Here is a 57,671-nt window from a genome sequence, read left to right on the forward strand (position 1 = left end):
TAGATTGTACTACCTTTGCCTATTAATTTGTTGATATGGGCGCAATTGTAGCCATTGTTGGAAGACCAAATGTTGGAAAGTCTACTTTTTTTAATCGATTGATTCAAAGAAGGGAGGCTATTGTAGATGCTGTGAGCGGGGTTACCCGTGATCGTCACTATGGTAAGAGCGATTGGAACGGTCGGGAATTCTCTTTGATTGATACTGGTGGTTATGTGTTGGGAAGTGACGATATTTTTGAAAAGGAAATAGATAAACAGGTAGAGCTGGCGATTGATGAAGCAGATGCCATAATTTTTATGGTTGATGTGGAATCTGGAGTAACTGGTATGGATGAGGATGTTGCTAAGCTGTTGAGAAGGGTTGATAAGCCAGTTTTTTTAGCTATTAATAAGGTTGATAATTCCCAACGAGAAGCTGATGCAGCAGAATTTTACTCTTTGGGGCTGGGAGATTACTTCACGCTTTCCAGTATTAATGGTAGCGGAACAGGAGATTTATTGGATGAATTGGTCAAAGTATTGCCCGAAGTTGAGGAACCCGGTGATGAATTGCCCAGATTTGCTGTAGTAGGTAGACCAAATGCAGGAAAATCTTCTTTTATAAATGCATTGATTGGTGAAGAAAGATATATCGTAACGGATATTGCTGGAACAACACGGGATAGTATTGATACTAAATATAATCGCTTTGGTTTTGAGTTTAATTTGGTTGATACTGCTGGAATCCGAAGAAAAGCAAAAGTTAAGGAAGATTTAGAGTTTTACTCCGTAATGCGTTCCGTGCGAGCTATTGAGCATGCCGATGTATGTATTTTGTTATTGGATGCCACTAGAGGCTTTGATGGTCAAGTGCAAAACATTTTTTGGTTGGCACAGCGAAATAACAAGGGTATTGTAATCTTAGTGAACAAATGGGACTTGGTCGAAAAAGAGACCAATACGGTTCGTGATTTTGAGAAAAAGATTAGAGAAGCTATGGAACCTTTTGTGGACGTCCCCATTCTCTTTATTTCGGTATTGAACAAGCAGCGTATTTTCAAAGCGATTGAAACTGCTGTTGAAGTTTATAAAAACCGTTCTAAGAAAATTGTAACCCGTAAGTTGAACGATATTATGTTGCCCATAATTGAAAACAGGCCACCGCCAGCATATAAGGGTAAGTTTGTAAAAATAAAGTTCTGCACACAATTGCCAACACCTTATCCACAGTTTGCTTTTTTCTGTAACCTGCCACAATATGTTCGCGAACCTTACAAACGCTTTTTAGAAAACCAGTTACGAAAAGAGTTTGATTTTACTGGTGTTCCTATGACTATTTTTATGCGAAAGAAGTAGAGAATCAGTTTTCTGATGCCATTTGCAATGTTATTCCCTGTTGGATGCGATTCCCATCATCATCAACTGCAGTCAAAATATAGTCACTAGGTTTTGCCTCATAAATTAATTCATGAAAGTTGGTAGTAGAACCAATATATGTATCATCTAAATACCAATGAATATTTATTTCTGGGCGTTGGTGAGCCAATTTAAAGATGACTTCTGTAGTGCTATTCCCTAAATCTTTTGGCAATAAAATGGTTTCGTTAGGTTTAGGATAGATAAACTCCATCAATTGATTTTCCAATTCGTCGCAGCCAGCTAGGTACCGTGGTAAACTTTTATAATTAGGGTTGGTTATGGAGTAATAATATTCCATTCCCGTTGGCAAGCTGAACCAATTCTTGTAAACCATATTTTCTAAAGGATAGCATGCGGTATTGACTCTGAATTTTTGGGAATCATCTAAAATTATTTGCTTGTGATAGGGACATTGTTGGGTTTTAGAACCGTTGATAGGTTGTAACTCTGTTTCTGTTTCAACACAAAATGAAGAAGCTCTAAATCCTGTTTTTTTACAGGTTTCCAGTTGTGCCAAATCATCAAAGGGTTCTTCAAAATTTCCACTATGTGGTAAAGCATCAAGTACGTCAAATAAAATCGGAGCTGCCGCAGTAATTCCAGTAAGTCCAGGCCTACCTTCTCCATCAGCGTTTCCCGCCCAAATACCAATAGCATATTTTGGAGTTACGCCGACAGCCCAAGCGTCCTTAAAGCCAAAACTGGTCCCTGTTTTCCAAGCAATAGGCTGCGATTCATTAAAAAATTGCCAGTTTTCCCCACCTTCGGGTCTATTTACTTCTTGTAATGCTTTGGTCATGTGGTAAATGGCTCCTGCATTAAAGATTGGGGCTTCGTATTGTGCTGACCCAAAATGTTGTTGGTAATCAAATAAATAGTTAGGCTCTACAAATTCGTTGGAACGGTAGGTGCTGGAATTTGCAACGTAATTATTAAGTACAGCAGCGGATGATGCATAGGTTTTGGTAATGTCCCAAAGCGAACTTTCCACACCGCCTAAAATCAGTGCAAGACCATAATGGCTTGAGGGTTTGTCCATTGATTTAAGATTTGTCTTTTTAAGTTTGTTGTAAAATTTTTGAAGGCCATAACTTCTGAGCAATCTCACCGCAGGTATATTCAAAGAACGTGATAATGCTCTGCTGGCCGGAACGGCTCCCGAATATTTCTTATTGAAATTTTTAGGGTTGTAACCGTTGATTACAGTCGGAACATCTTTCACCAGTGCATCAGGTAACAACTGACCTTCGTGCAAAAGGGAAGCAAAAAGAAAAGGCTTTAAAGTGCTACCAGTACTACGTTTTTTGGTGATAATATCCACGTAATTGCTGTGGGACTTGTCGGTGGGGGCATTGCCCACATAAGCAAGTACATTTCGTGTATCTACCTCCAAAACCAGTATGGACAAATTATGTATTTCATTGCTTTTTAGGTGTTGATGGTGAATTTTAGCAATGCTGTTAGCTCTTTGCTGTAACTTACTGTCAACAGAAGTTTTAATGCGCTTTCCTGGATGTTCTTTTTTTATGCGTTCGGTAAGGTGGGGAGTTAGATTTGGAAGCTGAAGTGGCTTTTGGGGTAAGGGTTCTGCAATTGCCAATTCGTGCGTAGTTTGATCAATAATGCCTTTTGACAATAATTTATCTAAAAGTCGATTTCGCTTTTTGAGCAATAAGCCTTCATTTCTACCAGGGAAAATAAGTGATGGTGCATTGGGTAAAACCGCCAATGTTGCGGACTGTCCCCAGCTTAATTCATGCGCTGGAATTCCGAAATAACGCCATGAAGCAGTCTCCAAGCCTACTACGTTTCCACCATAAGGTGTGTGGGTAGAGTAAAGCTTCAAAATTTCTTCTTTTGAGTGACGAAATTCCAAACGGGTGGCCATAAAAATTTCAATTACTTTTTCTATATAAGTTCGAGACTTGTTTTGCCTACTTAACCGAATCACTTGTTGAGTAATGGTACTTCCCCCTCTTCTAGTTTCTTGGGTAAGATTGTGCTTTATAGCGTTAAAAATGGATATAGGATTGAACCCAGGATGCTTGTAAAAATATTCATCTTCAAACAATAGAACACTTTGCCTGAAACGTTCGGGAACGGAATCCATTTTTGGAAACCGCCATTGTCCATCATCAGCAATACGGGCTCCCAACAAAGCATTATCAGAACTGGTGACTACTGTTGAAGTAGGTGTTGTAAACAAAACTTTGGGCAGGCAAAAGAGCCAAGCCACAAATAGAATCCCTAAAACAGATAATTTGACTCTGTTTTTGAATACAAAACGTTTTATTTGAATAAATCCTATCATTAGAAATTAGCATCACCTAACCACTTTAATCCATTGTCCTTTATTTCTCGCATAGTAGGTGTTGTCATACATGGCCTCTACTTGTGCACTTGGTAAATAATAGTCGCCAAGAAAAGAGGCATTTAACTTGACCGTAAAGGTTTTGCTCTTTTTTGCTCCCAGCCCAAAATAAAAATTGGTGCGGTCATCTCGAGTATCTATATAATCTGCTTTGCTGGAATTGGCATCGTTACCGTTCACGTAGGAAGTATTTACAATTTCCCATCCACTGGGCACAATTTGTGATAAAGCCAAATTTTCAATGCCGTCGTTGGTCGAATTAAAGACCGTCACTTTAGCTTGTAGTTCCGTTCCTTGTCTTAATTCAGTCACATTAATTGTTTTACCTGCAGCATCTTGATATTTAACAGAAATGTTGAGTTTTTGCTGTTGTGCCAGTTCTTGCCCAACGGGAAGCTTTCCACTTTGTGTCAACGTAGCATAGATAACATTGTTCTGATTGTTTTTTATACTAAGCTTACCTTCCTTGGAAGAAATGGCCAAAGTTCTTTGCGCAATTGCCCTATCGGTTTTTACAGTGGTTTCTTTTCCATTATTTGTAAATGTGATGTCAATAGATTTTCCACCATTTTTGCTTACCATTTTAGCCATGGCCAATAATGCGTACGAGGTTTCTTGGGTACTGTACCACCTTTGGGAAGATAGGTTTTTAGCTAAAGAAATTGCTAAATCCCGTTGTTGATCATCCCCAAGGATTACCATAGTTTCCAATGCCATGGCACGGTTTCTAAAAACCGAACCATAGGTTCTATAATCATAATTTTGAGGTTTAAAGTTGATGTTGGCCACTTTGGTCAACTGTTGGGCAACTTCTTTTTTACCCACTAGAGCATAGGCCGCTGCTAAACGCCATTTTGCCTCGTTGCTCAAATTCTTTGTTTCTCGCAATCGGTTCATGGCAGCCAATTCGGGTTGTTGCGCTAAGGCCAAAGTATAAAGGCGATACGCTTGAGAAATATCGTCGTTATAGCGACTGGTTAGATTACTCCATTGTTTGGAGGCATTTTTTTGATAACGCAACCAGTTACTTAAAAAAGTCAGTGGTAATTGGTATCCTTTTTGTTTGGCCTCTAATAAAAAGTGACCGGCATAGGAAGTTCCCCAGTCATCAGCATAACTATAACCAGGCCAATAGCTCAATCCGCCATTGGGTGCTTGAAAATCACTCAGTTTTTTAATAGCACTTTTGATGTTTTTTTCGATTTCTTTCTTCTTGTCAAAAGTAATGTCCATAACATCTGCTAAAAACAATTGTGGAAATGCAGCAGAAGTAGTCTGTTCCACACAACCATGCGGATAACGGACCAAGTATTGCATTCGTTTAGAGAAATCCATAGGGGGCAAAGTTGAGAATTCAATAAAGGCCGAATTCGTACCTGAAGTTCCAAAAGTGGTAAAATCAACAGTTTGGGATTGATTCTCGTTAATAGTATATAAAGTGCTCTTTGTAGTTATTGGATTCGGATTTTCAATATCTATTTCTGTTTCACTTGAAGCACTCTCGCCCGCACCTGAAGCTTTTACTTTGATGGTTTGAAACGATTTGGTCGGATTTACCTTAAAATCAAAATTCACGATTTGCTCTCCTATAGAATTAAATGTGATGTTTTTTGACGTCGAACCAATGGGTTCTAGAGCTTTTCCTGCATCTATGCTAACTTTTACGTTTTTCACCTTTTTCTCCATCGCAAACACGGTAACAGGAATGGTCACGGTTTCCCCTGGCGAAAGTTTCCTTGGTATGGAGGTCAAGACCATCAGTGGTTTGCGAACTGGAGTAGTTTTTTCAGCATTTCCATAAGCACTCTTTCCATTACCGGCAATCAACATCGTTCTTACAGAACCCACATAATTGGGCATGATAATTTCGTGGGTCGCCTTTTTCCCAGCTTGTAGTGAAAAAGGACCCAAATAGGTGACTATGGGCTTAAAGCGTTGTGCTTTTCGGTTTTTAGCACCTTCAGCAATACCGCCACCTCCAATGGCATAAATATTATCCACACTTATGGAATAGGCACCCATAACATCATCAAAAATATCGAAGGTCTTAACACCCAAAGCCTGTCGTGCATAAAAGGAGGAGTGAATATCAGGAGTTTTAAATCGGGTTAAATCTAACAAACCATCATCAACAACTGCAATGGAATAGGTCATTGGTTTTTTATTGGCTTCTGATACGGAAATCTTAAAGGCTTTTTCAGGCTCCAAAACATCTGGCATTTGAAGTTTTGGTTCTAAAAAGGTAGCAGGGTTTTCTACTAAGATTGGAACCACACCGTACAACCGAATGGGTAAATCGTTAGCTACTTGTCCATGGGGTTGTAACAACGAAATATTGACATATGCGTTGGGAGCCATTTCAGCTGAAATTGGAATCGTTGCCGTGGTTTCTTTGGCTGAGGTTTCAATCCACTGTGTGGAAAGTACCTCTGAACCGTTCTCGATGCTTACCAATGCGCGACCTCCTTTATCTGAAGGAAAAGTGACTATAGCATTTTCACCTAATTTATACTTTTCTTTATTGGAAGCAAAGATTAAAATTTTAGAACTTTCAGTATCTCCCGAAGCTGGTCTTCTCCACCAGTTACGATAAAAATAGGCTGTTCGCCCGGTGGCATGACCAGAAACTTCATCAATAACCCTAATCAAAAATCGACCGCCATCATCATCAGGAATATTAATATTGAAATTAGCCTTGCCATTTGCGCCAGTTGTTACGGATAATTCTTTAAAAGGTCTATGTACCGTGGCGTTTTCATATCGTGATAGATTATCATATCCACGATTCCACCACCATCGCCATTCAATTTTAAATACTTTAACCTTAAGTTTTCTATTAGCAGCGGGTTTACCTTCTTCGGTGACCGATGCCACATCAAAAGTGGTATTTTCATCCGTTAGAAAAGAACCATATCGCTTTGCTTTAGGTGAGCGTAGTCCTACAAAATGTGAGAATGGTGCTAACTTTTTGGAAAACACATCAATGGAAAAATCCCCACCACCTTCAAATACCTTAGTAGTGAAAGTAGCTTGCAGCATTCCTGGAGCATTGGAGTTTGCCGTGATTTTTTTATCGATATTAACTATTCCGTTTTCATTAAGTGTAGTGTTTAAAAACTGCAGTTCAGTTTCGTTAAACTTTCGAACGGGATCTTGAAAAATATATCCGTTATACCCTTCAAAAGCTGATGATGTGGGTTGTAGTTTAGCATTGATATCAATCTTCAAATTTCTGGCTGGAGCCCCATGAAGCCACTTCACTTCAACTTTTCCTTTATTATTTTTGTTGGCTTTTAAAACTTCATCATCAAAGGCAAAACTTACTTTTAAGCGATTGGGCTTAACGGTGGCAATTTTTAAACTTTTATTAAATTGGGCACCGCCCACTACAACCTTGGCGTTCCATGTTCCAGTCGGTGCAGTTGCTTTTGTTGGAATTGGAAAATAGTAAAAGCGGCCTTCTTTTTTGGCATATAGCCCTTCAGCAACTTTTGCAGATTCACTTTTGAGGACATTTCGTTGAACTAATTTCCCCCTTGCATCGGTAACCTCAAGGGTAACAGGATGGTTTTCTGGTAAGGGATTACCTTTATCATTCAATACAAAGGTTAAATGAGCGGTATCGTCTGGGCGATGAACTCCACGTTCAGTATAAATAAAACCTTGCAGGCCTCTTTGTAGCTGTTGTCCTGAAACATCGAACTTACTTAGGGAAAGTGCATGACCGTCATCTAGCTTGGCATAGGCATAACTATTGTTTTTTTCTGCTACTGCAAATGCAATTGTTTTATTGCCATCGTAAATGGAAAACCCTGATTCGTCAGTGACTACTTCACTGAGCAGTTGCTGTTGATAATTGTATAATTTTATTTTAGTGCCCGCTTCAGGCAATGCCGTTAATAAATTGGTTGCGGCAAAATGGTAGGATTTGTTTTTTCCTTTTTTGACAATCAGGCCTAAATCACTTCCCAAGAGATTTGTGGTGACCACCCTATCAGGATTGTAATAGGCAGTGCTACATGGATTGTCTTGTTCCTCCCAATTATAGCTATAGTTTCTCCAATAATAAATTTCATTGTCCCAGTACTGTTCTTCTTGTAGTTGTTCCGTCACATCTTGGCTGCTGCCAGTATCATTGGCAGTATATGTTTCTTCCTCATCGGTAGTATCTTCTTCACAGGCATAACTAGTATGTTCTTTTTTAAAACTGAATTCAATTCTATACAAAGAACCAGGATTTACTCTTATAAGTTCTGAAAGGTCTAACGCATGTGCTTTCCAATAGCTATTGTTTTCATCACTATCTTCAGAAAGTGGGATTACTTTGTAGGCAACTCGCCTACCTACAGTTCGTAAATCTGAATTGTACTGCTGTGTAATATTATTGTTTTGTAAATATTGCAACATATTGTCCTCAAAAACCTGAATCACCCTTACCTCTACAGCGTTAAGATTTACAGTTTCAAAATAAATAGGAGTTGAAGCCGCATTAGGTAAAATAGTCCCTTTGGAAATTAAACGAACATTGGGTTTTAATTGCTCAAAAGACATCCATTCTGAAAAAGTGTTTTTTAAGGAAAAGCCATAGGCACTTTTTATGCCTTCAAATACATTTACCCGAACCTGACCTGTAATACGATTGGATGGATATACCTTTAAAACGTTGCCATTAGTTTCAAAGCGCAGATTTCCAGCATTTTCAATGGAAACTAAACCGTTTAAATTTTGGTTTTCTTTTAACGGTTCAGAAAAATTGAGGGTTAGTACGGCATTGGGAGAAGTAGATGTTTTCGCATCAACAACCACGAATTTATTTAAACCGGGAATCGTGTAATTCTCAGTTCCTTTATTATCAACGTCAAAGGCATCACCGTTCCAGCTGATTTCTAACTTAGTATCATTCGTCTTACGCTGAATACTATCTATTTTAAAATTAAAAAATCTGGCACCTTCAGTAGTACTGTCCCATTTAACTGGTACTTCCTTGCCTTCTTGCTCTACGGATAACAGGGTATTTATTTTATCTGAACCCAATAGGTCTGAAGCCTCTACTGTTCCTGTTAAGTAATGCCAATCCTTACTGTAAGACTGCAATTCGCCTAAGTTGATTTTAAAATTTGGAGCAATCGTTTTAAAGCTAAATGTGTACTTTTTAAAGTCACTATCAATATTTTCGAACAGTTTCCCAAGTAATAAGGTTATGGAGTATTCGGTGTCTGAATCTAAGTATTCAGTAGGCTGAAAAGTGATTTCCCTACCATTTTCAATAACTAATTTTCCATTAACCTTGGGCTCAATCTTAATATATTCAACGGGGAGTTCTTGGGTAAGTTCAAATTGCTCCAACTGTTTTGCCAAAACAATTTTTATAGGTTTGGCAATACTTTGCTGTCCATTGGTATGGAAACTTATATAGTCCTTAAACTTAAAAAGGTTGTCTGTTGAACTAGGAACATTCTTCTTTTTACAAGAAACAGTTACTAATAAAAAGGATATCAAAAAGACTTTTAGAAAACGACCCATTATTGAAGCAATTAAAGATTAATAATTTCTTTACCATTGCAAGATAGCCTAAAATATAGGCTGGCAGTTCACTGTAAATGGGGTTTTTGAGTTTTGAACTCTATTTAATTACGGGAAGAATTTACTAGTGGACTTTATGTTAAGATTAATTTGTGATTTGCAGTAGTTGTAATCTCGAGGTGTATTTTGGTGGCAAACAGTAAAAGCATTTAAGCCACTTACTCTAAAAGGAGAGCTTACAACTTTGTTGTTTATACATGCTTTGCTAATCTAGGTTAATTGTATAAGAACCGTTTGCTCCTTCTTGGGGAACATCATTGACTCGAAAACCATCCAGTATTGGAATATTCCCACAGCAGCCACCGGGCCCCGATTGAAAGATTTCGATTTGTAATGCAATAGAAGTATCACTGGAAAAATTTAAATCATACTCGTTTGAACCAATTTCCCAATTGAAATTCTCTAGAATTAATAAAGTGTTTGAATTCTCATCTTCAAAAAGGCTTAGCGTTATATCATTTGCATTGGTGCCTTCAATGGTAACATCTTCTATGGAATAGGTTTCATTCTCAAAAACATTTTCACCATTCGCCAAAATCTCCATAACTATTACTGGTGGACCTGCACATAAAACTGTAGCACAGTCCTCTATACCTTCATCACATTGGAAGCACAATAGAAGTAAAAAAAGGATAGGATAAAATCTTTTAATTTTCATGGGGTATTTTAATCTAAAGATGATTTTTTAGTAAAGGGTTGCTTTAAAATTATGGTTTATTACCATCCTCCGGAAGCTCCACCACCTCCAAAGCCTCCGCCTCCAAAGCCACCACCAAATCCACCAGAGCCAAAACCTCCACCAGATGACCCTCCTCGATAACCGCCACGCCCCATATTGCTAAGAATAATGATATCTAGTAAATCTCCGCCAATACCGCCACGACGACCACCGCGGTTATTTCCTTTCCCCCCTCTACCTTTTCTGCTTATCAGAATAAAGAAGATGACCAAAAAGATGATAAATGGCAAGAGGGATTCAAAAGGGAAGCCTTGATCGTTGCCAAAGGTTCGTTCTTCCTTGAATTCTCCTGTTAGTACTTGAAAAATAGCATCTGCACCTTTATCCAATCCACCATAATAGTTCCCAGCTTTAAACTCAGGGATAATGACTGACTCTATAATGCGTTTGCTCATGGCGTCTGTCAATAGACCTTCCAAACCATAGCCCGTATTTATAGCAATTCTTCGGTCATCTTTCGCCAATAGAATGAGTACGCCGTTATCCTTACTGGCTTGTCCAATACCCCATTTTTGCCCCCATTGCGCACCAAGGAAGTTAATGTTTTCTCCGTCAGTGGAACTAATTATGGCTATAACAATCTGGGAAGATGTACTGTCCGCATAACGGATTAGTTTCTGCTCTAAGTTAGCTTTTTGGGAGGGTGTAAGAAGATTTATATAATCATAAACACTAGTCTGTTCTTTTGGTTTTTCGGGTATGGTAAATTGCCCCCACGCAAGCGTGGTAAAAAGTAAAGCCAGTAAAATACTAACCTTTTGAAATCGCATCGCTTAATTCATTGGTGTCGTTATGATTCCATGGAAAATGTGCTTCCAGTTCTTTGCCCGCTTTTAGTACTCCTTGTACAATCCCTTGTTTATAGTCTCCTTTTTTAAAGTGTTCAGAAATTACTTCTTTGGTATTCTCCCAAAAACCCCTAGGTACGGCTTTGTCTATACCTTTATCACCATATATGACGAACTTTTTATCTTCTACGGCAACGTAGATAAGAACACCGTTCTCATCTTTGGTATTGTCCATTTTTAAAAAGTGGAATAGTTGCTGCGCCCTACTAAAATGGTCTATTTTGGCAGAAGCTTCAATATGCACTCTAATCTCACCTGAAGTATTTTTTTCAGCCTCGAGTATGGCGTTTACAATTTCTTGTTCTTCTTCGTAGGTTAAAAAAGCTTCTACTTTGGACATGCTTAATCAAAATTAAAATCTACATCTGGGGCATCTTCAGCACCTGGTTTTGAGCTGAATAAAGCTAAAGAATCAAAGTTTGCAATACTCGCTATGATATTGGTAGGAATTTTTTCGATTTTAATATTGTATTCCCCAGCTAAATCGTTAAATCGGTTGCGTTCTACATTAATCCTATTTTCAGTACCTTCCAATTGTGACTGTAATTCCAGAAAGTTTTGGTTGGCTTTTAAATCCGGATATCGCTCCACTGTTACTAAAAGTCTTGATAGTGCTGAGGATAAACCTGATTGCGCTTGTTGAAACTCTGCCAATTTTTCTGGAGTAAGGTTATTAGCGTCAATTGTTGTGGATGTGGCTTTTGAGCGAGCTTCAATCACATCTTTAAGTGTTCCACGTTCAAAATCCGCCGCACCTTGTACCGTTTTCACCAAATTACCAATTAAATCGCTTCTTCTTTGATAGGAACTTTCAACATTTGCCCATTGTTTTGTTGCCTGCCCCTTCATATCAACCAAGGTGTTATTGGTATTGACATACCACATTCCAAGTACCAGAGCTAGTCCAATAATGATAATTATAGGAATTAATTTTTTCATCTTCTTAAGTGTTTATTATAGTTGTTCTTTAATCTTCATAAGCTCTGCTTTCACTTTTTGAAGTTTTTCTATAACCTCAAAATTGGATAAGGTTTTATGTTTTTCTTCCTTTAAGTGAATTTTTGCCCCTTCTAAAGTAAAACCACGTTCTTTTACCAAATGATAAATAAGCTGTAGATTCTTAATATCCTGTGGAGTGAATTTTCGGTTGCCTTTTGCGTTTTTTTTAGGTTGAATTACATCAAACTCTTTTTCCCAAAAACGAATAAGAGAAGTGTTAACACCAAAAGCTTTGGCTACTTCGCCAATTCCATAATATCTTTTTTCAGGAAGTTCTACGTGCATTAATCCAGGGATTGGTTCTCTTGGTTGGCATATTTGAGCATATTCTCAAATTCTTGTGGTGACAAACTACCATAATAGAAATTAATTGGATTAATACGCTCTTTGTCTTTCCATACTTCATAATGAAGGTGTGGTGCCTCGGAACGGCCTGTATTGCCCACAAAACCTATTAAATCCCCACGCTTTACTTTTTGACCTTTGGTTACATTGTATTTGCTCAAATGTGCATATATGGTTAGGTAACCATGTCCATGGTCAATACGAATATGCTTTCCAAAACCAGATGAATTGTTGTCTGCACGAGTTACTTTACCATTTCCAGTCGCAAAAATTGGAGTACCCCTTGGAGCGGTAAAATCCATTCCCCGGTGCATTTTTCTTGCTTTTGTAAATGGATCCGTTCGCCATCCATAACCAGATGCCATTCGCTTTAAGTCTTTGTTTCTAACAGGTTGGATAGCAGGAATAGCTTCCAAAAATTTTTCTTTCTCTTCAGCTAATATTGCTATCTCATCCAAAGATTTGGATTGAATGACCATTTGTTTTTGAATGATATCTAATCTCTTGGTCGCATCAATAATAATTTCAGAATTATTGAACCCCTCTAAAGATTTATAGCGATTGATACCTCCAAAACCAGCTCTTCGTTGCTCCTCTGGTATAGGATTGGCTTCAAAATAGAGACGGTAAATATTATTGTCCCGGTCTTCAATGTTTGCCAAAACCTGTTCCATTTGCTCCATTTTCTTGTCTAAAATATCAAACTGGAGCTCATAGTTTTCAACTTCCCTTGCCAATGAGAGCTCGCGAGGCGTATTAAGAATATCTGTATTTAATAAAATTACTAAACCAAGCAGCCCAAAAAGCGCTGAGCCCAAAAGGAAAAAGAACAGATTACGATATTTTTTAGATTTTTTAGGTTCTATCTTTCGGTAAGAAAGTGTATCAGGATCGTAATAGTATTTTACTTTAGACATGAGTGGATTTTATCCTATTTTTGGTCTTTCATTTTTTGATAACAAACAAATATAAAAATTGTTTTGTTGATTCTGTTAAAATTAATTAAAGCTTAACTCGCAAGATGACATCGCAAAAGGTTAGAGAACAGTTTTTAAACTTTTTTAAATCGAAAGAACACAAGATAGTTCCTTCGGCTCCAATGGTCATGAAAAATGACCCTACGTTGTTATTTACAAATGCGGGAATGAACCAATTTAAGGAATTCTTCTTAGGAAATACAGTTTCCAAATCAAAACGAATTACGGATACACAAAAATGTTTGCGAGTAAGTGGTAAGCACAATGATTTAGAGGAGGTTGGTAAAGATACCTACCATCACACCATGTTTGAGATGTTGGGTAACTGGAGTTTTGGCGATTATTTTAAGAAGGAGGCCATTCAATGGGCATGGGAGCTTTTAACAGAAGTATACGGTATAGATAAGGATAGTCTTTATGTTTCTGTTTTTGAAGGGAGCAATGATGCGGATAAACTAAAAATGGACCAAGAAGCCTTCGACCTTTGGAACGCCATTGTGCCAAAGGACCGTATCATCTTGGGCAATAAAAAGGACAATTTTTGGGAAATGGGAGACCAAGGTCCTTGTGGTCCTTGTTCAGAAATCCACGTGGATATTCGCTTACCAGAAGAAAAGGCTAAAGTGCCAGGTGCTTCTTTGGTAAACAAAGACCACCCTCTAGTAGTGGAGATTTGGAACTTGGTTTTTATGCAATATAACCGTAAGGCCAGTGGCGAATTGGAAAACCTACCTGAAAAACATGTGGACACGGGTATGGGCTTTGAGCGTTTATGTATGGTATTGCAAGGAGTGCAGTCCAATTATGATACTGATGTTTTTACACCGTTGATTCGAGAAATTGAAACCATCACCAATCATAAATATGGAAAAGATGAGCAGACAAATGTTGCCATTAGGGTTATTGCTGATCATATTAGAGCGGTAGCATTTTCTATAGCAGATGGGCAGTTACCAAGTAATACAGGAGCTGGGTATGTGATACGTAGGATATTAAGAAGAGCTATTCGTTACGGATTTACATTTTTAGATACCAAAAAGCCTTTTATCTACAGATTGGTCAAGGTTTTGGGCAATTCCATGGGGAAAGCTTTCCCTGAGTTAAAAGAACAGTATCAGTTGATTGAAAATGTGGTCAAGGAAGAAGAGCATTCGTTCCTAAGCACTTTGGAGCAAGGTTTGGTTCTATTGGATTCAGTTATTGCATCTTCAAAGAGCAAAACCATAGAAGGACAAAAAGCATTCGAGCTATACGATACTTTTGGTTTCCCTATAGATTTAACTGCCTTAATCCTTGAAGAAAAGGGGTACGACCTAGATGTTAAAGGTTTCGAAAAAGCGCTTCAGGCTCAAAAAGACCGTTCTAGAGCAGCCTCAGAAACTTCAAAAGAAGATTGGACCATACTTCTGGATGATTCTGAACAAGAATTTATCGGTTATGATAGTTTAGAGGCTCAGGTCAAAATTGTAAAATATCGTAAAGTAAGTAGTAAGAAGGACGGTGATTTGTATCAAATGGTATTTAATTTAACGCCTTTTTATGCAGAAGGTGGTGGGCAAGTAGGTGACAAGGGCTATTTAGAGGCTTCTAATGGTGACGTGATTTATATTTTGGATACTAAAAGAGAAAACAATGAGATTGTCCATTTTTCTGAAACACTTCCTAAGGATATTGCCGGCTCCTTTAAGGCTGTGGTCGATGCAAAACAACGTCGTAGAACAGAAAGTAATCATACGGCAACCCATTTATTGCACCAAGCATTACGGGAAATTTTAGGTGACCATGTGGAACAGAAGGGTTCTGCTGTACACTCTAAATACCTTCGTTTTGACTTTTCACACTTTTCAAAACTATCAACAGAAGAACTTAGGGATGTGGAGAATTTTGTGAATTCACGAATAGAAGGGCAACTACCTTTTGAAGAACAAAGGAATATCCCAATAAAAGAAGCTATGAAACAAGGAGCCATGGCCCTTTTTGGTGAAAAGTATGGTGATACTGTAAGAACCGTTCGTTTTGGGCAATCCATAGAATTATGTGGTGGTACCCATGTTAAGAATACAGGAGACATATGGCATTTTAAAATTACTTCGGAAGGGGCTGTTGCTGCTGGAATTCGAAGAATTGAGGCAATTACGTCGGATGCTGTAAAAGATTTTTACTTTAAGAACAACAGGTCTCTTTTTGAAATTAAGGACTTACTTAATAACGCGCAAGACCCTGTAAAAGCTGTTGGTTCTTTGCAAGAGGAAAATGCACAACTAAAGAAACAGGTCGAAAGTTTACTGAAAGACAAGGCCAAAGGTTTAAAAACCGAATTACTAGGAGAGCTTACCACCATTAATGAAGTAAAGTTCTTGGCTAAGAAAGTAGATTTGGATGCCGGTGGAATTAAGGATCTTTCTTTTGAAATGGGGCAAAATAAAGACAATCTGTTTTTGTTATTGGCCTCAGAAAAAGATGGTAAGGCAATCTTATCCTGCTATATTTCCAAAGAACTTGCTTTTGAAAGAAACCTAAATGCGGGCACGATAGTTCGAGAATTAGGTAAGTATATCCAAGGTGGTGGAGGTGGACAACCTTTCTTTGCTACAGCCGGAGGAAAGAATCCAGCAGGTATTCCACAGACATTGGAGAAGGTGAAGGATTATTTAAAATAATATGAAGAAGGTATTAGTTGGAGCTGTTATTGCCCTTGCCTCTGTTTTGATTTATAAATCATGTACGGATACCAACTCCAATAAAAAAATACTGAAGGAAAATTCGATGCTGTTGGAACAGCAAATCAAAAATGTTTCTAAACTTATTGTAACTGAAGGTCATTTTTCTGAGGTGTATACCTATGCCGATTCCAAAGAACTTTTTGGTCCGCTCATTACAGCAGATAAAAAAGCATTGGTTGTGGTAAATGCAGATGTTACCATTGCTTATGATTTAAGTATGGTTGAATTTGAAATTAATGAAGAGGCTAAAACCCTCCAAGTTAGAAACATACCTGACCCAGAGATTAAAATCAACCCAGATTTTCAGTACTATGATGTAAGTGCTGATTATTTAAATCAGTTTGATGCAGAAGACTATAATACCATAAAACGTAATGTAAATGCTTCATTATTAAAGAAGATTGAAGCGTCTTCACTTAAAACTAATGCTCAAAACAGATTACTCAGTGAACTCTCAAAACTTCTTGTGTTAACAAATTCCATGGGATGGACTTTGGTTTTTAAGGAAAAGCCAGTATCCACATTTAACGAGCTAGAATTGTTCAATGGTATTTTGGTCGACTAAGGCCAAACCATCATCAATCAAATGTCCAACTTTAGGATTGTCTAATTTTACGTTATCTAAATGCGACTTAATTTCAACCATCAAATCCTTATTATTGTCCTTTTGAGCCAGTTCGTACAATTCAACCGATAATAACCAATCGCCAGAATGGTTTTCCTTTGCTTCTTCAAAAACCTTTCTTCTTGAAATCGTCTGGTCAATCCCATCACGCCAATCCCTTACCCGTTGGTATAGTGTTTCCAAACGGAGTCTTTTGGAGCTTTTTTCAATTTTGGATTTGGTGCTACTAATTTTATGGTTTACCAGATTAAAACTAGCTACATCCGCAGGACCATTAAAGGCGGAAATGATTTCTTGCCCAACAGCCATGCTGTATGTGCCTTCTCCCGATTCAAAAATCAGCTTCCCTTTCTGGGATACTTTACAATTTTCAAATGTGATCAATAAAATTTTGCCCTGTAAGTTTCGGGTTCCTGTAACTATCTTTCCAGTTATTTTAATATTTCCTTCAAACTCCAGCGTAATGGTATTACCCTCAAAAATATTGTATGCTTTTAAATCTCTAGGCCCCATGTCTTCAATGGCCAGGTTAATACCTTTTAATTTACCAATAGGTGTTCCAAAACCATCATGGTGTTTTTCTATGCCATGACCAATAAGTTCCTTCTCGTGATAAGCAAGAGCTGTCGGCCCTTTGGTTTGTACATACACTGTTTTTCCTTTATGAGCAATGGTTTTGGTGAAATTTCCTGAAATTTGAAGTCCGGTACTGAGTTCAATTGTCCCCAGCTCTTTGGAGTCAATCAACTTTTGTATGCCTTCAAGCCCACCTCTTCTCAGTGCCATAGTATTTGCAAAATCTTCAAGTACCTGATTTAAAAAAGCAAAATCAGGGGTCACAAAAAGTTGAGGTTGCGGTTTGGTAATGTCAAACTCCTTATAAGTGGCTTCAATCGAATAAGGTAACTTTTTTACATCATCGGTCATGCACCAAGCACTTTCACCAATACTTGAAAGTAATCCAGCCCCATAAATTTTTGGATTATCCACAGTGCCAATCAAACCATATTCTACCGTCCACCAATGAAGATTTCGTATGAGAGCCATTTCACTGGGAGTGCCCATATTTTCTTGTAAATGTTCAATGAGCTTTTCAGCTTTTTCAATCTCATCCAGTGGTGTGCCTTCTGCCTCTTTTATAATAGAGAGATGGCGAACAGCTTCATAAAGCTCATAATCTTTGGCGCTGGAAATAGCCTTGCACCCAATTTCCCCAAAGCGACGCAAGTATTCTGCGTATTCCGGATTTGCGATAATTGGGGCATGACCAGCTCCTTCATGAATGATATCTGGTGCAGGAGTATATTCAATATTTTCCAGTTGGCGAATGTCAGAAGCAATTACCAAAACATTATAGGCTTGGAACTCCATGAAAGCAGAAGGAGGAATAAAACCATCTACAGCAACTGCAGCCCACCCTATTTCCTTAAGAATACGGTTCATGCCGTACATATTTGGTATATGATTTATGGAGATACCTGTTTTTTGAAGTCCCTCAGTATATGAATTATGGGCTACTTTGCTTAAGTAATCCACATTTTTACGCATTACATAACGCCAAACTGCCTGGTCAATAGCGGTATAATCCTCATAATTTTGAGGCTTTATATATTGTTGTAAATGCTTGGGCAACTTATCTAAAATGGGATTGCTTTCGTATGCTCTTTCCATAATCTTTCTTGTATTGTAACTTTTGGCTAAAGGGTTATTAATTCTCCTTCAGCATCATAAAATTCCTTAAAAGTAAAGGCGTTTTTGGTCGATCCATTCTTTTCATAGAACTCCAATTTTTCTTTTGCCATTTCTAAGGTGGGATACTTTCCTTCGGGGAGCCACCACATTACAAATTGTGATGTTCCGCCCAAATCAAACCATTTCTTTTTATTTCTAAGAAAATAGCTATGGACACTTCCATTCACGAAATCTTTAAAATCAGCTACATTTTCCCAAAGACTAATATTTACGGCCATCATTTCATCATTAAAGGGGGATTCAATATAGGATGCTGAACGTCCCTCATCATCCTTTAACCGCCAAACAAAACCTCTGCTTTCTTCTGCAAAGCGATTTACAGGTTCTAAAAAGTCTACAAATTCTTTCATGATGGGGCTATCCAATGATGCTTTAAATCGTGCAATATTTGCTTGGGCCAAATAATATTTCACTGAAGTGTATTTCTTTTAAATATAAGAATTAAGGCTTATTTATGGGCAAAATGAATAATTTATAGAGATATTTCCTATTTTTTAATTTTAATTAAGGAATTAATATATATATTGAACAGGGATAATTGTTAAAATCAGGAAAAAGTATGGAGGCTAAACTTGATTCAATAGATAGGGAGATTCTTAGGATTTTGGAAAAAGATGCAAAAACTGTTGCAAAATCAATCGCTGAAGAACTCAACTTGACCAAAACACCTGTTTATGAACGGATAAAAAGGTTAGAGAATGACGGCTACATAAAAAAATACACTGCTATTGTAAATAAGGAAAGAATAGAGCAAAGCATAACGGTATTCAGTTTTGTTTCTTTAGAGGCTCAGAAAGGAAATCTAATGGATAATTTTTTGGAGAAAGTGAATGATTTTCAGGAAGTGACCGAATGCTTTGTTGTTGGCGGTGAGTTCGACTTTTTACTAAAAGTGATTGTCAAAGATTTGGATGCCTACTACGATTTTGCAAAAAAGAAGATTGCATCGCTATCCAATATTGGTGCTGTAAAAAGTGCTTTTGTGCTTAATGAGGTAAAAAACACAACGGCGTTTCCATTACTGTAAGATATTCAGGTGGAACGAAGTAGCTGTTTCACTTTTATCACATAAACACTCAAACTTAGTTATGCAACTACTTCGCTCACTTCTGAATTGTATTTTAATTTGCAGCTATAGCTGGCGGATAGTCCTCTAGAATCTGAGAGACGAATTCCTTGATACGTTCTTCTTTCTTGTCTATGTTCTTAATATTGTTCAACGTACCTATTCCTCGACCTTGCCATACCAATTCTTTATTTCTAGTATCAATAAGGTCAATATATAAGGAGCCTTCTGTTCTTGTGGATACGTTAGGACCAAAGCCACCGCCCCAGCCAAAACCAGGACCCCAAGCCCAAGGACCGCCCCAACCGAAACCACCCCAGCCAAAGCCACCCCAACCCCAGCCTCCCCAGCCAAAGTTGTTGTTGTAAACATCTACTTGCTCGCGTTCTTTGGTAAATATGCTCACCAATATATCCGGGTTTTGTGATTTGGTGAAACCACGTGAGGACATCTCAGTATCTATCGCTTTTAGAATGCGTTTTTTATCGAGGTCAGAGATTTGTGCTTTGTCAATCCCTGTTTTGTAAAATGCATAGGTTTTATATTCCTTAAAATCTTTTTCACGGTCGTAGTCTGATACTACACGTACCGAAACACAGGAACTTAAAAATAAAACGGCAAGCAAAGGCAGGGCAAGAAATTTAATTTTTTTCATATCAATATTTTTTTGAGTTAAACCAGTATCCACAACAAATAAACCACAAAGATTATGCCGAAAATAGCATATTGCTATCTTGAGTTGGTTTTTTGGCTATACCCGTATGGGCAATGTCTGCAACCACTTTCGCAACAATAGCCGCGTTTAAGATGATATTGTTCCGTAAATACTTTATATCCTTCAGGAGATAGGTAAAAATCACCATCTTCAAGCGGAATCAATTCCTTCATTTTTCATAGCTAAACGATACCCTAAAGTTACATTTTTTGAATAGAAATGAGAGCATTTCATATAATTAGCATTGGGTTATCCACCGATATTGTTAGTAACAACAACGAATATTCTTACAATTAAACGAATTGAACTAATATATTTGAACATCCCTCGTTTTAAAAATTGCAAATGGTTTTAGTATTTAAGCACTTTTTTCGTAGGAACTATGTAGGTCTAACGCTTTGGCCCTTTATCTTCATTAAAGAAGATAGCCTTAAAAGGGATGTGGTATTGATCAATCATGAGAAAATCCATCTTAAACAGCAATTAGAACTGTTTATTGTTCCATTCTACATTTGGTACGTTTGCGAATGGTTATTTAGAACCTTACTGTATTTAGATAGCTATAGGGCATATCAGAACATCTCATTTGAACGTGAGGCCTATGCCAATGAAAAGGAACTGGGTTATGTACAACGCAGAAAATCCTACAGCTTTTTAAACTATATCTTTCGTCCTTAACTTTTGAATGTAGAAAATCAGAAAATTGATTTACCATTGTTAGATGAAAAGGGAATTACCCTTTTTGTTAAACGAGAAGATACTATTCATCCATTTATATCCGGAAACAAATACCGTAAACTTAAATACAACATCCAAGAAGCCAAAAAGGAGAATATAGGCACACTCCTTACTTTTGGGGGTGCTTATTCCAATCATATAGCAGCAACAGCTTGTGCAGGAAAAGAATATGGTTTTGAGACCATAGGTATTATTAGGGGAGAAGAACTGAAAGCTAAATGGGAAACGAATCCAACACTTCGATTAGCCTACAATCACGGAATGCATTTTCATTTTGTGTCTAGGGAAAACTACAGGAATAAGGAAGATTCTAAATTTCTAAATGAGCTAAACAAAGAATATGGTGTTTTTTACTTAATCCCAGAGGGGGGAACTAATACACTGGCCGTAAAAGGTTGCGAAGAAATTCTGACTGAAAACGATGTGGAATTTGATATAATTTGCGCCTGCGTGGGAACGGGGGGTACTTTAGCAGGATTAATCAATTCCGCAAAGCCAAATCAGATACTTTTAGGTTTTCCTGCTTTGAAGGGTGATTTTCTAAAGAACGATATTCGTAAATTTGCTCGAAATGAGAATTGGAAATTGATTTCTGATTATCATTTTGGAGGTTATGCCAAGATAACCGCTGAGCTCATAGATTTTGTGAACGATTTTAAAGTTAAAACTGGAATTCCTTTGGAGCCCATCTACACAGGAAAACTGTTTTATGGCTTACTGGATTTAATCACTAAGAATCACTTTAAAAACGGGACAAAAATACTTGCGATACACAGTGGCGGTTTACAAGGTATTCCTGGCATGAATATGGTATTGAAAGAAAAAAAATTACCCTTATTGAAATGATAAAACATTTTGTATATGTAATCCTGTTGTTGATGTTCTTGGTTGGCTGTAAAGCAAAAAAAAGAGTCACATCCAATACTAATAAAGTCAGCACTACGGAACAAAAAAGAGGGGTATATAAACCCAATAATGGCATTGAGGGGACAAAATTCAATAAATCTGAATTATACCCACTTCCCGCAGACCCAGGTAGATTTGTAAAATTCCCTATTAATTCAACAGCAGAATACATTGAAGAGTTTGCTGAGATTGCACAATATGAAATGCGTGCTTTTAGTATTCCTGCTAGCATTACACTGGCTCAAGGAATTTTGGAAAGTGGCTCGGGCAAAGGTGAACTAACAAGAAAAACGAACAACCATTTTGGAATTAAATGCCATACGGGTTGGCAAGGGGAATATGATTTTCACGATGATGATGCCAAAGGTGAATGTTTTAGAAAATATAATCACCCTATGTTTTCATTCAGGGATCACAGTATTTTTCTTGCTTCGCGTTCCCGATATCGATTTTTGTTCAATTACAGGCGGGATGACTATAAAAAATGGGCATATGGCTTACGAAAAGCAGGCTATGCTACAGATAAAAAATATCCACAAAAATTGATTGCCCTTATTGATAGATATAATTTAGATACTTATGATGATGAGGTTGTCCGGAATGGGCTTGATACATTAAGGGCTCCAAAGGAGTATGATGTTTTTACACATGTAGTTGAAAAGGGAGATACGCTTTATGGGCTATCCAGAAAGTACACAATTTCAGTAGATGAGATAATGCGATTAAATAGTTTGGACAGTACCAACCTTGCAATTGGTCAAGTCATTAACTTAAGAAAGGCGAAAAGGAAATAGGACTGTTTCGCACTGGGCTGTCATGCTGAGCTCGTCAAAGCATTATTTAAAGAAAGACGAGATGTATTTTATAAATGGTTAGATTACCGCTTGTGCGGAAATGAAAAAAAGAATTTATTAATGCGATACCAAAGAAGCAGCGCGTTATTTGCGGAGGCTAAAAAATATATTCCTGGAGGGGTAAACTCTCCAGTTAGGGCTTTTAAAGCGGTAGGGGGCGAGCCCATTTTCATTAAAAAAGCCAAAGGCGCTTATCTCTATGACGAAGATGACAATAAGTATATTGACTACATCGCTTCATGGGGACCACTAATTTTGGGCCACGCATATGAACCTGTTTTAAATGCAGTCATAGAAAAAGCAAAAAAAGGAACTTCTTTTGGTATTCCAACAGAAATAGAAACTGAGCTTGCAAAACTAGCCGTGAGCATGGTACCTAACATCGACAAAATTCGTTTTGTGAATTCTGGGACTGAAGCTTGTATGAGTGCAGTACGTTTGGCACGGGGATATACAGGAAAGGATAAAATCATCAAGTTTGCAGGTTGTTACCACGGACATTCCGATTCTTTTTTGATTCAGGCAGGTAGTGGAGCGGTCACTTTTGGTAGTCCCAATAGTCCTGGTGTTACAGCTGGAACGGCAAAAGATACTTTATTGGCCAATTATAATAATTTGGAAGGGGTAAAAACTTTGGTTAAAGCCAATAAAGGAGAAATTGCAGCCATTATTATTGAACCTGTAGCTGGGAATATGGGTTGTATTATTCCTTCGGATGAATTCATAAAAGGACTTCGGGAAATCTGTACGAAAGAGGGAATTCTATTACTTTTTGACGAAGTAATGACCGGATTTAGATTGGGCAAGGGTGGTGCGCAGGAAGCACTGAGCATAGATGCAGATATCGTTATGTTTGGTAAAGTTATTGGTGGAGGCTTACCTGTAGGAGCTTTTGCTGCAAGAGCAGAGATTATGAGTCATTTGGCTCCAGAAGGACCTGTATACCAAGCGGGAACCTTAAGTGGAAACCCATTGGCCATGAGTGCTGGTCTGGCAATGCTGACCGAACTCAAAAACAAACCAGAAACCTTTACAAGTTTAGCTAAGAAAACCGAATACTTGCATCAAGGAATTGCCAAAGTATTGTCTGAGAAAGGAGTTACGCATCAAATTAATAGATTTGGCAGCATGATTTCAGTACACTTTTGTGATGAGCCAGTTATAGATTTTGCTTCTTCGGCTAAAGGGAATAACGACACCTTTAAAAAGTATTTTCATGGCATGCTGGACCAAGGTATTTATTTGCCACCGTCTGCTTTTGAGAGTTACTTTTTAAATGATGCGATAAGTTATTCGGATTTGGATGAAACCATTGAGGCGGTAGGGAAGGCTTTTTAGGATTTACTTACCGCAATTTTGTTTTTCCCATCAAACCAAACAACCCAAAAATTGGCCCAATGGCCAAAAGCATAAAGAACCAATTTCCAGATATATAATCTTGAATTAGAGAAATGAATTGAATACTAACAATTGTTATGGCAAAACCAATACAATTAACAATGGTCAAAGCTGTTCCTTTTAGTTCTGGAGCGGCACTTTGCGCCACAAGGGTAGAGAATAGTGGAGAATCTGCTATCACCACCATGCCCCAGAACAAAAGGAATAAAATAAATATAGGGGTAGTAGTATAAACTAATATCACAGGTGAAAGCAAGCAACAAAGGCAAGAGAGAAATAAAGAAATAGACGCAGTACGTTTAATACCTTTCTGTTGGGCAATAATACCGCTCACCACACAAGCCAATCCACCAACGGCAATGACCCAAAATGACCAGAATGAAACTCTAAATAAGTTATGGCCATGCTGTTCGGCGTGTCTGGCAAGCAATACAGGCACAAATGCCCAAAAGGTATAGAGTTCCCACATATGACCAAAATAGCCGGACGCAGCTGTTCTAAAATCTTTCTTTTTAAAAATGGAGAAACAAGCGATTAAATTCAAATGTTGACTCTGCTTTCGGTAAGGACCATTAGGTACTAAAGCAACCATTAAAAGACCACCTAAAATCGCTAGTGCTGAAGTAGCATAGATAACATACTGCCATTGAAATACTGCTGAAAGCCATTTTAAAAGATGAGGGAACGCAGTACCCAATACCAAAGCACCTACAAGGTAGCCGAGCGATTTACTCAAACCTTTATCGTAGTAATCGGCAGCTATTTTCATGCCTACGGGATAAATGCCTGCTAAAAAAAAACCCGTCATAAACCGGAATAACAGAATACTTGTCCAGCTGTTACTCTCCCAAACGATACCTATATTAAAAAATGCACCTAAAATGGCACACCCTAAAAATACCTTTGAAGGTGAAAAACGGTCTGTTAAAGTCAATATCGCAAAAAGTAGGGTGCCCATAATAAAACCAAGCTGAACAGCTGAGGTAATGTTGCCCAAACTGTTTTCACCCAAATTAAAATGTCCGATTAAGGGAACCAGTACCCCATTACCTGCAAACCAGAGTGAGGTGCAAAAAAATTGGGCCAATACGATTATTGGTAAAATGTGCTTTGGAGGTTTCAATAATTAAATGTGTAGTTGGTATACGAAAGTAATGAAACCAGAAATAAAGCTGTCAGATAAATCTTCCCGGTCGTAGGTAATATGTTTGGTAGTTAGAAAATTATACAATCCTATCTGTTCAGCTCGTGGACAAAGCATACAACATCATTAAAAACCCTTTCTTCAATAAATTGAAAACCTAATCTTTCATAGAATCGATGAGCTTTGATGTTGGACTTTAAAGGGTCTATTAAAATTTTATTGACCTTTGAATCTGAAAAACAACGTTCTATGGCCAAGTTCATCATTATGGTGCCGTAACCTTTGCCCAAATTATCTTCTTCGCCAATCCAAATATCCAAAGCGCGTAGGTTTTTTGGCACATCTCCCCAATAATGGGTTTCTTCTTCGCGAGGATCAATAATAACAATACAACCTATAGGGCTACCATTCAACTCTGCAATAAGTTGTTCCCTCCACGGCGGATTAAAAGCCAGTTCTTTTTCCCAGTCCCAATCTTCATCCGGGTCCGCATTTATGACATGCTGTTTGGTATCCCAATACAATAGCAATTCTAAATCTTTGGGGGTAGCTTGTCTTAGGGTAATCATGTTAATTCTTTATAACTTATATACGCCAAGGAGGATTTAAACGGTTTTCGCCAGCGAAATATAGAATAATTTGATTACCATCCGGGTCTTTTAAGCGAGCCTCTCTCCATAGCCAGGGCTTATCCTTGGGCAGCTCATCAAATTGTGTTCCTTTTGAAACAAGTTCGTCAACACGATTGTCCAAATCTTCACATTCAAAATAGACATAAACCCCTTCACCTTGAGGCAGTTCTTCCACTAAATGTAAAGAGAACGTTGCATTACCATTTGGACAGACAAAGCGGGCATAATGTGGTAAGGCTTCAATAATAAGTTGTAAACCTAAAGTTTTATAAAAAGTAATGGATTTTAAAATATCCTTTGAAGGAACGGTTATCTGATTGAGGTTCATTTCCTAAAAGTAAAACTATTTAAATGGTCTCAAAACCTCATGGCTAGCCCAACACCATTGCCATTTGCCATTACCTGCAATTCAGGTTGAAACTGATAATGTGCCGTTTTGTTAACGGATAGGTTATAGAGATCTACCCCTTTGTTCACTTTATTAAAGGCACTAATGGAAAACCCCATACTAACCGCTGCAATTCCCCCACCCACATAGGCCAAAGTATAATCGGGGTCGTCTTCATTACTGGCCTGTCCAAGATTCCATCCTAGTAAACCTCCACCAACAACAGCCAAAATGATGCTCGTAGTATGTTGGCCTCTAGCCTTTTTAATGAGCAGGTTTGCGTTTTCTACTGCGATTGTGGCCACTTGCAATTCCTTCCAATTAAGACGTTCCCCGTCTTTCATAAACTTATAGCCCCAAAAATTGACCTTCATTTCAATTTCCTGTTCTTGTGCTTGATTGGTAGTGGTAACAAAAAGGCCTATTAGAGTAAGGAGAACTATTCTTTTCATGTTTTGATGTTTTAGCCTAAGATAGTGATTAGTTTAATTTTTGTGTTAATAAACTTTAAAGGGCATGTACGTTTTGCTTTTAGTCATTTCGATATGAGTTGCAAAGCGACGATTGAGAAATCCCTCAATAAAACTTAAACTACTCCTTTTCCTTTCTAGGCAACATAGGTGCCAATTTTTCTCCCCCTAAAAAATGCATGTGTAAGTGGAATACAGATTGCCCAGCATCTTCATTAATGTTCATGGCCAAGCGATACCCTGTTTCTGCAATTCCGTTTTCCTTTGCCAGCTTTTTAGCCACTAAAAATAGTTTGCCCAACACCAAAGCATCTTCTTCCTCCACATCATTTATGGTATGAATTTCTTTCTTGGGAACGATGAGGTAATGCACGGGTGCTTGCGGTCGCAGAGGAACAAAAGCAATAATTTCATCATCTTCATAAACAATAGTCGCTGGAAGCTCTCTATTTATAATCTTAGTAAAAACAGAACCTTTGGCTATTTTTTCCGCTTTTTGCTTTTGGTATGCTTCGCTTTGTGCATAGCTTGTAAAACAACAAAGGACTAAGCTTACAAATAGTAGTTTTTTCATGATGTTTATGTTTTTTGATAGGTTACAAATAAGGCTTTAGGCGATTTCCAATTCTTTTAGTAGCGTAGCTTTATCCGTTTTAGTGGCTTTTGACATTTTTAAGATAAATAGCGTTAGTTTGACTTCATCAATTTTTTGAATTTGCCCTAAGTTGATGTTTAATTCCTGTGCTCCAATAGCTTCATTTAATTTTGCTACGCTTTTATAAAACAGCCGCTTCTTTTTAGAAGGCTTAAATTTTTCATCTATGAGCAAACAAATGAATTTTTGCCTGTTTATACTAATGGGATAGGCATCTTTTATAAGTTCCCAGTTGATAAAATCTTTGTGGATGCTACGGTCAAATATACCTAGCTCATTAAGTATTAGTGCAGGTCTTCTATCCAACAAGTTAAAAATCCCCAAGGGATAGGCAAGACCAAAAAAACCTATGTTCAGCCATCCTATCAAAGGATTCTTTCCAAGTATAAAAATACCGAGTACTACAAAAGGGGTACACAGTGCCATTACTTTAATGGCGCTCTTTTTGGACTTATATAGTTTTACTTCCGTCATTTACCAAATGCATGTAATCTTGGTTTAAAGCTAAGAACTATTTTATCTATTGGGCCAATATTCGCTGGTATAGGGTATGTTGTGTATATCTAAAAATTTACTGATTGCAGTATCAGGGTCCCGCTCTTTAGAGGAAAACTTTGCTACCATACGGTCATAAATTTCTTGCTTGCTTCCTTTTTTGCCCAAAAATCTGTTATTAAAACGTTCCCAAGGCGAGCATAAAGCTTTAAACAACGCTGGTTCTGAGGTAACGGGAATATAGAGTACAAATTCTCCACCTACACCACCACTCATAATACAGATTTTACCACTGTGTTGAATAGTGATATCTGTGATATGTGACCCTCTTTTATATAAAACGGTACCCTTCATACCTTCATAGTTCTTCCAAGTTCTTTTCTTTACGAATCCCCTCTCCCCAAATACGCTCGTATAGATGCTATTTTGGCATTGGAATCAAACGTAATAACGTCAACCACATAGAGTTCTTCGGTGGAATTGATCGTTATTTTTAGCTCCGCCGCGACCGTATTTTTATTTTCATAGGTAGAAAGTACTTCTATATCTATAGTATTAACAGTTTCAAAATTTTTGCGCGTTTCCCTTAGCGCATCTTCTTTTCCTACAACGCGAATCTTCCAATCCCGTAAGACAATATCATCTGCAAATAATTCTGCCACCGCATCTAAATCTCGCTCAGCATATTTCTTTAAGTATAATAAACATATCGCTTTATGGGAATCTTTAGACATCGTTTTTTAAGTGCTTTAAATTAGACTATAAAGTACTAAAAATACGGGTAAATTTTTCTGGAAGTTTTGCTTTTAAATGAAGTTCTTTCTTAGTAAACGGATGTATAAACTCTAAGGAGTGGGCATGCAGATACAAACCCTTGCCTTTTAAAATTAGATGTTCCAGACCGTAGGTGGTATCACCTAAAATAGGGCTGCCTATACTGAGTAAATGTTTACGCAGTTGATGTCTTCTCCCTGTTTTAGGGGCTAGTTTTACCAGGTTAAGGCATCCAAACCGTTCTGAAGGCACGGTTTGCTCCACCGTATAGTTGGATTGTGCTTGCTTACCATCTATTGCTGAGGTGATTTCTCCGCTAGGCGGTAGTTCCCCAATAGCAACCGCATAGTAAGTTTTGGTAATGGCTTTATCTTCAAACAATTTATTTAAAGCACGAATAGCACTACTGGTTTTACCTACCAATAAAATACCTGTCGTAGCATAATCCAAACGATGTACAGGTTGCGGTGTTATAACATCTGCCAACGTGCTAGGTTTAAGGTTTTGGGGCAGGGCAGCAGCAATGGTTTTAAAATGGTTCCCACTTACCAAAATACCAGCAGGTTTATAAATGGCGGCTAAATATTCATCTTCATATAAAACGGTTAGGAGAAACACCAGTTTTTTCTTTGGGTTTGTTTTTTCTGGAATGGATAACACTATCTCCTCTCCACCAGATACCAACGTAGCTGTGCTTGCTACTTTAGCATTTACAGTGATATACCCTTTCTTTAGAGCTTTTTTGAGCGCAGATTTTGTGGGGAGCTCCATAAAAATACCAACGCCATATTCTTGTATGCGGATAGAAGAAGGTATATTAGGGACAATATGAATCTGGGTTGAGTTGATACTGTTTATTAACTTAAATTAAAGACATGTAATATTATTAATTTATTATCGATTCGACTTTCTGTCGATAATCTCTCGAAATAAAAAAACTGGGGACATGCCCCAGTTTTATATTAAAAAAGATACTAACTTATTGCTGCGCCAGCTCCAAGCTAGCATTTACCCAGACCAGTTCCTTGGTCTCTATACTCCTCTTTTTCCACTGGGAATTGTTGTCATAGCTTTTGCCAACTTCTTTTTTATATCGGATTTTACCTTCAATACCGTCTTTATCCACAGGGAAGATAAACTGTTCCCATGAGTAGGAGTTACTTGAATTAAACACATGGGATAACCGTGCCACTTGATGTAGTTCGCCCTCTTCCTGAAAGAGGTAAATACCGCCACCTTCCGCGCCAAAGGCTTTGGCGACATAGTCCACTAAAAGGGCACCTTCTATATTGGGCAGTCCTTTAGTGCCTAGATCCTTTAAATAAAACTGATCATTGTGCAAGCGTGTGGACTTTTCCTTAAAGGAACCGTCTTCCTGTAGGGTGCGGATGAGCAGGAAGTCTTCTTCACCAGTTTTTGCCCTTCCAAATAGGTGCACCACATTATTGATGGTCTTCTTTTCCAATGCCAATAATCCGCCAAGAACGTAACCTTGAATGCCCCTATAATCTACCTTGTAAAAATGGTGGTCCACACCTTTGTAGCGCCAAGAATTTTCATGTTTTTCTTGCACTACCATATGCATGCCAATAGGTAGGGTTTTAAGCACCTTGCTCTCTGTTGTGGGAGCTTCGCGCAATCTTACTTGGTCACCAAAGAGGTAAACAATTTGCCCTGGTTCAAAGCCATCACTATCATTAATGCAGTGCGGTTTTTCTTGGGCGTTCGCAAAAAAACAGATGGCTAGTATGGTAAGGATGGATAACATCTGTTTCGCTTTCATAGTATTAAAATTTAAATGAACATAGACCAATAGCGGTCTCTTTAATACTTACCTTGAAAGCTATACTTCTGGCCTTCGCCATCGATGAAAAGCATATTATTTTAGGCAAACTACGGCATTTATAAAAACCTTAACAAGGCTCACCGAGCCTTTTTAGTTACTCTTTAAGGTTTTAAAAACGGCCGTACTTACCCAATAAATATCTTGTTTGCTTGTGTAGAAAAGGTACTTTCCATCTGATGTCACATAAGGACAGAGTTCGTGGCCTTCCGTATTTATTGCATCACCCATAGTAACGGATTGTGACCAAGAGCCATCATCTTCTTTAAAACTAATGTAGAGGTCACCCCTACCCAAACCTCCGCTTCTTTGGGCGCAAAAGATTAGATAACTCTCATCTGGGGCCACAAAAACGTCAGCTTCGTAAGCGTCCGTGTTGATGGCTTCGCCTAACCGAACCACTTTTTGAAATTCGCCATCCGTAAATTTTGAATAATAAATGTCATGGTTGCGGTTATTTTCGTCGGTATACGCATCCGTAGAAAAATACATGGTACCGTCTTTGGTGAAGGAGATGTAGTACTCCTCATTACTAGTGTTGATGTTTGGTCCTGCATTGATGGGTTCTGACCAACCATTATCTGTTCGGTTTACATACCAGATATCAATGTCTTTTTGCTCTCCCTTGCCATCCATTGCTTGGTCTGAGATAAAGTACAATCGATTTTCATCGGGTGATAAAAAAGGGTCATTGTAGCCATATTTTTCATGGGAAAGTATAATCCTTGGAGTTGTCCATGTTTCTCCTTGCAACTCCGAATACCGTATTTCTGTTCTGCCATTCACATCTACTCCGTAGTAAAATTCGGTACCAGCTTTATTAAATACGGAGCCAAATTCATATTCTTCAGTAGAAATTACATTGGGAGCAAAAACCTTGGCAACCATTCCTGGTGGTTTTTGGCCCATATAGGCTCCTTTTAAGACGATGTTACGAACCAAACTTTCATCAGCACCGTTTGCCTTTAGGAAGTCGACTATTTTATTGGCCTTGGTCTTTAGTGCAATTTCCAATGGGGTGCTACCCCTTTTGTTTTTTCTGTTAATGGGGACACCTATTTCAGTAAGTTTCTGAACAAAGGTGGTGTCTTTATTCAAAATGGCTATTTCAAAGAGCATTGCACCATATTTTTGCTTCCAGTTCGTATCGGTCTCTAAAATTATCAAATGGTTGAAGAATTCCATACGTTGAAACCGAACCGCCATATATAGCGGGGTTGTTCCCTCATTATCCTCTAAGTTGGGTGTAATGCCTTTTTGTACTAAATGATCAAACACCTCTTTTTGGTTACAGGCCACTGCCCAGTGCAGTAAAGACCTACCCCGATTGTCTTGGGTATTGATTTCTGTTGTCTGTAGTAAACTATCCAATCGAGAAATATTCCCTTGGCAAGCGGTCCTATATATATTTTGGGCATTGCTAGTTAAGCAACATAGCAATAACAGTGCTGAAAAATGTATTTGAGATTTCATTTGAGGATTTGATTTTCGTTTTTTGATTGCCCTAAAGTTACTTTTTAGTTTTTAAAGTATGAGAATTTAATTGTGTTGTTCATATTTTGATTATTGGTTAATTTTAGTAGCACTATGACAAGGGACGTTATTAATATTAACGATTTCATCATTTTGATTGAAGAGGCCAATTCTGATAAGGTTGTTATTGACTCTTGTAAGTTTGATGAGCCTTTAATTGCCGTAGCATTTTACGGTTCGGGCAATGTGCATCTGTCCATGGACTATGGTGATAAGAAAATGCCATACGAGAATACTAAGGGTTTGGCCATTTCTTTTTATGCCGATACCACTGTTGATTGTGTACACACGGTTTCACCTGATAAACCATTGCAATGTATTTTAATTGCCACAGCACCCAAGAACTTGCATAATTTGCCCAATGGGGAAGGCGAACTATTCACGGACCTTCTAAAAGAATTGGTGAATCCTTCGGATTCATATGTGGAAGGGCCACGTTTTTTTATGACGCCAGAGATGGAGCATATAGTGGACAATATTTTTAACAACCAATATGAGGGAAAAGCCAAAATGATGTTCTTCCGTAGTCAGATTACTGCCTTGTTGTCCCATTTCTTTTGGCAATTATCAACGTTATCAACCAAGGAAATAAAAACAAAAGAACGGAAAAAACTCTATGAGGCCAAAGAAATTCTTTCGAAAAATTTAGATGCACCACCTTCCTTAACAGAACTTTCTCGCCAGATAGGGCTTAATACTTTTAAACTAAAAAAAGATTTTAAAGAACTTTTTGGAGTACCGGTATTCAAATACTTGCAAAATGAGCGTATGAGTACAGCGCATGACCTTATTCGCAGTAAAAGTGCAACGGTACAAGAGGCAGCATGGCATGTGGGCTATGACAGTTTGAGTTCTTTTTCTAATGCTTTCAATAAAAAATTTGGTTTCCGTCCCAGTGAAATAAAGGTTTCTTAACCAATACTCCTTTTCGAACAAATCATACTCCTTTTCAAACAAATGTCGTGGTTGGGACTGTTCTAGTTTTGTCTTGTAATTAAAAAACAAACAGTCATGAAAATTTTCAGAGCAATTATTATAGGAATAATCATTTGGGTACTTGGGGTAAGCGCCTTTGCACTTTCCTTTTTTATCCCAGTATTAGAAAATTTAGAACAACAGGCCAACTTGGTACTGCTTATAGCTGTCATACCATTGGTTTGGTTCGGTTCAAAGGTGTACTACAAAAAGGATGATGAAACTCACGGTATGTGGATTGGAATTACCTTTTTTGGTGTCGCTGCCATTTTAGATGCCTTGATTACCGTGCCTTTGTTGTTTGTACCTCAAGGGGGAAACCACTATGTCTTTTTTAGCGATCCGGGCTTTTGGCTTATAGGTGGGGTTTTTGTCACTACCGCCATATTGTATAGACATTTTAAGGGAATACGCAGTACACAAAGAACAATTTAATCAACCAGAATTTAAAATTATGGAACTATCAACAAGCAACCTAAGTCTTTTTACTGCAACATTATTAATTGGACTTACCGCAGGACTATGTTTTACATGGGGAAACGCTATTACTCCGGGTATAGGACAATTAAATGACCTAGGCTACCTACAGGCTTTTCAGAAAATGAATCGCAGCATTGAAAATCCGCTATTCTTTGCAGTATTCTTTGGGTCTTTTTTAGTAGGTCTAGCTACTATTTTCACCAATAAGGGGGTATCATCAGAGCATTTTAGGCTGGTCTTGCTAGCTATAAGCCTTTACTTTTTGGGAGTGGTACTCGTAACCATTTTTGGAAATGTACCCTTAAATCAAATCTTGGATAAGACCGATTTAGTCAATAGTTCGGTAGAAGAGCTACGAGCCCTTAGGGAACGATTTGAAAATCCATGGAATCGATTTCATATCATTCGGATTATCACGTCAATGATATCGTTCGCCTTACTCATTATTGCAAGTATAAGTAAATCATAAATAAGTATAAACACCTATGCTGAGCGTAGTCGAAGCATCAAAAATTGAAAATCATGAAAAACAACATTTTAGTATTAGGAGGAAAAGGAAAAACAGGAAGACGAATTGTAGAACGTTTAAATAAATTGGGGCATAACGTCCGTATTGGTTCACGGAGTGAAAACCCAGCTTTTGATTGGGACAATCCTGCAGGATGGTCAGCTGTTTTAGAAGGAATGGATAGTATTTACATTACGTACCAACCAGATTTAGCCGTACCTGGTGCCAAGGAGGCCATTGAAGCTTTAACCAAAGTGGCAAAGGAGCAAGGAGTTAAAAAATTGGTGCTCTTATCGGGCAAGGGAGAAGTAGAAGCAGAGGCCTGCGAAAAATTGGTCATCAATTGTGGTTTGGACTACACGATTGTTCGAGCAAGCTGGTTTAGCCAGAATTTTAGCGAAAGCTTTTTCTTAGGGCCTATTCTACATGGCCATGTGGCTTTGCCCCAAGCAGATACAAAAGTACCCTATGTAGATGCCGAAGATATCGCCGATGTGGCTGTTGAAGCCCTATTGGATAATAAGCACAATGGTGCCATCTATGAACTTACAGGTTCTAGAATGTTGACCTTTAAAGAGGTAGTTGCAGAGATTGCCAATGCTACTGGAAGAGAGATTTCATTTACACCCATTACACTGCCGGAATACACTGAAATGCTAGAAATGCATGGGGTTCCTGAAGATTATATCTGGTTGATAAACTATTTGTTTGTTGAGGTATTGGATAATGAAAATAACCAAATTATTAGCCATGATATTGAAAAGGTTTTAGGACGAAAAGCCAAGGATTTTTCAGATTACGTATCGGAAACAGCCGCAACCGGAGTCTGGAACCAACCAGTAGAAGCTTAAATCCAAAAGCGAAATTTAAAAAGGCAGGCTATACTGCCTGCCTTTTATTGTTTTGAAACAGAAAAGATGACAATATCTTTCTTTTTGCCCCTAAGTGGTACTTTCCCCATTTTTGTGAACGTATAACCATCTTCTTTAAGTTGATCCTTGAGTGTTTCGGAAACCAATAATTGAGCTTTTAGGGAATTACATTGTCCTTGTATTCGAGCTGCGGTATTGATCGTATCACCATGGTAAGCGATTTCTTTTTTGTATTTGCCAACCTCTGTTACCGTTACTATTCCTGAATGCAGCCCTGCCTTAAAAAAGGGTTGGCAGTTGTATTTTGCCTGATAATAATTGCCTTTCTTTTTTAACAATTCTGAAAAATTAAAATAGGCATGTAAACAGTTTTGGGATTTTATACCCAGCTCCAGTGGCCATGTAAGTACTGCTTCGTCCCCTACGTACTGGTAAATCTCCGCTTCATTTTCTAGGACTATGGCCAAATCGTTAAAACAATCTTGAATAAGCGTGCTGTATTTTATATGGCCCAAACGTTCCGCCAGTCCAGTAGATGCCTGTAAATCCAAGAACATAAAAATACGTTCTTCTTCACTCGGGTTATAGAATTTACCACGGATCAGCTTCATTAGATTGCCTTCGCCGAGCATTAAGTTTACTTGTCTTAATACCGTTAGGACAAAATCTGTTACCCAAATGTAGAAATAGATGGCACCGCTGCCTTTATCCATGGCAAAAGTTTTTAAACTTATCTCAGTGCCAAAATAGAATTGATAGACCCAGTAGGCTACAAAAGTCATAAAAATGATAAACAGGAAAGCGTATATGGTCCTAAGGAGCAAAAGCTTGCCTAAAGTGAGTTTTCGGTACAGGTTTTTTTCTGCCCAAATAGAAGCCAACGCAGAGATAATGCCCAAAATAGGTCCTAGGGTCAATCCGATTATAATGCTCGATTTAAAATCGAACTTTAATTGCCCCAGCTCTTCCGTACCCACACCCCGGACAATAGCCAAAAAAAGCATGGACAAAGTCCATCCAACGATATAAAACCTAAGAATCCGTAGGTTTCGTTTACTCATGATATCCTTTTTCTTCTAGGCGTTTGGAGACCCACCAATAATTGCCAGCTGGGTCTTTTACCCCACCCTGGCGGTCGCCGTAATCCATGTCTGCTGGTGCAAATATTTCTTCAGCACCATGTGCCAATGCATTTTCATGGATAGCATCCACGTCATCTACATAAAGATAAAGGGCAGTACGCATTCCCATGAACATTCCCCTAGCTTGACTGATCATAAAACAGGTATCGCCAATTTTTAAGATACAATTACTGATGTCACCATTTTCTGGGTGTAGGGAGCGGTTAATTTCTTCCGCGTAGAAGGATTTTTCAAGAAAATCAATCAGTTGTTGTGGGTCTTCTGTGAATAAATAGGTACTCACATTACTAAACCCCTCTGGAGTATAGGTGTTAAAGATGTCTTTCATGATAAAAATGTGATAAGGTAATTATAGGCAAGTCCGGCCAAAATAGCCAGTCCAAAACTGAGCAAAGTGCCAATAAGAACATACTCGGTCAGTTTTCTATTCTTCCCTTTGTTGAGGTCTCCGAACCGGAATACAGATTTTGCAGTAATCAGCAATCCTATGGCAGCCCATTGGTGTAAAAGGATAAAGGCAAAGACAAAAATGCGTTCTAACATCCCTATATAGCGCCCCGCATTTTTAAGGGAAGTACCTTCCTTATTTTCTTTATCGTCTTTCGCAAGTTCTTCAATATAAGGCGCCATGAGCATTTTAATAAGAATTGCAGATACGTAGCTCACAAAGGCTAGCATACATATGAATAACAGTAATTGTGGTGTGAACAATAGGTTGATGTCCAAGGTGTAGGGTTCATAAAAATAAACGACTACGGCTATGACTGCGAGATGTAGTATTTGGTCCAATGTAAAAAGCCATCGGTAATTTTTTTCATTGGTGAAGTTTAATTTCGCCAAGTCTATAAGGTAATGGGATACAATGGTGATGGCAACGATTCCCCAATTATTGAACTGTAATACAACAATAAGTGCCAATAGATGTACGGCAATGTGGTAATACAGGTATTTGGATTTTGCTTTTTTCTTTAGTTTGTGGTCGACCCACTTTGCTGGTTGAAAGACAAAGTCGCCAAGAAAATGGGCCAGTATAAGTTTTAGGGCTAATAACATCATAATTTTTGGAGTTGTGTGGTATAAAACTGCATCATTTTTTGGATTTCATCAAAACCTGCCCGTATCAATGCTTCGCTGATGCTACTTTGTGATTTTTCCAATAGCGCAGCAATTTCTTTTTGATTTGCATTGGGGTGTTCGATAGCAGCTTTTACAATTCTTGAAGTAGCAGGTAGCCAATTATCCATACTGAGGGACGCCAATTGCAACATTAGGTTTATAGTGGCATCAAAGTCTTCTGAGCTTGATTTTATGGCAAGGGTTGTTTTTTTCAGGTTTTCAAAGCATTGCCCTGAATTCACAAATGCGGAACCATTAGCCTCTGTTATTTTCTCTGAACTGTAATTTTTTCCCCCAAGACCAATAGCAATACGCACATCTAGCGCTTTTTCTTGTTTTATGGTTGCTTTAAGGTGAATGGCCACTTTAAGGGCTACCTTTGAGGGAACCTCTAATTGAAAGCTATCTCCTCGATAGATTTCCCAAGACCTTGGTTCTTCACCATAAGTGTTAAGAACCTCCTTTAAGTGAGGTAGCCAGTTCTTAGGAGCAATCATTTGGGAGTTTATAATATCTCCCGTGAGTATAGCAGTTACTGTTTTCATTATTACAAATATCGGTAAAATTGCCGATAATAAAAAATATCGGTAAAATTGCCGATAATATATGATATCGATAAAATAACCGATACCATAGTATTAAAAGAAAAAAGCCCCTAACGTAAGTCAGAGGCCTTTCAAAATCAACAAAAAATATTTATCCCCTTCTGCCATCCCTCTGCATTTTCTTTTTGCTGTGCATACCTTTTCGATTGCGCGCTTTTTTCCAAAGCTCAAATTGCTCATCGGTAAGTATTTCTTTTAATTTTTCTTGGTGTGCCAGTTTGCGGTCCAAAAGTGCGTTTTGCATTTCAAATCTTTCACCACTTGTTGGCTCTATAGCTTCACCATCTTCTTTTTTTGCTTTGCGTTCCGCCATTTTAGTTTTACGGAATTCCGCTTCTTCAATATTTATCTTTAAAACTTGATCTTGTTGTTGGGGAGTTAAATCCAAAGCCAAGGCCATTTTCTTTGTGTGAAGCGTTGCTAACTGTTTAGCAGTCATTTCTGCCATTGCCTTTTTGCGGTTACGCTCACGGTTTCCTTGCTGTGCTATGGTGGTTAGACTTAATAGCATAGCCATTGTTAAAATTAAATTCTTCATGTTATAGATTTTTAAATGATTTACCATATGACCTTCTATAGGGCAATAGGTTTAAAATGCATTTAAAAGTTTATGAAGCTTTTAACAGGTGGAAAAAATTATTGTAAAGGGGTATCCAAATCTTCAGATTCCGAATCTTCAAGTTGCTTAGTGTCTATATTAACTACTTCACTTGAAGTTATCTCGTCTTGAAACTTTTTCTCTTGCTCTATCTTATTGTAGAAGAATGCTGCAACAGCAAATAATAGAAAGTAAATAAAGCTTTTGATTTTGTAGGTCTTCATAATATCTGGGATTTGGGTGCTATAAATGTAGGAATTTATACCAAACGGATTGTGTATATGTTGTGAAAGCCCGATTTATGTAGGTAAAAACAAAAAGGGACAATCAAATTGTCCCTTTCATCGATAAAATGGTATTAAGTTTTCTAACCATTTGGATTTAAAATAGTATCTATGCGCTCCAGAGCATCCTGTAAATGGTATCTACTCATACTATTGGATGTTCTTGCCAATCCATTTCTGATATCCCTTTTTAAGTTATTCAATTCTGCACGTGCCACTGAACGAATATCCGACTGGCTTGTATTAACAGCAGTGGATTTTTGATATCCACCAAAACTTGGCTGCTTACGCTGATTTTTAGCGGTCATTAAATACCCTAATCTGTCAATGTGCGCTTTTTGTAAATTTCTACGATATGTATCTATAGCTTTACCGCTCCTAGTTTCTGACCAAATACCCCTTCTTAGATCACTCATAATATCCGTGAGCTTGTAAGCATCGTTTCCATTAATAGTTTCATTTTCGATAGCTCTTGCCAGTTTGCCCAAACTTAGCATGGTATTTAAAGTTCTTGTTTGGACGGCGCGAATACGCTCTACAGAACCTGAATACTGAATCTTATTGAAAATCTCTTGGTCTAACATCCATTCTGGAGTCTCAAACAATTGCGCTTGTAGGAAATCCATGCATTTCTTTTGATGTGCTTTTGCAACATGCGTGTACACGGCCCCTTCTTGGTCAAACGTTTTATTGTACTCATAAACACCTCCAATGTTATTTGCTACGTGACCCATATACCTATTAAATTGGCTCACTACTTGTCCATATAATGTACCTAAGTCGTCATAGGTTTTGCCATCTTCTGCTATCCATTCGTTTAGGTTTGGTACAATGCGTTTTAAATTGGCTATACCATACAAACTTGCCTTTACGGCGTCATCCCCTAAATCCTCAGTTTGTGAGCTTGGGTCATGAATATCCCCTATCTGTTGGTGTCCAAAACGATACATGGGGTCATCCGCATGCTCAAGAATCCAACTATCCAAAGTTGCTTTTTCTTCTTTTACAGATTTATCCAAAATTGGACGGTATCCCCAGTTGATGGCATGCTTATCGTAAACACCAATATTTGGCATTAATGCGACACCTTCATCACCAGGTTGGGCAACGTAGTTAAAACGGGCATAATCCATGATGGAAGGAGCAGTGCCATATTTTTGTGTGAATTCTTTTGAACGTAGTGAGTCTACAGGGTAAGCTACACTACTTCCCATATTGTGTGGCAGTCCCAATGTGTGGCCGACTTCGTGAGCAGATACAAATCGAATTAACCTCCCCATGATTTCATCCTTAAAGGCAACACCTCTTGCTTCTGGATTAATTGCAGCCGTTTGTACAAAGAACCAATTACGTAACAAGGTCATTACATTATGGTACCAATTAATATCGGACTCTAAGATTTCTCCACTTCTTGGATCACTTACATGGGGTCCGTTTGCATTTGGTATTGGAGATGCTAAATAGCGTACTACAGAATAGCGCACATCTTCCGGTGACCATTCTGGATCTTCTTCTACAGATGGAGGGTCTTTGGCAATAATCGCATTTTTAAAACCAGCCGCCTCAAAAGCCACTTGCCAATCCTCAATACCTTGTTTTATAAATGGAATCCATTGTTTTGGAGTAGCTCTGTCCACATAGTACACAATTTGCTTTTTGGGCTCTACCAATTCCCCAGCCCTAAATTTTTCAATATCCTCATCTTTTACTTCTAAACGCCATCTGTCTAAATAGGTAACTCTCTTACTTTCTTGAGCATCTAAGCCATAATCCACTTGGCCACGGGCAAACCAACCTACGCGTCTGTCAAAATAGCGCCTCTTCATTGGTTCGGCAGGAAGCAAAATCATAGAGTTATTGATTTCGATAGAAATAGACCCTAAGCTTTGATTACTTGGAGCAGATTTTGCCGCATAAGTTTTAACGTGTCTGGCCTCTACATTTAAGGGGTAACTTTTTATACTTTCTATATAACTTCTGTCGCCATCCAATCTGCTTACCTTATATCGCGTTCTAAATCTGTCCGGAAGTCCTAAGGCATTCACATCTTTGGTAAACAATGGGTCTACCTCAATTACAGTAGCTGGGTTAAGGGAATCTTTTTTGTTTATTGCCTTTATATCAAAAGCATAAAGAACAGGTTCAAAATTTGAATTAACCACCGCCTCATGTATTGGCAAGGAGTCTGCGGCATAGTTTTGGTATGAAACTACGCGTAGTAATACTTTCTTGGGTTTCTTCTCCCATCGGAGTACCTGTGTGTTTATTTTTCCACCACCAAAACCAATTCCTGTTGCGGTTTTAGATATTCTGCTAACCATTAACATCTCCCTATTGAAAAGGGAATCCGGGATTTCATAAAAATGCTTGTCTTCTACAATATGTACATGAAAAAGACCTTCATCTGTTTCTGCATCTTTTGTAATTACCTTATTATAAGGCTTAATGTCCCCTTTTTTTGGTTTTGAAGGCGCTTCTTTTTCTGTTTTTTTCTTTTTCTTTTTGAAGAGTTGTGCTTCTGTAGTTTGAAAACTTGCAATGGTAAATAATACCAAAAGCAATTTTGGAAGTAATTTTTTCATCATTTAGAGTTAGTTTGAATAATCGTAATCTTTCAAAGAACCAAAAAATAACCAAATTCTTCTGTTAAATAAATATTAACTCTACTTTTTTTATAAAAAGCCCCAACCTCTCGGAGTATTGCGTTTTACTAATAGTTTCCGTTGAAACGCCCACTATAACTGGGATGCTAGGGATGGCTAAATTTGTTAAAAAAGCTAAAATACTGTAACAATTATGTTTTTGTCCAGTCTTATAAGCATACAACATCAATCATCAAATCAATCAAAAAATGAACAAGTTATTATTAATTTATGGTTGCGCACTATTTGGTAGTTCGCCCATAGTAGAACAACAAGAAAGTACGGTAAACGTTACCGATCAGAGTAACAAAGTTGAAACAACACGTACATTAGAGAACAACCTAACAGCATTACACATTAGTGCTAAGGAAACAAACAAAACTTTGGTTTATGCTTCAAGTTTTAGTGAAGCAGAAAGTGCTTTTGACATAAAGGAAATTGAATTTCTTGAAGTTGAAGAAGAATTTGAACTAGGTTTTGATACCTCAGAGTATTTACCAGAAGGTTTTAATCCATATGAAGCTAATTTTGAAATGTCTTCAGTTGAATTTTTCCAGGTGGATGAGAGCACAGACTTAGGATTTGAGACTGCAGATTATTTACCAGAAGGTTTTGATCCTTATGAAAGTACAGTTGCCATAAAGTCAATCAACTTTATGGAAGAAGAGGAAGATATAGATTTGGGTTTTAACACCAAAGATTATTTACCTGAAGGTTTTAATCCTTACGAAGCTTATTTCAACATAAAGGAAATACAGTTTGGACAAGTAGAATATATTTATGAATTGGATTTTGATACTTCAAAATATCTTCCAAAAGGTTTTAATGCATACTCAGATGAGATTGCAATAAATACAATCAACTTTATGGAAGACGAAGAGGAAATAGAATTGGGTTTTGATACTGCAAAGTATCTTCCAGAGAATTTTGACCCTTACAAAGGTCAAAACTAGATAGGAATGTTTTTATCTTATCAAATTTTTTGAGTTAGTTAGTTGAAAGTCCCGGTACAAACCGGGATTTTTCATTTCCATGGTATACAAAAAGGCGATATGACGTAGTTAACAAAAAGATAACATAAAAATCGACTAAGTGTATTCGTTAAAAAAAGGAAATCGAAATTGCCATTTTCGTAATTTTTCTGATGTAGAATTACAATATTAAGAGTATTTGGAATAATATATTATGAATACTTTTCTTACAGCCATTTCGCTCGAATGTTAACCATAGTTAAAATATACGAATACCTATTTTTTTCAGTTTTACCTTTGTCTCAAATAATAAAAAATAGCGACATGAAATATAAAAAATACATATCTACAGTTTTTATTGCAATGCTTTTATTGCCACTTTTAAGTGCTAAATCTACCCCTTCTAATATAGAAGAGTTCGATGTAAGTTCAATAAAATTTATTGAAGAAGAGCAGCAAATAGATTTAGGTTTTGATACTAAAGAATATCTCCCAGAAGATTTTGATCCTTACCAAGAAGAAGTTTCTGTAAACGGAATTAATTTTATGGAAGAAGAAAATATCGACTTAGGTTTTGATACTTCTGAATTTTTACCAGAAGACTTTAATCCTTACGAAAAATAGTTCCTCAGATTTTAGTTATTGTGACAAAGCCCAATTCTCAATTTTTTTAGAATTGGGCTTTGTTTTGCATTTCATCGAATAAATAAGTGATTCATAGATGTTAAATATATTTTTTACCTATTTTGCTCGTTGCACATAGGTACATACCTACTTATGTCACTTTTGTAACTAAAACCAAATCTATTTAACTATGAGAATTTCTAAAATTACCAGTTCCTTCTTAGGATTATTCTTATTGTGTTTTAATCTATTGACTGCGCAACTTGGAATTAGTGAACGTGAGGCCATAGCACTTCTGGAATTAAGAGCTAAAACTAAAGGCGAGCAATGGACAAATCAATGGGATACAAATACTCCTATATCTGAATGGCATGGAGTAACCATAAAAGATGGTAAAGTGGTTGGGCTAGACCTTTCAAATAATAATTTGCAGGGAAGAATACCAATCACCATAGGTAATCTTAAGAATCTAGAAACTCTAGATTTATCTAAAAACAATATCTCGGGGAAAATCCCAGGGCTTTTCAGAAAATTTAAAAACTTAAAAGAAGTAAATTTTGAGGATAATAATTTGGTGGGGAATATACCATCTACAATTAATAAGTTAGAGAGCTTACAAGAATTAAATCTTAGCAATAATAAGCTAGAAGGTGCCTTGCCAAATACCATTAGTGAATTGGCCCAACTAAATACTTTAGCACTTGCCAATAACGACTTAAATGGTGGAATGCCTTCAGGTATGGAAAATTTAAAAAATTTAAAAAAACTATACCTTTCAAACAACAAGTTTTCAGATATGAATGGTTTAAGACAACTATCCAAACAACAGCTAGTCTTAACGGATTTTAAATTGAAAAACGGTTCAGTATTACCAATTGATTTTACAAAAACGAAAGAAGGTTTATCCAAGCTGGAGTTTGAAGATTACGAGAAATAAATTATTCTTTTTTGCGATATACAAAAGGCTTCAATTTATTGGGGCCTTTTTCTTTTTAAAAGAGTAATGGCACTACAAATTGAAACACTAGAATAAGTAAGGCTACTGCAATTAAATTCAAAATTATACCTACCCGCGCCATTTGTGGCACTTTTACATAACCACTGGCAAAAACTATGGCATTAGGTGGAGTTGCCATTGGGAGCATGAATGCACAACTACTGGCCATGGTTACAGGAATTAATAAATACAGTAACGGGATTTCCAATCCAATTGCAATACCTGCTACTACAGGTGCCAACACGGCTACCAAAGCTACATTGCTCATCAATTCGGTCATAAATAACATCAATACAATGAGCAGCGATGCTGTCAGTAGAATACTAATTTCACTAGTGGCAATAGTATTTGCAACTAAATCTACAATACCACTTACGGACATCCCCTTTGCCAAAGCTAGCCCTCCCCCAAAAAGTATCAATATTCCCCAAGCCAACTTCGAAGTATCTTTCCAAGTAATTATAAAATCCCCATTCTTAATATTATAGGGAATAGCAAATAACGAGATTGATGCAAAGATGCTTATCATAGTATCTGAGAGACCAAGATTCGGAAAAATATTGTTGATTAATGTTCTAAAAATCCAAAGGAAAACGGTAACAGCAAAAATTACCAAGACCATTTTTTCTTTTTTTGAAGTGGCACCTAATTTTTTCAACTCTACTTGTATCACCTCTTTTGAGGCATTAAATTTTAAGTCTTTGTTCGGGAACATCCATTTTACCAAGACAAAATAGGTGATAGTGATCATTGCTATTGAAAATGGCAAACCTAAGGTCATCCATTTTAAGAAAGAGATTTGGATATTGTATTCGTTTTCCAGTAAACCAATCAAAACAGAATTCGGTGGAGTACCAATTACCGTTGCAATTCCTCCAGCGTTGGCAGAGAAGGCAATTCCTAACATGACGCTAAGTGCAAAATTTTGGTCGCTTTTGGTAAACCCGTCTTCATCATTAATCAATAAATTAATAACAGATAAAGCAATGGGAAGCATTACTACGGTACTGGCCGTATTGCTTATCCACATACTGAGCGATGCAGTTGCAATCATAAAACCCAACACTACTTTATTAGGGGTAGTGCCTGTAAGTCTGATGATATTGAGTGCAATACGCTTGTGAAGATTAACTTTTTCCAATGCCAAAGCCATTACAAAACCACCAAAGAACAAGAATACAATTGGGCTACCATAATTGGCACCTACATCTGCTATTGGCAATATTTTTAGCAGTGGAAAAAGTAACAGTGGTAAAAGTGCCGTCACAGAAATGGAAACAGCTTCTGTAATCCACCATATGAGCATCCAAACAGCTACAGCTACTACTGCATCGCCTTGTTCAGAAACTAATTCTATTGGTAGGTTAACAAGAATTAAAAATACGATTGGACCTAATACAAGGCCTAGTTTTTTGCTTAGCTCCATTGGGATTCTAAGCTAGGCTTTTTTAAAGTAAAATAAAAACTGAAGAATAAGTTAGCTATTACTTATGCTACTCTCATTGCGAAATGCTAGGGGAGCTACGGTTACATGTCTTTTAAAATACTTAATAAAGTAGGATGGGTCTTCAAAACCAAGTTTGTACGCAATCTCACCTATTTGAAGAGAAGTAAATTTTAACAATCGTTTCGCTTCTAAAATAATTCGCTCGGCAACTAATTGTGAGGGGAGCTTATTTACTACTGATTTCGTAATGGTATTTAGTGTCTTTGAAGAGATATTCATTAAACTTGAATAATCATTTATAGATAAATTGTTTTTATAGTTTTTTTCAACCAGTTCTTTAAATTGATATAATTGAAGTGTGTACGAATCGTTTCGATTGGTAGTTTCTACATCCCTTTTTTGATGAACTCTTTCAAGATTAATAAGGAAGCATTTAAGTAAAAACCGAACCGAATCTTCAAAACCAAACCTAGCTCTGTTCGAAAGCTCTTTTGATATTAGGTTCAAATAGGTTTTGCCAGATTCTATGGCTTCGGTTTCCATGGCATAGCATGGATTTTCTTGAGTTTTAAAAATGCTGTACTTCAAAAAAATATCTACTTCGGTATGCATAAAAAAGCTCTCATTAAAATGTATGAGCCAACCATTACAATCGTAATTATCGTCAAAAGCATGGATTTGATCTTTTGTAATAAAAAGGATTGTATTCTTTTTTATAGGATAGGTTTTAAAATCTACGGTGTGGGTGCCTTTTGAATCTAAGAACCAAATAATTTGATAGTAACTGTGAGAATGTGGAACAGCTGCTTTATTACCACTTTTTCTGCGATATTCTTTTAAATCATAAACTTCGAACTGAAGTTTTTGCGGTGATAATCTGTGAAGGTGATACTGTTCTATTTTTGACAAAACAAAAAATTGAAAGACTACATACTCTGTCGTAAAGTTAGACTAATTCTTTCTTCAATAGTTTTCTAGCAGCATTTATACCACTGTATACTGCCCCATCCAAGTAACCACCATAAACCGGTGAAGTCTCTGTTCCAGAAAACAATAGCTTACCTTTAAAATAGAAATCTTCAAAATATTTGTTTCCATAATGTGGACTCATGTAGACCGACTTCAAGTTTTCACATGAGGTAAACTTATCCTTGGACCAATCCTTTTCAAAGTAGGATTCGTAATTCCTAATTTCTTCACCTAGGTATTTTTCTAAATAGGATAAAATACGTTCTTTCCGTTGTGCAGGTGTTACATCCCTTAAACCTTCATTAATAAAGCCCATTAGGGCAAAGGTTTTATAGTCAGCACTGCAATGGTCATAAAGTTCTACCACTGGTCCAACTTGACCAATCAAAGTACCCGAAAAGTTTTCTTCTCTCCAAAAGGGATTTTTAAAAATCATTCCAATTTTCATGGCATTGCTCATCCAAGTATGGGTTAGCTTCATAGCTCCCAAAAGATTTTCAGGAAGGGGAGGGGTAAATATTAGTGTTGAAGCCAATTTAGGAGGGATGGTTACGACAACTTTATTACCTATATATACAGCATTATTTGTCTTTACTTGAACCATTCCAGAGTCTTCCGTAAGCTCCAATACTTTGACGCTCAACTGAATTTTATCTTTTAAGTCTTTGGCTAATTTTGTGATTAAAGCCTTAGAACCGCCAGAAATCCTATATGCTGATGGACCATTATGTTGACTTTCAAAAAAATGGACAGGTGCCATGGTATTGTATACCAGAACACTCTGCCCTTTACTGTATTGTTCAAATTTTTGAATTGATAGCGAATCCAAAAGCACATTAAGATTGATGTGATGTTCCTGTAACCATGTGGCTCCTAAATCCACGCCATTGTCTGTTTGGATTCTACCACCAACTCTATCCCTCGCTTCCAACATAATGAAATCGGTTTCCCCATGTTTTAGAAGTAAATGAGCAGTAGTCAGGCCAGAAAGCCCAGCGCCAATAATGATGTACTTTGTGTTTACTATTTTCAATCTAAAAATTTATGCCATTAAATGGGTGCCATGCACTACTGCAGCACCTGCTCTTAACGCTGCGGCTACAAATGTAACTTCTGCAAGTTCTTCTTGTGTAGCTCCCGCATCAATTGCATGTTTTTTATGGATTTCCAGGCAGTATGGGCATTGCGTGGTCAACGCTACAGCGATTGCCATAAGTTCTTTATATTTTTTTGGAATCGCTCCATCGGCTAGAGCTATCTGATCTAAAGCCTGGAAAGCTTTCATTACAGGCTCTGCATTTTTTTCTAAAACACCTAATTGCTTTAGATTTTTCATATCGTACATAGTAATTTTTTTAAAGTATGATTTAGTTTCTTCCAGACATTACACCGCCGTCTGTATCCCAAATGGCTCCAGTAACCCAAGAAGCTTTATCGGAAAGTAAGAACGAAATAGTGTTGGCAACATCTTCCGCTTTCCCGTTTCTTCCTATCGGATGGAAAGCATGGAAACTCTGTAGCGCATCATTCGCTTCTTGTTTGCCGCCAAAAACACTTTCGTAAACAGGTGTTTCTACAACCGCTGGAGAAACTGCATTTACACGAATCTTATGGTCTGCCAATTCCATGGCCAAATGCTGCGTTAAACTGTGCAAGCCTGCCTTTTGCATGGAATAAGCAGAAGATGGAGTAGCCTTAACGGATTGTTTTGCCCACATTGAACCTACATTTACGATAGCTCCGCCCTTGGTTTCTGCCATTTTTTTAGCAGCAGCTTGTGTGATAAAGAAAAATCCTCTATTTAAATCCAAATACGAATCGTAATCACCTTCGGTATGATCTAAAAAAGGTTTAGGGCCAAAAATACCTGATGCATTTACCAAATAGTCCAAGTTGTCCCAATTGGAAATTATACCTTTTAAAACGCTGACTCCTTCTTTGCTCGTAATATCAACCTTATGAGTTGTTAGGTTGTTATTGGCTTCATTATTAAAAGCCTCTAATTTGGAATTGTTTGTGCCCACTACATGGACTTCAACACCATCATTTAAAAGATTTTGAGCAGTTGCTTTACCAATACCACTACTACCACCTATTATCAATGCTCTTTTCATCTGATTTTATTTTAAAATTTATAAGAGCAAAACTAATCGGAGGCAATCAGGGATTTATGTCATAAAAAGAGAACAAATGGTAATTTTGGGAAAATGGGTTTAAGATTGCCTTTTGGCAAAAAGTATAAAAAATCATTTACTAAGTCCTTTCAATGACCATTAAAATATCCATATAGCTGATACAAAAAGAGACCTACACCAGCAATTATCAAATAAAAGTTAGTCGCTTTATAAAAAGCTGCATAACTCTTTTTTGCTTTCCACAGGCTAATTATAAAAACGATGGGAATTAGTGCTAATACCTGACCGAGTTCAACCCCGATATTAAAGGACACTATTTTAGAAAAAAACTGTTCCGTACCCATATCAAATGATTGCAAGCGAGTAGAAAGCCCAAAACCGTGAATCAGTCCAAAAATAAACACCATCAACAATAAGTTTGGCGACTTAATTTTTAAGTATTTTTCAAATCCACCTAAATTTTCAAATCCTTTGTAAAGTACACTTATAGCGATTATGGCATCTACCGAGTGTTCATTGGCTTTGATACCTAAATATGTCGCTCCGATAAGTGTAATACTGTGCCCAATGGTAAAAACTGTAATAAATCGAATAATGTCCTTAACCCCTTTTAAATAAAAAATGACACCAGCCAAAAAGAGTAAATGGTCATAGCCAGTAATCATGTGCTTTGCTCCCACGTAGATATAGGATAAAAGTCCTCCATTGTCTAATATCTCTTGGTCGCTAGAACTTACTCCATGTGCGGCTAGAAAAAATGGTAATAAAAGGAATAAACCACTTAGGGTATATTTTTTAACTCTCACGGGTATTGCTTTTTCTGTTGAACCATAGAAACAAAATACCGATCAAAAGAAAGCTGCCTATTAAAAAAATGTAAATTTTGTAGTCCGTATTGTGCCCATGCTCATTCTTATGAGTATGTGTATCCTCACCATGACTATGGGTCACCTGAAAAGTAAGAGTGGCCCAATTAGATTCATGTGTTAGTCCATCTTCTTCTTCTTCTTCTGTGTTTACCAAATTGATAGTTTGAAAATACCAAATCCCATCTGAAGAAAGATTTGCCTTAGCGATACCCTCTGCATCCGTCCGTAATTTTTGACCTGAAGTATGCGTGTGCAATTGTTTGTTCCCATCTACCTCGTGGCTATGAGATGTTCCGCCATCATGGGAATGCGCATTTTTAGAGCCTTTATAATCGGCATATACTAACTGATTTGCCAAAGGTTTTCCCTTGAACAATAGTTTTACCTCTAAACTATCACCAGTATGAAGTGCATATGGATTATTTAGGGGAATGAATTCAATCGGATAACCTAGAGCAGTTTGCCAATCGTGGGTCTTTGTATCTCCAACTTGGAAAATACTTTTAACATGTTTGGAATATTTTTCCACTGCTTTAGCCTCTAGGGCATTATTGTTTTTACGCCATTCCAACATGTCATAAATGCCTTCGTGTTCTAAATAGTCGTTGAAATCATCAGCACTCATTTCAAGAGACCTAGCTTTGGTCGAGACTCCAGCGACATAGGTGCCCGCTTCCCCTGTCTGAAAGTTGAGTATAGTAATGCTATCTTTTTCGGTCCATTGTGAATCAGTTACCCTTGTTCGCATGCCATTGCTTAAAATACTTGCATCTAACATTCGATTTCTATCTATGACATTCTCACTGTTATCAAAAGTCCCGTTAAAAAGCTGTAGTGAAACCGGGGTGTTGGGCTCTAAAAAATAACTGTCCAATTTTAGGAACATCGTATGGCTACTAAACAATACAATGGCTAAAACTGCGAAGAATGTTTTTTTCATAATGTAATGAATTTTGTTGCGTTAAAGGAGTTGAGAATTACGATTCTTCTTTTACATACGAGAAAAACACTAACCAAGTTCAACAAAGAGTCCTTCGTCGGTTTTGCTCACTTTTGCCAAATTATTTTTGGTCAATTCTTTAATGGACTTATCCCACTTTTTGTTTGATAAACCTGACTTATTCTTTAAATCGGTTAGTGCAATTTTTTCTACCTTTTTCAAAATTTCAAAAACAGCTTTTGCATCTTCACTCGATAAAATGTCTGTGGCGACTCGCCGCTCTGGTCGCATTTGTGGAAAAAATAAAACTTCTTGAATAGAAGAGTTATTGGTCATTAACATTACCAACCGGTCAATACCAATACCAATACCAGATGTTGGAGGCATTCCATATTCCAGTGCCCGCAAGAAATCTTGATCGATAAACATGGCTTCGTCATCGCCTTTTTCGGATAGCTTCAACTGCTCTTCAAAACGTTCGCGTTGGTCAATAGGATCGTTAAGCTCCGAATAACAATTTGCCAGCTCTTTTCCGTTTACCATCAACTCAAAACGCTCTGTTAATGCTGGGTTATCCCGGTGCTCTTTGGTCAATGGGCTCATCTCTTTGGGGTAGTCCGTAATAAATGTGGGTTGTATGTAATGGTGCTCACATTTTTCACCAAAAATTTCATCTATCAACTTGCCAACGCCCATAGTGTCATCAACTTCAATACCTAAGCTTTTGGCAATCTCACGCAGTTCATTTTCATCTTTGCCAGCAACATCATGTCCCGTATGTGTTTTTATGGCTTCTAAAATTGGAACTCTTGCATAAGGCGCTTTAAATTCAATTTCATTTTCCCCAACAACCAGTTTAGTATTTCCATTGGCATCCAAAGCAATTTTCTCTAACAATTGCTCAGTAGTTTCCATCATCCAATGATAATCCTTGTATGCCACATAGAGTTCCATTACCGTAAACTCTGGGTTGTGCGTACGGTCCATTCCTTCATTCCTAAAATCTTTAGAAAACTCATAGACCCCATCAAAACCACCAACTATTAGTCTTTTTAAGTAGAGCTCATTGGCAATTCTTAGATATAGGGGAATATTTAATGCATTATGATGTGTTAAAAATGGACGTGCAGCCGCACCACCGGGAATTGGCTGCAGTATTGGCGTTTCTACTTCTAAATAACCACGTTCGTTATAAAATTCGCGAATACTATTCGTGATTTTTGTACGCTTGATAAAAGTTTCTTTTACTTTCGGATTTACCACCAAATCAACATAGCGTTGACGGTAACGCAACTCGGGGTCATTAAATTCGTCATAGGTATTCCCATCTGCATCAACTTTAGGTAAAGGAAGCGGGCGCAAAGCCTTACTTAACAATGAAAAGTTTTTTACCATCACTGTTTTCTCACCTACCTGAGTGGTGAAAAGCTCGCCTTCAATTCCAATGATATCACCGATGTCCAATAACTTTTTGTAGACATCATTGTACAACGTTTTATCGTCTCCAATACAGATTTCATCACGATTAAAGTAGACCTGAATACGACCTTCACTATCCTGCAGTTCCGCAAAAGAGGCTTTACCTTGAATTCTTCTTGACATTAATCGACCAGAAATCACAACCTGTTTACCTTCTGTAAAATCGCTCTTTATACTTTTAGAAGTAGCATCTACTGGGTATAAAGCAGCTGGGTAAGGGTCAATCCCCATTTCCCTTAACTTGGTCAATTTTTCTCTCCGTACGATTTCTTGTTCCGATAACTGCATTGTCAAAAAAATTAAAGCGCAAAATTACACTTTTGCGCTTTAATTATCAGTATGACGATACATTCACTTTGTTGAATAATTTGGTTTATAGGTTTCACCACTTATAATGGCCAAAATATCTTCTTCCAATGAGTTTATCGGGCTTTCTACAATTCTGTTTACCTCTTTGTCGTTTTTTAGAAATATCATTGTAGGTATTTTTAGGATATTCCATCCTTTTTCTTCCCCATTAGGGCTTTTTTTGTAGTATCCTTTTCTTCGGTCAAGAGCTATTAGCTCTAAATTTTCCATTGGAAAATTGGCTCTCTCCAAGATTTTTATCATTCTAGGAACTTCACGTTTACTATCACCGCACCAAGTCCCTAAAAATAATTTTATGTGATAATTTTTAATTTTTTTCTGAATGATTTCAACAAGCGTATTGTCTGTTTGATATGAATCGTAGGATGCTTTAAACCAATTTTTATATTGTTTGCTTTGTAATCCCTCTAAATTAATAGGGCCAACCAAGAATCTATGACCTTGTTTGGTATGAACCTCTTGATTGATTTCTTGTGAACTGACAATGGTAAAACTCAATAAAAAAATGAAAAGGAAAGATAATCTCATGATTTCTAGATTTTAAATCCGAAAATCACATTTTGGAGACAAAAAAAGTAGTCACGTAGGGTTGAAATGGGGACTAGACCCTAGGTTGATTTTTAAAGAATTAAAGTAATCCTTTGATTTCTTCTCTAGAGGATACCCCTAGTTTTCTATAAAGATTATTGATATGTGTTTTTACTGTACTTAAGCTAACAAAGAGCTCTGCGGCGATTTCTTTGTTAGATTTTCCCTCTGATATTTTTACCATTACAGTTCTTTCCTGAGCAGTAAGGATATCAAAAGGATTTTTCTTTTCCTGTCTTTGACGTCTTTTAAAATTAAAATACGCCACTTGGATTATAAGAAACAGAACACCGCCCCAAAGCAGATAGGGCCAAAAGGAACTTCTAGACTTTTCAATAGGTTCATTTCTAAAGTTCTTATCGGCTTCAAGCTCATTTTGATATTGCGATGTGAATAAAGCATTTGGATATTTGTCATGAAGCCTTGATGTTAGTTGTTCGTAGTATGGATTCAATTTTGCATCTACAAGGTAGTAAGCGTGAGTTTCACTTGCTCGATCAGAAAGAAAATCATAGATATACAATTCTGCTAATGGTTCATCACATTGCTGTCCATACTCTTGAAAAGTAGTAAACCATTTTTTTAAATTTAGAGATTCATTGGCTTTACTGCTATATTCCATAAAGTCCAGAATCATTTCTTCTTTTAAAGCATCAATTTCGAGTAGAAGTCCTGAGCTTTTATTTGTAGAAGTTACTTCGCAAAGTGCTTGATTATTCTGTAACAATGGAAAGGTGATGGTATCACCTTTTTTTGCAATGAATAGAATACTTTGAGTATAGTTGCAATCTCTCAAAAAGTGGCTCCCTCTTTTGTCGACATCGTTGCAGCCATCAATATGTATGCGGTAAATTCTATTTTCATCGGATAGATTATCACCTTTAAACAAAAACTTACCTTGAGAATCTGCTCCAACTTCTTTTAGAATTTGGTCCGCGTAGACGCGAGAGGATTTTCTATAGTTTTCCACTAAAGAAAGATAAACAGTTTGGTTTTCGTTGCCTTCGGGTATTTGTCCAGTAAATTGGTATTGTGCATTGGATGCTATTAAATTCCCTAAAAAGACCAAAAGAAGTATTCGCTTCATGGTTTAAAAATAATGGATTTAAGTGTAACATTTTTTGTATTTGAAAGACTGATGTTATACATCAATCAAAATCAAAGAATGAGTTTCTGGAGAGTTTTATTGGCCATTATTTTTCCACCCTTATCAGTTTTAGGGAAAGGTTGTGGTTCGTTTTTAATTGTTTTACTTTTAACCTTTTGTGGGTGGGTCCCTGGCGTTATTGCCGCCCTCGTAATTCTAAATAATACGAACTAAATCAATTCAAAAAGGAATGAGAAACATAAAACTGTTAGTTGCACTAATTGTAACTATAACCTTTGTTGCATGTAATTTTACCGAAGAAGTTTATATAAACGAAGATGGCTCTGGTAAGCTTTCCATTAATTTTGACGCAAATGAGCTCATGTCCATGATGGGTTCGCTCGATAGTTTAAAACAGGATGAAGCGATTGATTCCACTATTGTTTTTAAGGATTTATTGAAAGAAAAGAGTGATAGTATTTCTAAACTACCGCTAGAAGAGCAAGAAAAGCTTAAAAAGTTAGAACCATTTAGCATGCACATGGTAATGAAGCCAGAAGAGCAGGTTATGAAATTTGAACTTTTTAGTGAATTTAAAAATATTGAGGATGTAAGTGATGCTTTTAATGCTTTCCAAAGTGCTAGTTCTTTAAGCCCACCACCTGGAGCTTCGGCTGGTCAATCAACTCCAATGCCTTCTTCTCAACCAACTACGAAAGTGAATTATAAGTTTAAGAACAATACATTTACTAGAAATACAGTAATAATAGATCAAGAATTATTTCAAAAAAGCCTTGATAGTCTAGAGGGGGCAGAAATGTTTCTTTCTAGTTCTACCTACACGTTTAAATATCATTTTCCACGGCGAGTAAAGAATGTAAATGTTGATGGAGCTACATTTTCAATGGATGGTAAAACCATGATTTACGAAGTCAATTTTCTCGACATGATGAAGACTCCAGAAGCCATTAACTTAGAGGTTGAACTAGAGGACTAGATTCTGCTTTGTAACTTTGCAGGATGAACAAAAAGGTTCTTCTAAAGGATTTAGGACTTAAAGATTATAAAGAGACTTGGGACTACCAAGAACTGCTCTTTAAGGAAATCATTGACTTAAAAATCAAGAATAGGAGAGAAGAGGCAGAATTTGAGACACCCAATCATTTCCTTTTTGTGGAACACCCGCATGTATATACTTTGGGCAAAAGTGGAGATATTAATAACCTTTTGGTTGATGAATCCAAGCTTAAAGAAAAAAAAGCTACTTTTTACAAGATTAATAGAGGAGGAGATATTACTTATCATGGCCCTGGGCAAATTGTAGGATATCCTATTTTGGATTTGGATAACTTCTTCACGGATATCCACAAATACCTTCGCATTTTAGAAGAAATGGTAATTCTTACTTTGGCCGAGTATGGATTAAAAGGAAATCGTTCTGAAGGAGAAACCGGAGTTTGGTTGGATGTAGGAACGCCTTTTGCGCGTAAAATATGTGCTATGGGAGTACGTGCAAGTAGATGGGTGACTATGCATGGTTTTGCTTTAAATATAAATTCAGATTTGAGTTATTTTGACTTAATGATCCCCTGTGGGATAAAAGATAAAGCGGTCACTTCCTTAAATGTAGAATTGGGCAAAAAAGAGGTTAATTTGGAAGAGGTAAAACAAAAGTTATTAAGACATTTTGAAATCTTATTTGAAGCTGAAATAGTAAAAGAAAAAACCGTGGTTTAAACCACAGTTTTTATGACTCTAATTATTCAAATTAACTATTTGTTATAAGCCGTGAGCTGAGTACTTGCAATTAACTTGCCCTTTTTATTGTAGCTTTCCTGCTTGATCATGCCCACTCCTTCTGCAAACCAAACTCGAGATGGAAAACTCTGTTTAACCATTACAGCTTTTACATTATTATCGGTATATATAACGTAACAGTCAAAAGTGCCTGCAGAAGTGGTGACGCTCTCTTTCTTTTCAACCTTTCGATTCAACAGATCTATGGTAGTGTTCATACTCATACCACCTGCCATGCTCACTTTTAGAGAAACATTAGCATCAGATAACTGTTGCCCAACACTAAGATCATTGGGTAATTCTAGGTCGGTGCCAGAGATGTCTATTTCCATATCTTGATATTGCTGCAACATGTTTTTTGGGATGAGAGACTCATAATCTACATTTACCATATTTCCTGTACAAGTAAAGTTATAGTCGGTTTTATAGATTTCTTTTCCTTTGTCATCCTTTAACTCTAAAGCCATTGTGGCTGATGTGTTTTCCCCATCGGTCGAAACATTAGTGACCTTGTAAGATGAAGTACCATCTGATTTTCCTTTCTTATCATAATTGGTATACTCAAAAGTAGCTCCCTCAATCATTGGATAATATTTACTGCAGTTAGATTGCGAAAATGAAATCTGAACTGTTAAAAATAGTGCTGCTAAAAAAAATGTTTTTTTCATTTTCAACTGTATTATTATTGTTTTATAAATTCTACTCTTCTATTTTGTGCCTTTCCTTCTGGTGATGTGTTCTCAGCGACAGGCTCGCTTTCTCCTTTTCCTTCGGTACTTAGGCGACTTCCATTAACATTGTAAATATTGACCAATACACTTTTTACCGCTTCTGCCCTGTTTTTAGATAATGTCATGTTAGTATTATCAGCACCATCCGCATCCGTATGCCCTACAATTTTTAGATTCATAGATGATTCTTGTTGCAATACCTGATAAATTTGACGGATAATGCCCATAGATTCTGGTTTTATATTGGCAGAACCCGAATCGAACAATATGCCATTAGTGGATATTTTTCCTTCTGAAATCAGTTTTCTACGTAAGTCAACACCACCTTCGGCTACTTTCAGATTTCTGATAAAGAGCCTTTCTTTTCCATCTTTAAAGTGGTTTAAATTAAATTTTATAGTGGTGACCCTACTTTCTGTTGGCATTATCCGAGGGATGTCCACATATTTTTTTTCGTTGACCCATAGCCTAAAACGCTCTTTGTTGACCGCAATTGAAAAATGGGGCCTCTCAAGTACATCTTGGCGGATATCAGCTTTTATAGCACTATTGATGCCTCCACCACCGCGTTGTATGTAGTTTCTCATTCTTATATTGAAAACTCCGTATTGGCCATAGGGTATCCAGGCTTTTACATGATTGGCACCAGAATTAAACTTTGGATCATCGCTTAAAAGAACCTCAAGCCCTGCATTTGAAGAAGTATTTCTATCAATACCAATTACCTCAGTGTCAAATTCAATGGTATAATCTTCTGGTAAGTCTGGCACATCTGGGATATAGATGATGCTATAGCCGTTTTTGAATTCAAACCATTTTTCAGAAGAATCGCCCAGAGTTACAACTTCACCGCCGCCGTTAGTATTCCATTTAGCTGGAAAATCACCAATAAAATCATTGGCAAAATCATCAAAGAATAATTGTTTGTCACCAGGGACAAAGTCAAATTTGCTATAAACTTGAATGTTTTTAGGGCTAGTGGATTTATTTTCATTGGCACTTTCACTACTTTCATTGCCAGATGGGCTATCAGAGGAATCTACTGTTTCACTATCTTGTTCAGAAGTAGATTCGGTTTCTTCTTCTTTTTCGGTCTCTCTTTTCCTTTGATTCAACAGTAATTCCTTAGATGTTTTTATACTGTATTTCAAAGCTTTTTTTGCACGATTAACCTGCAAAGTGGCCTTACCTTGTTTTAAAACACCAATACCATCAATATCGCTCAAAATGTCAGGTGCGCTATCACTTAAACCTGTAACATCGTCCAATGCTTGTTCTAGAACATCAATATCTTCATCAGAAAGTGGTTTGCCAGCTTGGGCATAACCGTCATACATGTATACTTTGTCATAAAGGTCGAACGACTCTCTTACAAATTGATCGACACTTGCGACTCCAACTCTACTGCTGGGGCGCTTAAGTTTCTTAGTTTGTGCACTTGTATCTACTGAAAAGATAAAAATAGCAAGCAAA

General features: G+C 37.3%; 60 protein-coding genes (1 of these 60 cut by a window edge). 18 read left to right on the forward strand and 42 right to left on the reverse strand.

Translation table 11 applies throughout. The features are described 5' to 3' along the window. Positions 1-35: 35 nt before the first annotated feature. Entirely contained in the window at positions 36-1,337 is a 1,302-nt protein-coding gene (gene der / locus AACP56_RS12540) for a ribosome biogenesis GTPase Der (RefSeq protein ID WP_339337096.1), read from the forward strand. A gap of 4 nt (positions 1,338-1,341) precedes the next feature. Here the strand turns inward: der and pbpC are convergent, their stop codons facing one another. The 8 genes from pbpC to AACP56_RS12580 all read right to left on the reverse strand — a co-directional run bounded on the left by pbpC (position 1,342) and on the right by AACP56_RS12580 (position 13,202). After that, complete coding sequence (gene pbpC, locus AACP56_RS12545; RefSeq protein ID WP_339337095.1) at positions 1,342-3,711, reverse strand: penicillin-binding protein 1C; 2,370 nt, start codon at positions 3,709-3,711, stop codon at positions 1,342-1,344. 12 nt (positions 3,712-3,723) lie between these two features. Beyond that, the gene (locus tag AACP56_RS12550) at positions 3,724-9,294 is read right to left on the reverse strand and encodes an alpha-2-macroglobulin family protein (protein ID WP_339337094.1); all 5,571 of its coding nucleotides are present in this window, start codon (positions 9,292-9,294) and stop codon (positions 3,724-3,726) included. A gap of 265 nt (positions 9,295-9,559) precedes the next feature. Next, positions 9,560-10,012 carry a hypothetical protein gene (locus AACP56_RS12555; RefSeq protein ID WP_339337093.1) on the reverse strand — a complete coding sequence of 151 codons (453 nt, stop codon included), beginning with the start codon at positions 10,010-10,012 and terminating at the stop codon, positions 9,560-9,562. A 59-nt stretch (positions 10,013-10,071) separates the two neighbouring features. Next, complete coding sequence (locus AACP56_RS12560; RefSeq protein ID WP_339337092.1) at positions 10,072-10,863, reverse strand: TPM domain-containing protein; 792 nt, start codon at positions 10,861-10,863, stop codon at positions 10,072-10,074. Further along, a complete protein-coding gene (locus AACP56_RS12565) occupies positions 10,844-11,281 on the reverse strand; it encodes a TPM domain-containing protein (protein WP_339337091.1) in 438 nt (145 codons plus the stop codon). Before AACP56_RS12565 ends, AACP56_RS12560 begins: the two co-directional genes overlap by 20 nt. A 2-nt stretch (positions 11,282-11,283) precedes the next feature. Continuing rightward, complete coding sequence (locus AACP56_RS12570) at positions 11,284-11,880, reverse strand: LemA family protein (protein ID WP_339337090.1); 597 nt, start codon at positions 11,878-11,880, stop codon at positions 11,284-11,286. Between the two features lie 15 nt (positions 11,881-11,895). Then, positions 11,896-12,225 carry a MerR family transcriptional regulator gene (locus tag AACP56_RS12575; protein ID WP_339337089.1) on the reverse strand — a complete coding sequence of 110 codons (330 nt, stop codon included), beginning with the start codon at positions 12,223-12,225 and terminating at the stop codon, positions 11,896-11,898. Then, positions 12,225-13,202: a M23 family metallopeptidase gene (locus AACP56_RS12580; RefSeq protein ID WP_339337088.1), complete on the reverse strand. Its 978-nt coding sequence runs from the start codon at positions 13,200-13,202 to the stop codon at positions 12,225-12,227. Before AACP56_RS12580 ends, AACP56_RS12575 begins: the two co-directional genes overlap by 1 nt. A 104-nt stretch (positions 13,203-13,306) precedes the next feature. Between AACP56_RS12580 and alaS the strand changes: the two genes are divergently transcribed. Next, on the forward strand, positions 13,307-15,922 hold the full coding sequence (gene alaS, locus AACP56_RS12585; RefSeq protein WP_339337087.1) for an alanine--tRNA ligase: 2,616 nt from the start codon (positions 13,307-13,309) through the stop codon (positions 15,920-15,922). A gap of 1 nt (position 15,923) precedes the next feature. Next, complete coding sequence (locus AACP56_RS12590; RefSeq protein ID WP_339337086.1) at positions 15,924-16,550, forward strand: DUF4230 domain-containing protein; 627 nt, start codon at positions 15,924-15,926, stop codon at positions 16,548-16,550. On the opposite strand, the gene AACP56_RS12595 is transcribed toward AACP56_RS12590, so the two are convergent. Continuing rightward, positions 16,518-18,281, reverse strand: a complete 1,764-nt coding sequence (locus AACP56_RS12595; protein WP_339337085.1) for an aromatic amino acid hydroxylase — start codon at positions 18,279-18,281, stop codon at positions 16,518-16,520. The genes AACP56_RS12590 and AACP56_RS12595 overlap by 33 nt on opposite strands. Before the next feature lie 26 nt (positions 18,282-18,307). Then, entirely contained in the window at positions 18,308-18,775 is a 468-nt protein-coding gene (locus tag AACP56_RS12600; RefSeq protein WP_339337084.1) for a DUF3291 domain-containing protein, read from the reverse strand. 146 nt (positions 18,776-18,921) lie between these two features. Here AACP56_RS12600 and AACP56_RS12605 point away from each other — a divergent pair, with 146 nt between their 5' ends. Further along, positions 18,922-19,389: an Lrp/AsnC family transcriptional regulator gene (locus tag AACP56_RS12605; RefSeq protein WP_339337083.1), complete on the forward strand. Its 468-nt coding sequence runs from the start codon at positions 18,922-18,924 to the stop codon at positions 19,387-19,389. A gap of 94 nt (positions 19,390-19,483) precedes the next feature. Here AACP56_RS12605 and AACP56_RS12610 read toward each other — a convergent pair whose 3' ends face one another. Together AACP56_RS12610 and AACP56_RS12615 are read right to left on the reverse strand one after the other, a co-directional pair. Beyond that, entirely contained in the window at positions 19,484-20,083 is a 600-nt protein-coding gene (locus tag AACP56_RS12610) for a DUF4136 domain-containing protein (protein ID WP_339337082.1), read from the reverse strand. 74 nt (positions 20,084-20,157) lie between these two features. Further along, positions 20,158-20,316 carry a DUF5522 domain-containing protein gene (locus tag AACP56_RS12615; protein ID WP_339337081.1) on the reverse strand — a complete coding sequence of 53 codons (159 nt, stop codon included), beginning with the start codon at positions 20,314-20,316 and terminating at the stop codon, positions 20,158-20,160. Positions 20,317-20,488: 172 nt separating this feature from the next. Between AACP56_RS12615 and AACP56_RS12620 the strand changes: the two genes are divergently transcribed. From AACP56_RS12620 to hemL, 4 genes are all read left to right on the forward strand, one after another. Continuing rightward, entirely contained in the window at positions 20,489-20,821 is a 333-nt protein-coding gene (locus AACP56_RS12620) for a hypothetical protein (protein WP_339337080.1), read from the forward strand. 3 nt (positions 20,822-20,824) lie between these two features. Beyond that, positions 20,825-21,727, forward strand: a complete 903-nt coding sequence (locus AACP56_RS12625; protein WP_339337079.1) for a 1-aminocyclopropane-1-carboxylate deaminase/D-cysteine desulfhydrase — start codon at positions 20,825-20,827, stop codon at positions 21,725-21,727. Then, on the forward strand, positions 21,724-22,581 hold the full coding sequence (locus AACP56_RS12630) for a glucosaminidase domain-containing protein (RefSeq protein ID WP_339337078.1): 858 nt from the start codon (positions 21,724-21,726) through the stop codon (positions 22,579-22,581). Before AACP56_RS12625 ends, AACP56_RS12630 begins: the two co-directional genes overlap by 4 nt. Positions 22,582-22,701: 120 nt before the next feature. Continuing rightward, positions 22,702-23,979: a glutamate-1-semialdehyde 2,1-aminomutase gene (gene hemL, locus AACP56_RS12635; RefSeq protein WP_339337077.1), complete on the forward strand. Its 1,278-nt coding sequence runs from the start codon at positions 22,702-22,704 to the stop codon at positions 23,977-23,979. 7 nt (positions 23,980-23,986) lie between these two features. Here the strand turns inward: hemL and AACP56_RS12640 are convergent, their stop codons facing one another. The 11 genes from AACP56_RS12640 to AACP56_RS12690 form a co-directional block, all read right to left on the reverse strand. Next, entirely contained in the window at positions 23,987-25,162 is a 1,176-nt protein-coding gene (locus tag AACP56_RS12640) for an MFS transporter (RefSeq protein WP_339337076.1), read from the reverse strand. Between the two features lie 110 nt (positions 25,163-25,272). Beyond that, positions 25,273-25,752 carry a GNAT family N-acetyltransferase gene (locus AACP56_RS12645; protein ID WP_339337075.1) on the reverse strand — a complete coding sequence of 160 codons (480 nt, stop codon included), beginning with the start codon at positions 25,750-25,752 and terminating at the stop codon, positions 25,273-25,275. A 16-nt stretch (positions 25,753-25,768) separates the two neighbouring features. Beyond that, positions 25,769-26,143, reverse strand: a complete 375-nt coding sequence (locus tag AACP56_RS12650; RefSeq protein ID WP_339337074.1) for a VOC family protein — start codon at positions 26,141-26,143, stop codon at positions 25,769-25,771. 29 nt (positions 26,144-26,172) lie between these two features. Continuing rightward, the gene (locus tag AACP56_RS12655; RefSeq protein ID WP_339337073.1) at positions 26,173-26,655 is read right to left on the reverse strand and encodes a hypothetical protein; all 483 of its coding nucleotides are present in this window, start codon (positions 26,653-26,655) and stop codon (positions 26,173-26,175) included. Between the two features lie 139 nt (positions 26,656-26,794). After that, on the reverse strand, positions 26,795-27,247 hold the full coding sequence (locus tag AACP56_RS12660; RefSeq protein WP_339337072.1) for a histidine triad nucleotide-binding protein: 453 nt from the start codon (positions 27,245-27,247) through the stop codon (positions 26,795-26,797). Between the two features lie 36 nt (positions 27,248-27,283). Beyond that, entirely contained in the window at positions 27,284-27,802 is a 519-nt protein-coding gene (locus AACP56_RS12665; protein WP_339337071.1) for an STM3941 family protein, read from the reverse strand. Between the two features lie 42 nt (positions 27,803-27,844). Beyond that, a complete protein-coding gene (locus AACP56_RS12670) occupies positions 27,845-28,177 on the reverse strand; it encodes a hypothetical protein (protein WP_339337070.1) in 333 nt (110 codons plus the stop codon). 29 nt (positions 28,178-28,206) lie between these two features. Next, positions 28,207-28,557, reverse strand: a complete 351-nt coding sequence (locus AACP56_RS12675) for a nuclear transport factor 2 family protein (RefSeq protein ID WP_339337069.1) — start codon at positions 28,555-28,557, stop codon at positions 28,207-28,209. A gap of 25 nt (positions 28,558-28,582) precedes the next feature. Beyond that, positions 28,583-29,368, reverse strand: coding sequence for an RluA family pseudouridine synthase (locus tag AACP56_RS12680; protein WP_339337068.1), 786 nt, complete (start codon positions 29,366-29,368; stop codon positions 28,583-28,585). A 208-nt stretch (positions 29,369-29,576) separates the two neighbouring features. Next, positions 29,577-30,380, reverse strand: a complete 804-nt coding sequence (locus tag AACP56_RS12685; protein ID WP_339337067.1) for an SH3 domain-containing protein — start codon at positions 30,378-30,380, stop codon at positions 29,577-29,579. A 153-nt stretch (positions 30,381-30,533) separates the two neighbouring features. After that, on the reverse strand, positions 30,534-31,913 hold the full coding sequence (locus AACP56_RS12690; RefSeq protein WP_339337066.1) for an ankyrin repeat domain-containing protein: 1,380 nt from the start codon (positions 31,911-31,913) through the stop codon (positions 30,534-30,536). Between the two features lie 114 nt (positions 31,914-32,027). Between AACP56_RS12690 and AACP56_RS12695 the strand changes: the two genes are divergently transcribed. The 4 genes from AACP56_RS12695 to AACP56_RS12710 all read left to right on the forward strand — a co-directional run bounded on the left by AACP56_RS12695 (position 32,028) and on the right by AACP56_RS12710 (position 34,787). Beyond that, positions 32,028-32,888 carry a helix-turn-helix domain-containing protein gene (locus AACP56_RS12695; RefSeq protein ID WP_339337065.1) on the forward strand — a complete coding sequence of 287 codons (861 nt, stop codon included), beginning with the start codon at positions 32,028-32,030 and terminating at the stop codon, positions 32,886-32,888. A gap of 96 nt (positions 32,889-32,984) precedes the next feature. Beyond that, complete coding sequence (locus AACP56_RS12700) at positions 32,985-33,383, forward strand: DUF5367 family protein (RefSeq protein WP_339337064.1); 399 nt, start codon at positions 32,985-32,987, stop codon at positions 33,381-33,383. A 19-nt stretch (positions 33,384-33,402) separates the two neighbouring features. Next, positions 33,403-33,897 (forward strand): anthrone oxygenase family protein, encoded by a 495-nt coding sequence (locus AACP56_RS12705; RefSeq protein ID WP_339337063.1) that lies wholly within the window; start codon positions 33,403-33,405, stop codon positions 33,895-33,897. Positions 33,898-33,950: 53 nt separating this feature from the next. Then, positions 33,951-34,787 (forward strand): NmrA family NAD(P)-binding protein, encoded by an 837-nt coding sequence (locus AACP56_RS12710; RefSeq protein ID WP_339337062.1) that lies wholly within the window; start codon positions 33,951-33,953, stop codon positions 34,785-34,787. A gap of 44 nt (positions 34,788-34,831) precedes the next feature. Here AACP56_RS12710 and AACP56_RS12715 read toward each other — a convergent pair whose 3' ends face one another. From AACP56_RS12715 to AACP56_RS12745, 7 genes are all read right to left on the reverse strand, one after another. Continuing rightward, complete coding sequence (locus tag AACP56_RS12715) at positions 34,832-35,869, reverse strand: adenylate/guanylate cyclase domain-containing protein (RefSeq protein WP_339337061.1); 1,038 nt, start codon at positions 35,867-35,869, stop codon at positions 34,832-34,834. Next, the gene (locus tag AACP56_RS12720) at positions 35,862-36,278 is read right to left on the reverse strand and encodes a VOC family protein (RefSeq protein ID WP_339337060.1); all 417 of its coding nucleotides are present in this window, start codon (positions 36,276-36,278) and stop codon (positions 35,862-35,864) included. The genes AACP56_RS12715 and AACP56_RS12720 overlap by 8 nt, the downstream gene beginning before the upstream one ends. Beyond that, on the reverse strand, positions 36,275-37,006 hold the full coding sequence (locus tag AACP56_RS12725; protein ID WP_339337059.1) for a DUF3307 domain-containing protein: 732 nt from the start codon (positions 37,004-37,006) through the stop codon (positions 36,275-36,277). The genes AACP56_RS12720 and AACP56_RS12725 overlap by 4 nt, the downstream gene beginning before the upstream one ends. Then, positions 37,003-37,611 carry a transcriptional regulator gene (locus AACP56_RS12730; protein ID WP_339337058.1) on the reverse strand — a complete coding sequence of 203 codons (609 nt, stop codon included), beginning with the start codon at positions 37,609-37,611 and terminating at the stop codon, positions 37,003-37,005. Before AACP56_RS12730 ends, AACP56_RS12725 begins: the two co-directional genes overlap by 4 nt. Positions 37,612-37,762: 151 nt before the next feature. Continuing rightward, positions 37,763-38,209 carry a hypothetical protein gene (locus tag AACP56_RS12735; protein ID WP_339337057.1) on the reverse strand — a complete coding sequence of 149 codons (447 nt, stop codon included), beginning with the start codon at positions 38,207-38,209 and terminating at the stop codon, positions 37,763-37,765. A 98-nt stretch (positions 38,210-38,307) separates the two neighbouring features. After that, positions 38,308-38,493 carry a hypothetical protein gene (locus AACP56_RS12740; protein ID WP_339337056.1) on the reverse strand — a complete coding sequence of 62 codons (186 nt, stop codon included), beginning with the start codon at positions 38,491-38,493 and terminating at the stop codon, positions 38,308-38,310. A gap of 143 nt (positions 38,494-38,636) precedes the next feature. Beyond that, positions 38,637-41,138 carry a zinc-dependent metalloprotease gene (locus tag AACP56_RS12745; protein WP_339337055.1) on the reverse strand — a complete coding sequence of 834 codons (2,502 nt, stop codon included), beginning with the start codon at positions 41,136-41,138 and terminating at the stop codon, positions 38,637-38,639. A 266-nt stretch (positions 41,139-41,404) separates the two neighbouring features. Here AACP56_RS12745 and AACP56_RS12750 point away from each other — a divergent pair, with 266 nt between their 5' ends. The 3 genes from AACP56_RS12750 to AACP56_RS12760 all read left to right on the forward strand — a co-directional run bounded on the left by AACP56_RS12750 (position 41,405) and on the right by AACP56_RS12760 (position 43,727). Further along, positions 41,405-42,148: a hypothetical protein gene (locus tag AACP56_RS12750; RefSeq protein ID WP_339337054.1), complete on the forward strand. Its 744-nt coding sequence runs from the start codon at positions 41,405-41,407 to the stop codon at positions 42,146-42,148. Positions 42,149-42,490: 342 nt separating this feature from the next. Continuing rightward, a complete protein-coding gene (locus tag AACP56_RS12755) occupies positions 42,491-42,790 on the forward strand; it encodes a hypothetical protein (protein WP_339337053.1) in 300 nt (99 codons plus the stop codon). Positions 42,791-42,980: 190 nt separating this feature from the next. Next, positions 42,981-43,727: a leucine-rich repeat domain-containing protein gene (locus AACP56_RS12760; protein ID WP_339337052.1), complete on the forward strand. Its 747-nt coding sequence runs from the start codon at positions 42,981-42,983 to the stop codon at positions 43,725-43,727. Between the two features lie 55 nt (positions 43,728-43,782). Here the strand turns inward: AACP56_RS12760 and AACP56_RS12765 are convergent, their stop codons facing one another. The 10 genes from AACP56_RS12765 to AACP56_RS12810 form a co-directional block, all read right to left on the reverse strand. Next, a complete protein-coding gene (locus AACP56_RS12765; protein WP_339337051.1) occupies positions 43,783-45,213 on the reverse strand; it encodes an SLC13 family permease in 1,431 nt (476 codons plus the stop codon). 51 nt (positions 45,214-45,264) lie between these two features. Continuing rightward, entirely contained in the window at positions 45,265-46,143 is an 879-nt protein-coding gene (locus tag AACP56_RS12770; protein WP_339337050.1) for an AraC family transcriptional regulator, read from the reverse strand. Positions 46,144-46,180: 37 nt separating this feature from the next. Then, the gene (locus AACP56_RS12775; protein ID WP_339337049.1) at positions 46,181-47,236 is read right to left on the reverse strand and encodes a flavin monoamine oxidase family protein; all 1,056 of its coding nucleotides are present in this window, start codon (positions 47,234-47,236) and stop codon (positions 46,181-46,183) included. Between the two features lie 9 nt (positions 47,237-47,245). Next, positions 47,246-47,548, reverse strand: a complete 303-nt coding sequence (locus tag AACP56_RS12780; protein ID WP_339337048.1) for a carboxymuconolactone decarboxylase family protein — start codon at positions 47,546-47,548, stop codon at positions 47,246-47,248. Between the two features lie 22 nt (positions 47,549-47,570). Then, on the reverse strand, positions 47,571-48,317 hold the full coding sequence (locus tag AACP56_RS12785; RefSeq protein WP_339337047.1) for an SDR family NAD(P)-dependent oxidoreductase: 747 nt from the start codon (positions 48,315-48,317) through the stop codon (positions 47,571-47,573). 149 nt (positions 48,318-48,466) lie between these two features. Next, complete coding sequence (locus AACP56_RS12790) at positions 48,467-49,144, reverse strand: HupE/UreJ family protein (RefSeq protein WP_339337046.1); 678 nt, start codon at positions 49,142-49,144, stop codon at positions 48,467-48,469. Further along, positions 49,134-50,147 carry a DUF4198 domain-containing protein gene (locus AACP56_RS12795; protein ID WP_339337045.1) on the reverse strand — a complete coding sequence of 338 codons (1,014 nt, stop codon included), beginning with the start codon at positions 50,145-50,147 and terminating at the stop codon, positions 49,134-49,136. Before AACP56_RS12795 ends, AACP56_RS12790 begins: the two co-directional genes overlap by 11 nt. Before the next feature lie 69 nt (positions 50,148-50,216). After that, positions 50,217-51,914 (reverse strand): lysine--tRNA ligase, encoded by a 1,698-nt coding sequence (gene lysS / locus AACP56_RS12800; RefSeq protein WP_339337044.1) that lies wholly within the window; start codon positions 51,912-51,914, stop codon positions 50,217-50,219. A 63-nt stretch (positions 51,915-51,977) separates the two neighbouring features. Continuing rightward, a complete protein-coding gene (locus AACP56_RS12805) occupies positions 51,978-52,523 on the reverse strand; it encodes a thioredoxin family protein (RefSeq protein ID WP_339337043.1) in 546 nt (181 codons plus the stop codon). Positions 52,524-52,623: 100 nt separating this feature from the next. Then, on the reverse strand, positions 52,624-53,670 hold the full coding sequence (locus tag AACP56_RS12810) for a response regulator transcription factor (protein WP_339337042.1): 1,047 nt from the start codon (positions 53,668-53,670) through the stop codon (positions 52,624-52,626). Positions 53,671-53,748: 78 nt separating this feature from the next. Between AACP56_RS12810 and AACP56_RS12815 the strand changes: the two genes are divergently transcribed. From AACP56_RS12815 to lipB, 3 genes are read left to right on the forward strand one after another with little or no spacing between them, the layout of a single operon-like run. Next, positions 53,749-53,904: a YqaE/Pmp3 family membrane protein gene (locus tag AACP56_RS12815; protein WP_339337041.1), complete on the forward strand. Its 156-nt coding sequence runs from the start codon at positions 53,749-53,751 to the stop codon at positions 53,902-53,904. A gap of 16 nt (positions 53,905-53,920) precedes the next feature. Next, positions 53,921-54,667: a hypothetical protein gene (locus AACP56_RS12820; protein ID WP_339337040.1), complete on the forward strand. Its 747-nt coding sequence runs from the start codon at positions 53,921-53,923 to the stop codon at positions 54,665-54,667. 23 nt (positions 54,668-54,690) lie between these two features. Further along, the gene (gene lipB / locus AACP56_RS12825; RefSeq protein WP_339337039.1) at positions 54,691-55,407 is read left to right on the forward strand and encodes a lipoyl(octanoyl) transferase LipB; all 717 of its coding nucleotides are present in this window, start codon (positions 54,691-54,693) and stop codon (positions 55,405-55,407) included. 35 nt (positions 55,408-55,442) lie between these two features. Here lipB and AACP56_RS12830 read toward each other — a convergent pair whose 3' ends face one another. After that, entirely contained in the window at positions 55,443-56,135 is a 693-nt protein-coding gene (locus AACP56_RS12830) for a TapB family protein (RefSeq protein ID WP_339337038.1), read from the reverse strand. Positions 56,136-56,149: 14 nt separating this feature from the next. After that, a protein-coding gene (locus AACP56_RS12835) for an OmpA family protein (RefSeq protein WP_339337037.1) crosses the window boundary here: on the reverse strand, positions 56,150-57,671 show its 3' portion. 35 nt of this gene lie beyond the right edge of the window; only the last 1,522 of its 1,557 coding nucleotides appear in the window; its start codon lies beyond the right edge, outside the window — the gene reads right to left on this strand; its stop codon occupies positions 56,150-56,152.

Source organism: Croceitalea sp. MTPC6, from assembly GCF_036985525.1.
Classification (GTDB): Bacteria; Bacteroidota; Bacteroidia; order Flavobacteriales; family Flavobacteriaceae; genus Croceitalea.

What these genes read in the sequence shown, in the direction of transcription:
- der (WP_339337096.1), top strand. Translation starts at nt 36, where the DNA reads ATGGGCGCAATTGTAGCCATTGTTGGAAGACCAAATGTTGGAAAGTCT.
- pbpC (WP_339337095.1), bottom strand. Translation starts at nt 3,711, where the DNA reads ATGATAGGATTTATTCAAATAAAACGTTTTGTATTCAAAAACAGAGTC.
- AACP56_RS12550 (WP_339337094.1), bottom strand. Translation starts at nt 9,294, where the DNA reads ATGGGTCGTTTTCTAAAAGTCTTTTTGATATCCTTTTTATTAGTAACT.
- AACP56_RS12555 (WP_339337093.1), bottom strand. Translation starts at nt 10,012, where the DNA reads ATGAAAATTAAAAGATTTTATCCTATCCTTTTTTTACTTCTATTGTGC.
- AACP56_RS12560 (WP_339337092.1), bottom strand. Translation starts at nt 10,863, where the DNA reads ATGCGATTTCAAAAGGTTAGTATTTTACTGGCTTTACTTTTTACCACG.
- AACP56_RS12565 (WP_339337091.1), bottom strand. Translation starts at nt 11,281, where the DNA reads ATGTCCAAAGTAGAAGCTTTTTTAACCTACGAAGAAGAACAAGAAATT.
- AACP56_RS12570 (WP_339337090.1), bottom strand. Translation starts at nt 11,880, where the DNA reads ATGAAAAAATTAATTCCTATAATTATCATTATTGGACTAGCTCTGGTA.
- AACP56_RS12575 (WP_339337089.1), bottom strand. Translation starts at nt 12,225, where the DNA reads ATGCACGTAGAACTTCCTGAAAAAAGATATTATGGAATTGGCGAAGTA.
- AACP56_RS12580 (WP_339337088.1), bottom strand. Translation starts at nt 13,202, where the DNA reads ATGTCTAAAGTAAAATACTATTACGATCCTGATACACTTTCTTACCGA.
- alaS (WP_339337087.1), top strand. Translation starts at nt 13,307, where the DNA reads ATGACATCGCAAAAGGTTAGAGAACAGTTTTTAAACTTTTTTAAATCG.
- AACP56_RS12590 (WP_339337086.1), top strand. Translation starts at nt 15,924, where the DNA reads ATGAAGAAGGTATTAGTTGGAGCTGTTATTGCCCTTGCCTCTGTTTTG.
- AACP56_RS12595 (WP_339337085.1), bottom strand. Translation starts at nt 18,281, where the DNA reads ATGGAAAGAGCATACGAAAGCAATCCCATTTTAGATAAGTTGCCCAAG.
- AACP56_RS12605 (WP_339337083.1), top strand. Translation starts at nt 18,922, where the DNA reads ATGGAGGCTAAACTTGATTCAATAGATAGGGAGATTCTTAGGATTTTG.
- AACP56_RS12610 (WP_339337082.1), bottom strand. Translation starts at nt 20,083, where the DNA reads ATGAAAAAAATTAAATTTCTTGCCCTGCCTTTGCTTGCCGTTTTATTT.
- AACP56_RS12615 (WP_339337081.1), bottom strand. Translation starts at nt 20,316, where the DNA reads ATGAAGGAATTGATTCCGCTTGAAGATGGTGATTTTTACCTATCTCCT.
- AACP56_RS12620 (WP_339337080.1), top strand. Translation starts at nt 20,489, where the DNA reads ATGGTTTTAGTATTTAAGCACTTTTTTCGTAGGAACTATGTAGGTCTA.
- AACP56_RS12630 (WP_339337078.1), top strand. Translation starts at nt 21,724, where the DNA reads ATGATAAAACATTTTGTATATGTAATCCTGTTGTTGATGTTCTTGGTT.
- hemL (WP_339337077.1), top strand. Translation starts at nt 22,702, where the DNA reads ATGCGATACCAAAGAAGCAGCGCGTTATTTGCGGAGGCTAAAAAATAT.
- AACP56_RS12645 (WP_339337075.1), bottom strand. Translation starts at nt 25,752, where the DNA reads ATGATTACCCTAAGACAAGCTACCCCCAAAGATTTAGAATTGCTATTG.
- AACP56_RS12650 (WP_339337074.1), bottom strand. Translation starts at nt 26,143, where the DNA reads ATGAACCTCAATCAGATAACCGTTCCTTCAAAGGATATTTTAAAATCC.
- AACP56_RS12655 (WP_339337073.1), bottom strand. Translation starts at nt 26,655, where the DNA reads ATGAAAAGAATAGTTCTCCTTACTCTAATAGGCCTTTTTGTTACCACT.
- AACP56_RS12660 (WP_339337072.1), bottom strand. Translation starts at nt 27,247, where the DNA reads ATGAAAAAACTACTATTTGTAAGCTTAGTCCTTTGTTGTTTTACAAGC.
- AACP56_RS12665 (WP_339337071.1), bottom strand. Translation starts at nt 27,802, where the DNA reads ATGACGGAAGTAAAACTATATAAGTCCAAAAAGAGCGCCATTAAAGTA.
- AACP56_RS12670 (WP_339337070.1), bottom strand. Translation starts at nt 28,177, where the DNA reads ATGAAGGGTACCGTTTTATATAAAAGAGGGTCACATATCACAGATATC.
- AACP56_RS12675 (WP_339337069.1), bottom strand. Translation starts at nt 28,557, where the DNA reads ATGTCTAAAGATTCCCATAAAGCGATATGTTTATTATACTTAAAGAAA.
- AACP56_RS12680 (WP_339337068.1), bottom strand. Translation starts at nt 29,368, where the DNA reads ATGGAGCTCCCCACAAAATCTGCGCTCAAAAAAGCTCTAAAGAAAGGG.
- AACP56_RS12685 (WP_339337067.1), bottom strand. Translation starts at nt 30,380, where the DNA reads ATGAAAGCGAAACAGATGTTATCCATCCTTACCATACTAGCCATCTGT.
- AACP56_RS12690 (WP_339337066.1), bottom strand. Translation starts at nt 31,913, where the DNA reads ATGAAATCTCAAATACATTTTTCAGCACTGTTATTGCTATGTTGCTTA.
- AACP56_RS12695 (WP_339337065.1), top strand. Translation starts at nt 32,028, where the DNA reads ATGACAAGGGACGTTATTAATATTAACGATTTCATCATTTTGATTGAA.
- AACP56_RS12700 (WP_339337064.1), top strand. Translation starts at nt 32,985, where the DNA reads ATGAAAATTTTCAGAGCAATTATTATAGGAATAATCATTTGGGTACTT.
- AACP56_RS12705 (WP_339337063.1), top strand. Translation starts at nt 33,403, where the DNA reads ATGGAACTATCAACAAGCAACCTAAGTCTTTTTACTGCAACATTATTA.
- AACP56_RS12710 (WP_339337062.1), top strand. Translation starts at nt 33,951, where the DNA reads ATGAAAAACAACATTTTAGTATTAGGAGGAAAAGGAAAAACAGGAAGA.
- AACP56_RS12715 (WP_339337061.1), bottom strand. Translation starts at nt 35,869, where the DNA reads ATGAGTAAACGAAACCTACGGATTCTTAGGTTTTATATCGTTGGATGG.
- AACP56_RS12720 (WP_339337060.1), bottom strand. Translation starts at nt 36,278, where the DNA reads ATGAAAGACATCTTTAACACCTATACTCCAGAGGGGTTTAGTAATGTG.
- AACP56_RS12725 (WP_339337059.1), bottom strand. Translation starts at nt 37,006, where the DNA reads ATGATGTTATTAGCCCTAAAACTTATACTGGCCCATTTTCTTGGCGAC.
- AACP56_RS12730 (WP_339337058.1), bottom strand. Translation starts at nt 37,611, where the DNA reads ATGAAAACAGTAACTGCTATACTCACGGGAGATATTATAAACTCCCAA.
- AACP56_RS12735 (WP_339337057.1), bottom strand. Translation starts at nt 38,209, where the DNA reads ATGAAGAATTTAATTTTAACAATGGCTATGCTATTAAGTCTAACCACC.
- AACP56_RS12740 (WP_339337056.1), bottom strand. Translation starts at nt 38,493, where the DNA reads ATGAAGACCTACAAAATCAAAAGCTTTATTTACTTTCTATTATTTGCT.
- AACP56_RS12745 (WP_339337055.1), bottom strand. Translation starts at nt 41,138, where the DNA reads ATGATGAAAAAATTACTTCCAAAATTGCTTTTGGTATTATTTACCATT.
- AACP56_RS12750 (WP_339337054.1), top strand. Translation starts at nt 41,405, where the DNA reads ATGAACAAGTTATTATTAATTTATGGTTGCGCACTATTTGGTAGTTCG.
- AACP56_RS12755 (WP_339337053.1), top strand. Translation starts at nt 42,491, where the DNA reads ATGAAATATAAAAAATACATATCTACAGTTTTTATTGCAATGCTTTTA.
- AACP56_RS12760 (WP_339337052.1), top strand. Translation starts at nt 42,981, where the DNA reads ATGAGAATTTCTAAAATTACCAGTTCCTTCTTAGGATTATTCTTATTG.
- AACP56_RS12765 (WP_339337051.1), bottom strand. Translation starts at nt 45,213, where the DNA reads ATGGAGCTAAGCAAAAAACTAGGCCTTGTATTAGGTCCAATCGTATTT.
- AACP56_RS12780 (WP_339337048.1), bottom strand. Translation starts at nt 47,548, where the DNA reads ATGTACGATATGAAAAATCTAAAGCAATTAGGTGTTTTAGAAAAAAAT.
- AACP56_RS12785 (WP_339337047.1), bottom strand. Translation starts at nt 48,317, where the DNA reads ATGAAAAGAGCATTGATAATAGGTGGTAGTAGTGGTATTGGTAAAGCA.
- AACP56_RS12795 (WP_339337045.1), bottom strand. Translation starts at nt 50,147, where the DNA reads ATGAAAAAAACATTCTTCGCAGTTTTAGCCATTGTATTGTTTAGTAGC.
- lysS (WP_339337044.1), bottom strand. Translation starts at nt 51,914, where the DNA reads ATGCAGTTATCGGAACAAGAAATCGTACGGAGAGAAAAATTGACCAAG.
- AACP56_RS12805 (WP_339337043.1), bottom strand. Translation starts at nt 52,523, where the DNA reads ATGAGATTATCTTTCCTTTTCATTTTTTTATTGAGTTTTACCATTGTC.
- AACP56_RS12810 (WP_339337042.1), bottom strand. Translation starts at nt 53,670, where the DNA reads ATGAAGCGAATACTTCTTTTGGTCTTTTTAGGGAATTTAATAGCATCC.
- AACP56_RS12815 (WP_339337041.1), top strand. Translation starts at nt 53,749, where the DNA reads ATGAGTTTCTGGAGAGTTTTATTGGCCATTATTTTTCCACCCTTATCA.
- AACP56_RS12820 (WP_339337040.1), top strand. Translation starts at nt 53,921, where the DNA reads ATGAGAAACATAAAACTGTTAGTTGCACTAATTGTAACTATAACCTTT.
- lipB (WP_339337039.1), top strand. Translation starts at nt 54,691, where the DNA reads ATGAACAAAAAGGTTCTTCTAAAGGATTTAGGACTTAAAGATTATAAA.
- AACP56_RS12830 (WP_339337038.1), bottom strand. Translation starts at nt 56,135, where the DNA reads ATGAAAAAAACATTTTTTTTAGCAGCACTATTTTTAACAGTTCAGATT.